This is a genomic window from Candidatus Halocynthiibacter alkanivorans, from assembly GCF_003333265.1.
Taxonomy (GTDB): Bacteria; Pseudomonadota; Alphaproteobacteria; order Rhodobacterales; family Rhodobacteraceae; genus Halocyntiibacter_A; species Halocyntiibacter_A alkanivorans.
The window spans coordinates 1-55,726 of the sequence record NZ_QOLB01000035.1 but is presented as its reverse complement, the minus strand read 5'-3'; the positions used below and the strand labels follow the sequence as shown (position 1 = coordinate 55,726).

Here is a 55,726-nt window from a genome sequence, read left to right as displayed (position 1 = left end):
TCTCTGCCAGTGGCGATGTTCTTGGCCATGACCCGGGTGTGCGGCTCGCGGCGGCGGTCGACCATGTGAATGCACATTACGGCGACAGTGACCTGTGCATTCTGTCCGGCGATCTGGTGAACCGGGGCAACCGGCGTGACTATCAGGCGCTGAAACAGCATCTTGACCGACTGTCGGTGCCGTATTTCCCGATGGCCGGAAATCATGACGACCGGCCCTTGTTACGTGAAGTGCTGCCGCTGCCCGAAGGCTGCATGGCGGAGTTCATTCAATACACCATTACGACGGCTGAGGGCCTGCTGATCTGCCTCGACACCCAAAAAACCGGCGCGGATGGCGGCGAATTCTGTGCGGCCCGGATGCGCTGGCTTGCGCGCGAACTGGACCGGGCCGGTGACACGCCGGTCTTCCTGTTCATGCACCACCCACCCATGCGCCTTGGGCTGCCAATGCAGGACAGCGCCAATATGGAAAACGGCGCGGCGTTTCTGGATCTGCTGCAAGGGTATCCCAACATCCGGCACCTGTTCATTGGCCATGTGCACCGCCCTGTATCGGGCACGGTCAGGGGCATTGCCTTTGCCACTATGCGTTCGGTGCTTTACCAGGCGCCCCCACCGAGACCGGCGTGGGATTGGGACAGTTTTCACCCGGCGCAGGAAGCCCCTGAATTTGGTGTGCTCTGCGTTGAGAACGCGGATGTAACCCTGCAATATGTTCAGTTCTGCCCGTTTGAGACCGGCGGGCCGGAGGGCTGAGCCGCGCCGACGCAGATGCCGGCGTCGGGGGCCGTATCCTATGGCGGCAGGCGGTCCTGAACCCCGCTTGCAGCCCACCCGTCCGGTCCGGTTGTGACCGCAACTGCGACGGGGTCTGAAGCGCCGGTCACAGCCGCCGGTAATGCGCTGATGCCGCGCCCGGCAGTTGCGGAATCACAAGACTTGTCGGGGCAGAAAATCTGGCCTAATCCTTGGCTATGACTCATGTATTTCATCCACCAAAACCCTATCGCACCCATCTTAAAACGCTGATGTCGCTCGGCCTGCCTCTGGTGGGGGTGAACCTGGCGGCGATGTCGGTGCAGATCATCGATACCATCATGCTGGGGCGCTATAATATCGAAGCGCTCGCCGGTGCGGTGCTGGGCGGCTCGTTTTATTTTGTGCTGTTTGTGATGGGGGCGGGGTTTTCCAACGCGCTGATGCCGGTGATTGCGGCGGATGCCGCCGCAGGGCATGACGTGCAGGTGCGTCGCACCACCAGGATGACCCTGTGGCTGTCCATGTTATTTGTGGGGGTGACCCTGCCGCTGACGCTGAACGGGGAGGCGATATTTCTGGCGCTGGGCCAGGAAGAAGGTGTGGCCTCTGAGGCGGGTAAGTATCTGTGGCTGATGGGTTTTGTGATGGTGCCGGCGCTGCTGATCAATACGTTCAAAAGTTACCTGGCAGCACTGGAGCGGGCGCAGATCGTGTTCTGGGTCACGGTGGCTTCGGCGGTGCTGAACGGGCTGCTGAACTATGCGTTTATTTTTGGCAACTGGGGCGCGCCGGAGCTGGGCATTGTTGGCGCTGCACTGGGGTCGCTGATCTCGCAGATCGTGTCCGCCGTGGTACTGCTGATCTATGCGCTGCGTGTGGCACCGGAACAAAAGCTGTTGCAGCGGCTCTGGCGCCCGGACTGGGAAGCTTTCTGGGCGATGTTCGCGCTGGGCTGGCCGGTGGGGCTGACCTCGCTGGCAGAAGTGGCGCTGTTTTCGGCCTCTGCAGTGATGGTCGGCTGGGTTGGCGCGGTGCAGTTGGCGGCGCATGGCATCGTGCTGCAGATCGCCTCGGTCACCTTTATGGTGCATCTCGGGCTGGCCCATGCCGCCACCGTGCGCGCCGGCAACGCGTTTGGGCGCAAAGACAGCCTGAACCTGCGCCGTGGCGCGCTGGTGGCGTCGCTGGCCTCGGCGGCGTTTGCGCTGATCTGCTCGGTGCTGTTTATCACCGCGCCTGATTTCCTGATCAATCTGTTCCTCGATCCGCTGGAGCCCGCGCGCGACCAGGTGCTGGCGCTCGGCGCCACCCTGCTGGTGCTGGCGGCGCTGTTCCAGCTGGCAGACGGGGGGCAGGCGATTTCGCTGGGCCTGTTGCGCGGGTTGCAGGACATGCGGGTGCCGATGATCCATGCCACCATCAGCTACTGGCTGGTCGGGCTGACCGCCAGTTATATTATGGCCTTCCCGCTGGGTTTTGGCGCCGCCGGGGTCTGGGCCGGGCTGGTCGCCGGTCTCGCCAGCGCCTGGGTGCTGATGGGGCTGCGCTTCTGGCGGCAAAAATCCTGGCTGCGCTGAGAGGCCGGGCCGGGGCCAGAGAGCCGCACCAGCGTCCCGGTGAAGGGCACCGGTGAAAGGCTCTGATGGCCGGGCTGCTTGATGGGCTGCTGTGCGGCTGCGGTAACGGGGTGCTGCGATGGCCGCCGTGACAGGTTTCAGTGATGGGCCGCGTGCAGCGATGGCTGGCGGATCCAAAGCGCGGGCTGCCGGTATGCGCAACAATTTCAACCTCAGAGCAGGATCTCGGCGCCGCGCAGTACATTTGCAGTGCAAATCCACAATTAAATGCAGCGCCATCGTGCAGGGGGCGCTCCCGCCAGGGCTGAACGCCTTGCAGGCGCAGCGCCCTGTTGGGCCGCGCCGGGGCTGACGCCCCGGCAACAGACCAGCGCCAGGGGTGCCCGTTCCGCCAGAGGCACCAGAGCCTCGTGCCCTTGTAAGAAGGCCGCTGCAGTGGGCCGCGCCGGGCTTGGTTTGAGCCGTGTCAGAGAGCAACAGGACCGGTCTGGTGCGGGTGCGGCAGTCCGGATCACAGGGGGCAGACCGCAGCGCCCTGGTTCCAGAAACCCGGGTACGGTTCTTTGTTATGGGCGATCGGCGCAGGAAAGGGAGGGGCGCAGCGGGCAGCGGCAGCGGGCAGGAGAGCAGAGGCCGCGCAAGCGGGCAACAGGTGGAAGAGGCGGAGGCGGAGGGGAAGGGCGCAGCGGTCGCGCAAGCAGGCTACAGGTGGCAGCGGCAGAGGGCAGCGGCGCAGAGGGCAGCGGCGCAGAGGCAGCGCAAGCGGGCAACAGGTGGCAGAGGCTGAGGGGTAAGGGCGCAGCGGCCGTTTGCTGCGGCAGGGGTGCGTTGTGCGCGTGTCAGCGGCGTGTCAGCCGGTCGGACTTTTTGCGCACCAGCACCGTGCGCAGGTCGTGCATCGCCAGCAGCAGCGCGTCGGTGACCTGTTCCAGCTGGGTGTCACTGGCGCGGCTCTGCGCCCATTGGCTGGTCAGGTTCAGGTGATCCACCGCCCGGTGGATATCGTCAATGTCACGCGCCGCCAGCGTCGCCTTGCGCGCCGCCATCCAATCGCCGATCGCTCCGCGTTCATGGGCGCTCAATTCACGGCCGCCATGGGGGCGGATCTCGCCGTTGCGCACATTCACAACGGCGATCTGATCCATTTCAATACGGCGCTGCCGGTTCTCGGTATCAACCCGGAACACCACAGCACCGTTTTCACGCACGCGGAAATAAAACTCCGGCAATTCGCCCGCCATCAAAAGATCCTTCAGGTCAGTGAGGCACAAAAGGCCTGGATGCGTGTGCAGGCGTCACGCAACGCCTCATCTGAGGTAGCATAGCTGACCCGGAAGTTTGGCGACAAGCCAAAAGCGGCGCCCTGCACCACAGCCACCCCGTGCTCGGTCAGCAATGCGGTGACAAAGTCCTCGTCATTGTTGATGGTCACACCGCCGGCGCTGACCTTGCCGATACAGCCGGCCAGCGAGGGGTAGACATAAAACGCCCCGTCCGGCACCGGACAGACCAGGCCCTCAGCTGCGTTCAGCATCTCCACCACCATGTCACGGCGCCGCTTAAACACCGCATTGTTGCTGGCGATGAACTCATGCGACCCGTTCAGCGCTTCCACTGCGGCATGTTGCGAGATGGAACAGGGGTTGGAGGTGGTCTGCGACTGCACTTTGCGCATCGCCGCGATCAGCGCCTCGGGCCCCGCCGCATAACCAATGCGCCAGCCGGTCATCGCGTAAGCTTTGGAGACCCCGTTGCAGGTCAGGGTGCGCGCATAAAGCGCCGGTTCGACCTCGGCAGGAGTGCAAAATTTGAAATCGTCAAACACCAGGTGTTCATACATGTCGTCCGTCATCACCCAGACATGGGGATGTCGCATCAGCACGTCGGTCAGCGCTTTGAGTTCGTCAAAACTGTAGCCGGCACCGGTTGGGTTGGAGGGCGAGTTAAAAATGAACCATTTGGTCTTTGGTGTGATTGCGGCCTCAAGCTGCGCGGCAGTGATTTTGAAGCCGGTGTCGATGCCACCCTCTACGGGCACCGGGGTGCCCCCCGCCAGAATGACCATATCGGGATAGCTGACCCAGTAGGGCGCCGGGATTACCACCTCGTCCCCCGGGTTCAGCGTCGCAAACAGCGCGTTGATCAGCACCTGTTTGCCGCCGCCGGAGACGGTGACCTGGGAGGGGCTGTAGCTGAGTCCGTTGTCGCGCAGAAACTTGGCGCAGATCGCTTCTTTCAGTGCCGCAATGCCGTCAACGGCGGTATAACGGGTGTGGCCGTCTTCAATGGCGCGGATGCCGGCAGCACGGATATGTTCCGGCGTGTCGAAATCCGGCTCCCCGGCGCCAAGGCCGATCACATCCAGCCCAGCGGCTTTCATTTCCAGTGCCTTCGTCGATACAGCAATCGAGGGCGAAGGTTTCACACGGGATAGATTGTCAGATAAAAAGGCCATCAGGGCGCGCTCCGGTTTGTACTTTCCGGTCCCATGTCATAGGCTGCCCGTTAAGCGCAATCAAGCCGCGTCACCAATATGAGACAAGATTTAAAGGAGCGCCCATTGGACAAGACTGAATATACCGCCGCCGCCGCTGGCGAAGGGACTGCCGGTCCCGCAGACGCCACCGCCGATGCAACCGCAACCGACTGGTATTCCGACGATATCGCCACGCTGGGGGACCGGCTGGAGGCGGCGCGTGTCGCCTCGCATATGACGCTGGAAGAACTGTCCGAACGCGTTGGCGTACAGCTGATCATGCTTGAGGGCTGGGAACAGGACAGCTCGGAGCCTTCGACAACCTTCCTGCCACGTCTGGCCGGCATTCTGAACGTGTCACTGACCTGGCTGCTGATCGGCGAAGGCGAAGGGCTGGACGCGCCCACAGGTGCCGACGCTGCGCCCCAGGACTTGACGCCGCTGCTGGCGGAACTGCGCAGCCTGCGCATCAATATGCGCCAGCAGTCAGACCAGCTGGGCAAACTCGAGAAAAAACTCCGCCATGCGCTCAAGGCCGTCTGACATGAGCAGCGAAACCTATGAGAACCGGATCAAACGCATGCGCATGCGCTCCTGGCGCCGCGGCATGAAAGAAATGGATATCGTCATGGGGGGTTACGCCGATGCTCGCCTGCAAAGCATGACAGAGGCGCAGCTGGACGCATGGGACGCGCTGTTGAATGAGAGCGATCCGGACTTGCTGGCCTGGATTACCGGCCAGCAAGAAACCCCGGCCGCATTGCTGGAATTGATAAGTGACGTTGCGGAATTCGCCAGACAGGCCTGAATGTGTCGAAAATTTGGTAGGATTTGGCCGGGTTTAACCGATTATTGTGAATTGCATGCGACAACACTCTTCAGCAGTCTAAGGCGGAGAAACTTATGAGTATGCATTCACCAATCGGGTCGACAACCGAGCAAAGCTTTATGAGCCAGTATCTTGAAGCTCTTGCGCTTGTTGAACGGCTTCACCGTTTGCTTCTTGATGTGATTAAAGATGAATTTGAACGAGTCGGTGTCTTTGAAATCAACGCGGTTCAGGCGTTGCTTCTGTTTAACATTGGCGACAATGAGGTCACCGCAGGGGAATTGAAGTCCCGCGGCTATTACCAGGGCTCTAATGTGTCCTACAATCTGAAGAAACTCGTTGAGATGGGCTATATGCACCACCAGCGCTGTGAAGTGGACCGTCGTTCGGTGCGGGTAAAACTGACCGAAAAAGGCAACCAGGTCCGTGCCACTGTTGAAGGTCTGTTTTCGCGTCATGCCGATGGTTTGCAGAGCCGCGATGTGCTCAGCTCTGATGGCATTGACGGAATCAACACCTCGCTGCGCCGGGTGGAACGCTACTGGAGCGAGCAAATCCGTTACATCTACTGAGTGAACTAAGACCAAACCGGGGGTCGCAGCCCCTCTGATATTCCGATGGTGAAATCCATCTTTGGATTACAGGCAAAATGCCCTGGATGAGCGGCGCCCGGATTATGGGCGCTGCTCCCCTGATTCTAAGGGGTCGAATTCGTGATTAATCACTGCGGGTTCAGGTTTTCAGGGACCTGTTTCGGGTGGCCATCATCCAGGGCGAGCTTACCGCGACGTCGTTCCGGCCCCTGCGGCAAGGGCCGGAAATCCGGATGTTACTCCGCGGCCTCTGATGCAGTTGCCGGGCGGTCAAATGACTTCATAAACTCCTGTTTCATCATGTGCGCCTTCATCGCAGGCAGCCGCAGTGCATTCAGCGTGATCACCGATATGTAAATCAATGTTGCTGAGGCCAGAGCATCCAGAAACCAGCCGAGAGGGGCTGCGGCAACGCCCAGTTGCGCCGGCAGGGCGGCCAGCGCAGGCAGGGTCCAGAACCCGGTCAGCGCATGGAGGGTCAGTGCAATCCAGAATCCGGCGCAATAGGCACAGCGCCACTGGCCGTAAAGCGTCTGCAGCGGGCCGGGCAGGGCCGCCAGCAGCCTGTTGAACCAGGTGCCCCATTCCGGAAGCTTGTCCCAGATCAGAATATGGATCGCGGTGCCAATCAGTACGAGTTCAAAAGTCATATATGTCTCCGATGTTTGTGTTTCGATTTATTAGTCTGTCAGACTTACTTTGTGACGCAGGCAAAATATGTTTTTACCTGGTGTCGTCAATCTCCTGCAGTGCGGTCAAAAGCGTGTTCCGCCCGGTCTCCGACATCTCAGACAGCACCTGTTCGGCGGCCTGGTCATAAACGCTTTCCCCAAGTTTCAGCAGATTTACCCCTGCCGGTGTCAGCAGAATGTGCTGGGCGCGGGCATCGTGCTGGCAGGCATGGCGCTGGACCAGGCCGCGTTCTTCCAGCTTCACCACCATCGCGCTGGCCGAAGCCTTTTTGACGCCCATGTCGGCAACCACGTCCTGCAAATGCTGGCCGTGGTTATCTTTGTCAGTTTTCCGGGTCTCCTGATCCTTGATCGCCCGCAGGTATTCATACTCGCTGTGGCTCACGCCAAGCCGGGTGCCGGCCCGGGCCCATTGCCGGTGTGATTGCCGGTGAAAATGCTCAATCAGCCGCGCCAGTTTCATCTTGTTACCTTAATAAGTCTGGAAGACAGACTAACATGTGGAGTGATTCTGTCAAGCAACGAACCGGGCCAGGTTTGGCGCCGCCGCGCCGAATCAGCAGCGGATTATTTCACCGGTAAATCTGCGGGTGTGACTTCGGCAGGGTCCAGCGCACCAATCGCCAGAATCTTCAGCTCCCGCAGCAGTTTGCGCCGCATCGCATCGGAATAAGCGCTGTAGCCGCGGGCCTTTTCCACAAAGGCATCCGGCCCGTGCAACACTTCCGCGCGATAGTAGTTTTCAAGCCCGGGACCGGTGCTTGAAATCAGCAGCCCGTTGACCGTGGCCCGCCCCAACACGCCGCTGTTGCGCACATCACGCGGTCTTGGCCCGGCGTTGGATTTGCCATCGCCGGAAATATCCAGCGTCAGTTTCCAGCAGCTCTGTTGCGCTGCCAGCGCCCGGGCGCCAAAGCGCATCGCCATGCCCAGCTGGGTGGCGGGCGGCATGCGCACCCGCTGGTTGCCCCGCAGCAGCGCGGCGGTCTGCGCCAGATCCCCGGCGTCGCGGATTTCGCGCCAGTCCTGCAGCACCCGGGGCGCGCCCTCGGCCCATTCATAGATGAACAGGCGCACCGGTGCGTGTGGCATGCTCAGAAAGGCGGCGCTGACCTCCGGGTCCAGCAGCGCATTGGCGAGACCGCGGGACTGCAACCGGTATTCGGCGGTGTTGACCGAGCCCGAGACATCCAGCCCCAGCGCCAGCGCCTGGCGACAGACCGCCACCGCTGCGACCGCCTGCGGGGGCACCATCGCCGCCGCGCCCACCACGGCCAGTACCGCTGCAAAGCTGCTCAACGCGCGCATCATCCGCCTCCGCTGCCGGACAGTCGTGTCCGGGGCGCGGCACCAATCACCCCGACACTGATCTCCCGGATCAGCTTGCGGGTCATTGCCGCTTCATAATCCGTATAATCCCGCGCGGTCTCGACAAAAGCGCCAGCGCTGCGGATCACTTCGTTGCCATAATAGCGCAGAACATCCGGCGCGTCGCCGATCACCAGCCCGTTGACCACGGTGTCGCCAAATTCAAAGGCGCCATAGGCCAGCGCCGGTGAAAACCCGTCATTGCTGATGCCGTCGCCGGACATATCCAGCGTGTCGCGGTCACAGCGCGGCGCGTCCCGCAGCAGGCCGGCACCAAAGCCAAGCGCATAGCCGATCGCGGTGGGGAACTGGTTGTGGCTGCGGGGCCGGCGCAACATACGCGCCACCGCCTGGCGCAGCGTGGCCTCATCGCGCAGCAGCACCCAGTCCATCACCACCGCCTGCTGATAGCGCCCGCTCCATTCATAGACCGCCAGCGCCACGTCGCCTGGCGCGGTAAACAAGGCCGCCTTTACCCCTGGCGACAACAGGGCCTGCGCCAGCCCGTCGCGCTGCAAGGCGTATTCTTCACTGTCCACCGAGGAGGACACATCCAGCGCCAGCAGCAGCGCCTGGCGGCAATAGGCATTGGCCTCTGCACCCCAGAGTGCAAAGGCCAGCGCCATATATGTCAGCTTAACCCGCACCAAAACCCGGCACGCCCTGCAACCAGTCGCCCACCGCCAGCCCAAGGCTGGTCTGCGACTCCCCCGTCCAGTGGATCGGGTCACTGGCCGCGCCCTCAATCACTGCACCAGCATCAAACACTGGCACCGCACGCGCCTGCGCCATGCTGCGCACCGCCGCGCCAAGCTGCAGCGACACCTCCGGCGCCAGCAGCCATTTTTCATGATCCTCAAACGCCCGGTTCCGCGCCGCCTCCGGGATCAGCGGCGGAATGATCATCGCCACCGCCGGTGCCGTTTCATCATACCATCCGGCCAGCCCGCCGCCGACAGCACGGATGCAGTCCACCAGCCGGCCGATGTTTTCCGCGATCTTGCCAGCCTCGGGCTCATAGCGCACCTGCAGGTCATTGGTGCCCAGCATCAGCACCACCCCATGCACCGGGCTTTGTGATTTCAGCGCCACCGGCAGATGCGCCAGCCCGTTCATCATCTCGCCCGGATAGTCGGGGTGATTGTGCACAGTAGAGCGCGCGGGCAGGCAGTCTTCCACCAGCTCAATACGCAGCACTTCCGCCATCACCACCGGCCAGCGCCGCACGTAGCGCTGCCCGGAGCCATCCGCCGGAAAACCCCAGGAATTGGAATCCCCATAGACTAGGATACGTTTCATATGTTGCGCCAGCCCTACCAATGGCCGCTGTTTTCCATGCTGGCCCAGGGCTCCGCCGGGGCCAGGCTGGCGCCCGCCTGCAGCAGCTCAACTGAGACATTGTCGGGCGAGCGCACAAACGCCATATGCCCGTCCCGCGGCGGCCGGTTGATCACCACCCCATTGTCTGCAAGGCTCTGGCACAGGGCGTAAATATCGTCGACCTCATAGGCGAGGTGGCCAAAATGGCGGCTGTCTGACGGCAGCGCCTCATCTCCGTCCCAGTTCCAGGTCAGCTCGAGCGGGCAGTCTTCCTGTCCGGGCGCTGCCATAAATACCAGGGTGAAGCGGCCACCCTCACTGTCTTTACGTTTGGTTTCTTTCAGCCCGAGCAGCGCATAAAACGCCATCGAGGCTTCCAGGTCTTTGACCCGCACCATCGTGTGTAAATATTTCAAAGCCATAATGTGGTCTCCTGTCTGTTCAGCTTAACATAGCCTGCGTCGACTTTGCAGCAATGGCTGATGCCACCGCGGCGCAAATTAGTGCCCGCCAGGGGCGCAGGGCGCCGGCGTTTGGCGCCGGGCAGGGCGCGCCGCCGCGCGCCGCGGCCGTATTAAAGTAACCGCGCGCCCGTGCACCGGGCCACAGCCAGAGGGCAGATGTATTTTGCCCGGTGCCTCTGTGTGCCCAATGCGGGCGGGTTGGCAGTCAGTCCGCTGGCGGCTCAGAAGGCGGAACGGAAACTCAGCCCCAGCCCCAGATCGCGGCTCTCATAGCGGCTGACATTGGATCTGCGCCGCGCCAGGTCCAGCGACAGCACCGGCGCAAACCCCATATACTGAATCTGCGGCAGTACCGCGGTGATTCCGGCGCGGACGCCCTGATCCTGACGCCCGCCCGGCGCCATATAGATCCCGAGGTCGAAGGCGCTGTAATCGCGGTAATCCAACCCTAGCGACAGTGACAGCTGTGCCCCCGCCAGTGGCGCTTTGATCTGATAAATCAGGCCCAGATCCAGCCCACGCCAGGTGCTGTTGATACTGTCGGCGTCGACAAGTGTGGCCCCAAGCGAAAAGCTGATCCGGTCGCCATTGCCCATCGGGCGGCCAAAACGTCCGCCCAGTTTCCAGGACAGGCTGTCGCTGCTGCCACTGGTCAACGCGGTCTGACTCTCAACCGTGGCACTGGTGCTGAGGCGTTTGCCGGCCGCAAGATTGCGCGCCCAGCCAAGATTCAGCCGCTGATAAGAGGTCAGATCTTCGCCGCCATACCAGGTCTGCCCCACTGCAGCACCATAGCTCAGCACCGCAGCAGTGCCGCCGCCCGGGCGCGCCGCCAGCGCCCGTTTCTGCGAAATACTGACTTCACTCAATGTGTAATTCAGCTCGCTGTTGCGCACATCAGGTGCCAGATCCTGCGCGTCGGAACTCAGATAATTGCGGGTGATGTCGCTGCGAAACCCCAGGGACGTCATGCTGCGTGAAGTCGGCTTCAGCCGGTATTTCAGATCCACCCCCGCGCGCAGCCGCAAGCCCGACAGCGCCTGCGCATCAGGAGAAAGTACTCCCTCCAGATCAACCCCGTCCACGATCAAAACATCACTGGACGATCCCCCGTTCAGATTGTTGGACGGCGTCAGCGAGAAAGAGAACCGCCGCTGCCAGGGATCATATCTGCGGGCGATGCGGTAATCGCGTGCGACCATGGCGCGCACCCGGTCATTTGGTGCATTCTGTGTGGTGCGCCGCAGCCAGAGTTTGACTTCAAGCTTGCGACTGCGCCGCGCCGCAACCTGTGCCGCCATCTGTGCGGCTCTGAAGCGGGTTGTGCGGTCTGTGGCCAGCCGCCAGGCCTGTTTCGCGGCCTTTGCGGCCAGCACAAGGTCGCCGCTGGCCTGTGCCGCGCTGCTCTGCAGCAGGCGCACGCCATGAGAGTCGCCCAGATAAGTAATGACATTTTCGAGTACAAGCAGCGCAGCCGGTGCATCACCGGCCCGCAGCCTTTGCTCTGCCAGCAGAACCGCCTGTTCACGGTTCAGAGCAACGGTTGGTACGGGTGCTGTTTGCTCCGCAATCGTCTGTCCCACCGCTGCCTGCTTTGGGACAGCCTGTGCTGTTGCGGCAACCGGTACGACAGCCGCGACTGCCAGCACCATCAGGCTTAATGTGAGGTAATTGCCGCTCTGGCTCCTGGTCACAGCTTTAGTCGAGCCGGTCCAGGATAAAGCCACCCGTTTCCTGAACGCTTGTGGCATTGGCAGGCATGATATCAACCCCGGCGCTGTCCACATCAAGCGTACCACTGAGCACAATAACCCCGGCAATTTCTTCCGCATCTTCGCCGGCCAGAACCGCATAATATGTGCCAGTCTGTACGGTGCTGTTGTCATCGGCGTCCAGCGTAAAGACGTTGCCCATGAATTCACCGTTGCCGTCCAGCTGAGCTGGTGCGATGACCCAGTTGATTGATGGCATGTCTGTAATTTTCACACCCCCTGTGGTGTATGTTTCGCGCCCGGTGACCGAACCGCGCACCGCGCCGTCATCTGCCAGTTCGGCAAAATCGATCTCCATCGTCATATCGCCGGTGACAAGCTCGGCGCCGCTGATGCCTTCAAACACCCGGATGCCGGCGTAATTGCCTGAATAGTTCGCCTGACCGGTGGTGGGAATAACCGTGTTGGTCACATTACGCTGAATGACAAACCCGCCAAAACCATAATCCAGATATGAGCCCGTGCGCACCACCACAAAACTTGTTTTTGGATCGGTACCGCTGCCGGTGCCGTAAATCGCGATATAATCATCCTGGGTGATGGGTGTGCCGGCGCCGCCGTCGTAATCATCATCCACCGCTGCGGGATCGGCGACATAGACATTGTATTGTGGAAAGCCTGCGTCAGGGCCAATAGGGCTGAGCCCCGCGTCCAGCACATAGGCGTCCGCTCCGTCAAAGGGCAAACCACTGACCAGAAGTGTGTCGCTGCCAGAGTCGTATGAGATGGTTTTTATGGTGTATTCGTCGTCGCTCTCGTACCGCAGGATTGTCGTATCAATACCAGGACTTGCGGTGCCAGGCAGATCCGTCACGGAAGTAGCTGACCCGGCGTCGCCTTCGGTATCCGTATCGGCTTCAAACGGGTTTGAGCCGCCGCAACCAGCCAGAAATGCGGGCAACAGCACCGCGAACACTATATGTTTCATAACTGCTATCTCGAATTAGCCCAGGAAAGGCGGATTAATTTATCGCCGTATTATTATTCTCAGGCTCGCCTGGTTCTCCCACTCCTGTCAATGACCCGCTTTGGCGCCGCGCCCTGGTGTTGCGTAAACACCGCCATGCGCAACGCCGCCTGAACCGCTCAAATCAGCCCGTGACCCGCCCCCCGGCGGTGCCATATAACCAGCGCCATACGCCAAAGATCAAAGGATTCGCCCCCATGCCCCTGACCCCGGACCAACTGGCCGAAATCGACGCCCTGCGCGCCACGCCAAAACCGACCCTGCGCGCGGTGTCTGAGGGGATGGAAGCCCATCTTTACAAGGCGCATCAGGTGCTGGACCACGGCTTTGTGCGGGTGGTGGACTATATGGGCGATGACGCTGCCATCTGTCAGGCCGCCCGGGTGTCTTACGGGCGCGGCACCAAATCGGTGCAGAATGACGAAGGTCTGATCCGCTATCTGATGCGCCACTGGCATTCGACCCCGTTCGAGATGTGCGAAGTGAAACTGCATGTGAAACTGCCGGTGTTTGTCGCCCGTCAGTGGATCCGCCACCGCACCGCCAATGTGAACGAATATTCCGCTCGCTATTCGATCCTGGACCGGGAATTCTACATCCCCGCCGCCGATCAGCTCGCCGCCCAGAGCGTCGTCAACAACCAGGGCCGTGGCGAGACCCTGACCGGGGATGAAGCCGCCCGGGTGCTGGAGATCCTGAAATCGGACTCCAACCGCTCTTACGACAATTACGAGGCGATGATCTCTGATGAAGGCCAGGCCGGTCTGGCGCGTGAACTGGCGCGGATGAACCTGCCGGCCAATATCTACACGCAATGGTACTGGAAAGTGGACCTGCACAACCTGTTCCACTTCCTGCGCCTGCGGGCCGACGCCCATGCGCAATATGAAATCCGCGTCTATGCCGACATGATCTGCAAAGTGGTCGCCGACTGGGTGCCTGCCGCCTACCGCGCGTTTGAAGACTACCGTCTTGGTGGTGCCACCCTGTCCGGCAAATCGCTCGACTGCATCCGCCGTATGCTGAAAGGCGAAGAGGTCAGCCAGGAAACCTCCGGCATGTCAAAAGGCGAATGGCGCGAGTTTCAGGCCGTGCTGGCGGAGTAACCTCCGCTATACCCCAAACGCAACCTGACCGACGCAACAAGTCAGAGGGCCGCTGACGTTCCCAAGTGCATGGCTGCGCGGGCGGCCCCTTTTGTTGCTATTCTTTTGCGCAAGCTGTGCGCGGTGTGCGACCTGCTTCAGGCGAGTGGCGCAGGCATCTCTGTGACGAAACCGCCGCCTGTTGAATTCGACGAGTCTGCAAATCGTGTTGGCTGGCTCAGAGTCCCGAACCGCCCGCTGGAAACGGGGCCGCGTCTGACCTTGGGCAGGCGTAAAGCGCCTTCCCGTGGGGAAGGTCAGGCGCGGCCCGGCGGTGCCGGTCCAAATCAATCTTTTTGGTCAGCCGAACGGGTCATTGCAGATCAACACGATTTGCGGACATGGGGTTTCAGCTTAACTTGACCTGACCGGCGGCGCCGGCCAGAGGGCCGCCCCACACTCGTGACTGACATGGGGGGCGTGGGCGGCGCTTTTTCTTTCTAGGAGATGTCAGGTGAATGGGCCCTGGCCAGCCACCGGGCGCATCCTTTATCCAATGTTTGTTTTTTGTTCACCGGCGGAACAAAGCGGGGCAGGGGCGCGCCCCTGTCAGCACTGCCCCAAACACGCCAAAAAAACAGCCCCCGGACGCGAGGCCCAGTGGCTGTTCACAACTGTTCATGGTATTGCACAACCCGCTGCCCAAAATGTGCGTTTTTCACATAAGTGCGCAGCGGTGAAGCAAGGCTAAACGCTCAGAGCGCCACCAACTCGCTGGCCGAGGCGCGACCGTCGCGGCCCTCCTGCAATTCGTATTCAATCTTTTGGTTGTCCGCGAGGCCAGTCATGCCGGAGCGTTCCACTGCAGAGATATGCACAAAAATGTCCTTGCCACCGTCATCGGGCGCAATAAACCCGTAACCCTTTGTGGTGTTGAACCATTTTACAATTCCAGTCGCCATTATCCGTCTCCATAAATCGTCGCCGCCGCGCAGCCTTTTGTTGGATTCTGCTGATGCACGCTGCCCCTGAATTGGGCTTTGTGCGCGGAAATCCGGTTGTCGTGGTTCCAACCGTCTCAAATTTCTGAAATAAATCAAGAAAAAATGAATGTTACCAGAATGTTTCTGGTGATTTCCCAGGGGTGAATTATGAAAATCTATGGTCTCAAAAACTGTGACACCTGTCGCAAAGCCGTAAAGGCACTGACGGCAGAACTGCAGGATGTCCGCGAAAGTCCTGTTAGTTCTGAACAGCTTAGGGAATTTTTCACCACTTTTGGGGATGCGCTTGTCAACACAAGGTCCACCACCTGGCGCGGCCTGGATGCGGTTGAAAGAGCGCGGCCGCCGCTGCAACTTCTGGCCGATTACCCGACGTTAATGAAACGGCCGGTGATTGAAGAAAACGGCAATCTTCACCTCGGATGGGGCAAAGATGTGCAGGCGAAACTGCTTGGATAATGGCAAACGCACCCTTATATGCCAATGAGATCAGGAGGACATAAATGCGCAACGCAGCACTGACACTTGGCATTATCGGCGGCATCATCGGCATGTTCGTCGGCTTTTTCACCTGGGGCTACACCGAATTCATCGCTTGGTTTGGCGAGATCGAAGATGTCGCGGAACAGGTTGATAACGTTGCTATTATTCGTGCCGCTGCGCTGGGGTCACCCTTGCTGGCAATCGCGGGCGGGGCGATGGCACGTTCAAACGCACGCCTGGGCGGTATCCTGCTGCTGGTCTCGGCGTCTGGCATGTATTATGCGTTTAGTTTCAACGCTTTCACCATGTTCCCCATCGCCTTTGCCGGCCTCGGCGGGCTACTGGCGCTGGCGGCGGTAAAACCAGACCAGACCGCCTAAAGCCCTGACAGACATGAAAAAAGGCGCTCTGCAATGCAAAGCGCCTTTTGTTTTGTTCACGTCGTCGCGGTTCAGCGCAGATCAGGCGCCAGCGCGTCCAGCGCCAGGCTTTCGGTGATCTCTTCAAAGCTCACGATCTTGGTCTGCTTTTCACCCAGACGCCGCACGGTCAGAGTGCGCTCTTCCACTTCGCGCATCCCCACCGCCAGCAGCACCGGCACTTTGGCCAGAGAGTGTTCGCGGACCTTGTAGTTGATCTTTTCATTACGAACATCAGCTTCCGCCCGAATTCCCTTCGCACGCAATTCAGCCACAACCTCTTGCACAAACTCATCCGCATCCGAAACGATCGACGCCACAACCACCTGCCTTGGCGCCAGCCAGAACGGAAGTTTACCGGCGTAGTTTTCAATCAGGATGCCGATAAAGCGTTCAAATGACCCGAGAATTGCCCGGTGCAGCATATAGGGGCGGTGTTTGGCACCGTCCTCGCCAACAAATGTTGCGTCCAGCCGTTCCGGCAGATTCGGGTCGACCTGAAACGTGCCCAGCTGCCATTTGCGGCCGATGGCATCGGTCAGTTTGAAATCGAGTTTGGGGCCGTAGAACGCCCCTTCACCGGGATCGATTTCATAGGCATTGCCGGTTTTCTTGATCGCGTTTTCCAGCGCCGCTTCGACCTTGTCCCAGCTTTCCTCAGATCCGACCCGTTTTTCAGGCCTGGTGGAAAGCTTGATTTCTAAACCTTCAAAACCAAGCTCGCTGTACACGCTGTCCAGCAATTCGATGAACTTGGCGGTTTCCTCTTCGATCTGCTCTTCGGTACAGAAGATATGCGCGTCATCCTGGGTAAAGCCACGCACTCGCATAATGCCGTGCAATGCGCCCGAGGGCTCATAGCGGCTGCAGGAGCCGAATTCGGCCATACGCAGCGGCAGGTCGCGATAGGATTTCAGACCCTGATTGTAGATCTGCACGTGACAAGGGCAGTTCATCGGTTTCAGCGCATTGATCCGTTTTTCACGGGCGTGTTCTTCGTCGACTTCAACGATAAACATATGTTCCTGATAGTTTTCCCAGTGGCCCGAGGCTTCCCACAGCTTGCGGTCAACAACCTGCGGCGTATTGACTTCGACATAACCACCGGCACGCTGTTTGCGGCGCATGTAGTCCTGCAACTGGGTGAAGATGGTCCAGCCATTGGGGTGCCAGAAGATCTGGCCCGGAGCTTCTTCCTGCATGTGAAACAGGTTCATCTCGCGGCCCAGCTTGCGGTGGTCGCGTTTGGCGGCCTCTTCCAGCATGGTCAGGTGCGCTTTCAGATCATTGCGGTTTTTGAACGCCACACCGTAGATCCGCTGCAGCATGGCGCGGTCACTGTCGCCGCGCCAATAGGCTCCGGCAACGCTCATCAGTTTGAAGCTGTCGCCAGGCACCTGGCCGGTTTGCTGCAAATGCGGGCCACGGCACAGATCCTGCCAGTCGCCATGCCAGTACATGCGCAGATCTTCGTTGCCAGGGATGCCGTCAATCAGCTCAACTTTATAAGGCTCATTGTTTTCCTTATAAAATTCCACAGCGCGGGCGCGGTCCCAGACTTCGGTCCGCACCGGGTCGCGGCTGTTGATGATTTTTTTCATCCGGGCTTCGATCGCGCCCAGGTCTTCCGGCGTAAAGGGCTCCTGGCGGTCAAAGTCATAATACCAGCCGTTCTGGATGACCGGGCCGATGGTGACCTTCACGTCGGGCCACAGCTCCTGCACGGCGCGCGCCATGATGTGGGCGCAGTCGTGACGGATCAGTTCCAGCGCCTGTTCGTCATCCTGCATGGTGTGGATGGCGATGCTGGCATCATCATTAATTGGCCATTGCAGGTCAAAATGTTCGCCGTTGACCGTGGCAGAAATCGCCTTTTTGCCCAGCGATTTGGAAATAGCAGCGGCGACGTCACCAGCGGTTACACCTGCGTCGAATTCGCGTGCATTGCCATCAGGAAAAGTGAGAGAGATTTGTGCCATATCGGCCTCCTCGTCGATTTGGCGCCAACCAAGCGCCCGGTTGCGGGTAAGGGTTGTCTTCATTTCGCCCGTCCGTAAAACGAAGTCAACGTCAAAGCTTGCCCTGAGCGCCATTGTTATTTGCGTGTGGGGCGTTAGCTTGCTGACAAGCAAAGGAGCCAACATGACCGAGATGTTTCTGACGCCAAAGGGGCGCGTCATCGCCTATGATAAAACCCCCGGATCATTGCCGGGCGTGGTGTTTCTGGGCGGATTTATGTCCGACAAAGAAGGCACCAAAGCCGTGGCGCTTGAGGCCTGGGCCAGGGCGCAGGGGCGGGCGTTCCTGCGCTTTGATTACTCTGGTCACGGCGAGTCGTCGGGTGCCTTTACCGACGGGGCGATTGGCGACTGGGCCGAGGACGCGCGCGCAGTGATTGAGGCGTTGACCGAGGGGCCTCAGCTTTTGGTCGGCTCATCCATGGGGGGGTGGATTTCGCTGCTAATGGCGCGGGCCATCCCGGAGAAAATTGCCGGCATGGTCACGGTCGCTGCGGCGCCTGACTTTACCGAAGACAGCATGTGGGCCGGGTTTTCTGAGGTGCAAAAAGCCGAGCTGGCCCAGGCCGGTCTGGTGCTTCTGCCCTCAGATTATGGCGAGCCCTATCCAATCACCCGCCGCCTGATTGAAGACGGGCGCGATCAACTGGTGTTGCGCAGCCCGCTGGAACTGCCTTTCCCGGTGCGTATGTTACAGGGCACGGCCGATGAGGATGTCGACGTGTCGGTCGCCATGCGCTTGCTGGACCACGCCAGTGGCGAAGATATCCGCCTGACTTTGGTCAAGGGCGCAGATCATCGTTTTTCAACCCCGGACTGTTTGATGCTGATCAACAAATCGGTGGAGAAAATCCTGCGCCGCCTGGCCAGCTGATCGAAACCCGCCGAAACAGTACAAGGAACCTGCCATGCAACAGAGAATCAGCCTGATCACCCTGGGTGTCGAAGACCTTGACCGCGCTGCGGCATTTTATGAAGCCCTGGGCTGGCAGAAGGAAGATGCGGGGGCCGAACTTCGCATCTTTAATCTGCTCGGACAGTCGATCGGGCTCTATCCCAGGGAAAACCTGGCACGGGACATGGGTATTGAACTGTCTGAAATCGGCGGTTTTTCCGGGGTGACATTTGCCCATAATGTACAGGATCGCGCCTCAGTTGATGATATTGCCGCGCGCGCCAAAGACGCCGGTGCGCGCATGATCAAACCGCCGCACGAAGTGTTCTGGGGCGGATATATCGCCTATTTTGCGGACCTGGACGGGCATGTCTGGGAGGTGGCCCATAACCCGTTTTCAAAACTCGGCCCCAATGGAGAGTTCCGCTGGGGCGGTTATCCGGATTAACGCGCCTGGTTTCCGGATTTGCGATGGTAAGCTGCGCCAAGGTGATGCCGGAGTACCTTATCTGCACGGGGGAGACGAGGTGCCGCACAAGATGCGACACCATCTTCGGCGCGGTAGTTAAGACACCGCCAACCTGGCGTTTGTCAGCTGTTTATGACGCTTTTTTCCGGGTGGCTTTCTTAGCAGCCTTGCTGGTGGCCAGCCGGGGACCGGAATTGGCATCGATAAATTCCAGCACCAGCGGCCGGATATTGTTGCGCCAGGATTTGCCGGCAAAGATGCCATAATGACCGGCGCCAGGTTCCAGATGACTGGCCTTTTTGCTGTCGGGCAGACCGGTGCACAGGTCCAGCGCGGCAATACACTGGCCAGGCGCTGAAATGTCATCCTTTTCACCTTCAACGGTTTTGATCGCGACACTGGTGATCTTGCCGATGTCCACTTTTTTGCCAGCCACCACAAAATCATTGCGCGCGATGTCCCGGTTTTTGAATATCCGCTCAACCGTCGACAGGTAAAACTCTGCGGTCATATCCATCACCGACAGGTATTCGTCGTAGAATTTGTTGTGTTTGTCATGCTCAGAGGCTTCGCCCTTGGCGACACGGTTGATCTGGTCCAGAAATGCCTGGCTGTGGGTGTCCCGGTTCATGCCAATAAAAGACGACAGTTGCAAAAGCCCGGGATAGACCAGTCGCCCGGCACCGGCATACTTAAAGCCGACGCGCTGTATCATCGACTGTTCCAACTGCCCCATGGTGACGCGGGCGCCGAAATCGGTGACGTCAGTCGCAGCGGCATCCGGATCGATCGGGCCGCCAATCAATGTCAGGGAAAGCGGCTGTGCCTCCGGATCTTCTTCGGCAAGATAGGCGGTCGCAGCAAGCGTAAGCGGTGCAGGCTGGCACACGGCAATTACATGGGTATCGGGTCCCAGATGCTTCATGAAATCGACAAGATAAAGCGTGTAATCTTCGACGTCGAACTTGCCTTCCGACACCGCAATGTCGCGCGCATTGTGCCAGTCGGTGATGTAGATTTCGCAATCGGGCAACAGGCTGTTGACGGTGGAGCGCAGCAGCGTTGCATAATGGCCCGACATCGGCGCCACCAGCAGAACCCGGCGCTTCATTTCCGCACGGCCCTGCACTTTGAAGTGTAACAGATCGCCAAAGGCCCGTGTGACCACGGTTTCAACCTGAACCAGATGATCGCGCCCGTCGTCGCCGACCACCGCGTCGATGCCCCAGTCCGGTTTTGTGACCATACGGGCAAAACTGCGTTCCATCACTTCGCCCCAGGCGGCCATATACTGGAAAGCAGGATTGGGAAATAAGCCGACCGCCGGATAAGAGCCAAGCGCCTGGGCCGAAGCCCCAAGCCATTGATTGGTGGTCCGCATCGTTTCCATCAGGTCGTAGGTTGCCATAAACCGCATTGCTGTTTCCCCGTCCCGGATCACTCCGGTTAAAGTGTCGCCTTTTCAGGACCAAATTCGCGCGTTAAGCTGATCACAAGAATGCAGCAGCCCGAAATGCTGCACCTGCAAAGAGTAAGGGGAGACGTGCCCGATGACAACTGATGATGCAGTTGCAGAACGAAAACGCGCTGAATTTAACGCCAACCTGGCCAAAATAGAGCAGCTTTCGCAACGTCTGGTTGAAGTGACCGCACAAAAACCCAAACGCGATCCGGGGCTGGAGGCGCCAGGGCAGGATCTGCTTATGAAAGCGGGCAGTGCATGGTGGGCGGAAACGCTGAACGATCCAGCCAGAATGATTGAACAGCAGGCCGCGTTCTGGGGCAAAACGATGACGCATTTTGTTGAGGCGCAACAGGCGCTGGCAAAAACCGGGTATCAGGCGCCGCAGGACGACACCCCAACGGACAAACGCTTTTCCAATCCGATGTGGCAGACGCACCCCTATTTCAATTTCCTGAAACAGCAGTTCATGATGAATGCGGAGGCGATCCGGACCACTGTGGCAGATATGAAAGATCTGGAGCCGGGCGACCGCAAACGCATGGAATTTTTTTCGGGCCAGATCATCGATCTGATGAGCCCGTCCAATTTTCTGGGCAGCAATCCGGATGCGCTTGAACGGGCGGTTGAGACAGACGGGAAAAGCCTGGTCGACGGGCTGGAGAACCTGGTGCGGGACCTGGAAAACAACAACGGGGAATTTCTGGTCCGCCTTGCCGACAGTGACGCGTTTGAAGTCGGGGTGAATCTGGCCCTGTCGCCCGGTTCTGTGGTTTACCGCAACCGCATGTTTGAGCTGATTCAATACGCGCCCGCCACCGAAAGCGTGCATCAGACCCCGGTGGTGTTGTTCCCACCCTGGATCAACAAATTCTACATCATGGACCTCAAGGAAAAGAACAGTCTGATCAAGTGGATCGTCGATCAGGGATTCACCCTGTTCGTGGTGTCGTGGGTCAATCCGGACGCGTCTTATGCAGATGCTGGTCTCGAAGAATATATCGAAGAAGGTTATCTGACCGCCATTGAGCAGGTGAAACAGATCACCGGTGAGAAAAAGATCAACGCGATCGGGTATTGTATTGCCGGTACTACATTGTCGCTGACCCTGGCGCTGATGGAGAAACGCGGTGATACCTCGGTCAATGCGGCCACGTTTTTCACCACGCTGACGGATTTTTCCGATCAGGGCGAGGTGGGCGTGTTCCTTGATAATGATTTTGTCGACGGAATCGAACGCGAAGTTGCCGAAAAAGGTGTCATGGAAAGCCATCTGATGTCGCGTACATTTTCATACCTGCGTTCCAATGATCTGATCTATGCGCCAGCGATCCGCAGCTATCTGATGGGGCAGGCGCCGCCCGCCTTTGACCTGCTCTACTGGAATGGCGATGGCACCAACCTGCCGGCGCGGATGACGATGCAATACCTGCGTGGCCTGTGCCAGCAGGACCTGTTTTCCACCAGTGGATACGAACTTTTTGGCGAGACGCTGCACATTGGCGATGTCAAAGTGCCGCTTTGTGCCATCGCCTGTGAGAGCGATCATATCGCCGCCTGGAAGTCCTCTTTTAGCGGGATTTCGCAGATGGGCGCTTCTGACAAGACGTTCATTCTGTCAGAATCAGGCCATATCGCCGGCATCATCAACCCGCCGAGCAAGAAAAAATATGGCCATTACAGCAATCCGGATATGGGGCTTGCTGCGGAGGACTGGAAAGAGGGCGCAGCATTCTCCCAGGGGTCCTGGTGGCCACGCTGGGGGGGGTGGTTGGCAAAAAGATCAGGAAAACAAGTGCCTGCGCGTATTCCTGGCGAGGCATCTCACCCGGTTCTGGCCCCGGCACCGGGCACATACGTAAAGTCTTCTCCTGCCGGATGATCCGGAATGGGTATTTATGCTGCAGTGCAGAATAAACCTTGATTTTCTGCACTGCAGCATCCATATAACTCCTGTACTTGAAAACACCGGGGCATGGCCTCATCAGGAGTAGTGACATGGCTAAGACTCAAGATTTTTCGAAGATGATGCAAGACATGCTGGGTGGATTCCAAATCGACACCAGCGCTCTGCAGGACGCGTTTAAAGGCTCCGCAGCTTTTGGCGAAAAACTGACCAAAGTGGCGCTGGAAGCCGCTGAGAAATCCACCGAGATTTCCAACAAATGGACCAAAGACACGCTGAGCAAAGTGTCCGCGGCTTCGACTGAGAAAGCCGAGCCTGCCGATTTTTCCAAATCGGTCACAGATTTTGCCTCGGCTCAGGCCGAAATGGCTGCTGAAAACATGGCCGCTTTTGCCGAAGTTGCGAAAAAAGTTCAGATGGAAACTGTTGAGCTGATGCTGGCTGCCGGCAAAGACCTCACCGAAGACACCACGGCCGCTGTGAAAAAAGCCACCGCTGACGTGACCGCTGCTGCGAAAAAAGCCGGCGCGAAATAAGCACCACACGGGTTCCTCCCTCCCGGGGTGCAAAGGGTAGGCTGCAAAGCCTGCCCTTTCTTTTTGTGCAGGGCTCGCATAGACTTTCTGCACTGCAAAAGGGAGGGTCGATTTTGGCCGATACAAAAACACCATTGCTGATTAAGAGATACGCCAGCCGTCGTCTCTATAACACCGAAACCAGCGATTATGTGACGCTGGACAATATTGCCGCGCTGATCCGCGAGGGGCGCGAAGTACAGATCATCGACCTCAAAAGTGGCGATGACCTGACCCGCCAGTATCTGCTTCAGATCATTGCAGATCATGAAAGCAAAGGCGAAAGCGTGTTGCCTCTGGGGGTGCTGACCGATCTGGTGCGCAGCTATACAACCGAAGTGCAGTCCGTGGTGCCGCAATTTCTGGCGATGTCGTTTGAAATGCTGCGCGACAGTCAGAGCAAGATGATGGAAAATGTCTCCAGCCCGGTGCCATCAATGCCGACGATGCCAAACATGCCCTCCGTGCCGGGGTTTGAGGCGATGCAGGCGCAGCAAAAAGCGTTCCTGCAGGCGATGACATCCGGCCTTTCCGCTGGCTGGCCGGTGCCCGGCAGCACAGGCGGTACGGGCAGCACAAGCGGCAGTGACAGCTCCGCGAGCAGCAACAAAGACAGCGAGCTTGACGACATCAAATCCCAGCTCGCCGATCTGCAGTCCAAACTGGCAGCGATGAAGTAAACACGCATGGCTGACAGCGCCGGGCGCATCACTCTGTGGGGGATTGAGGTCTTTGCGGCCACGGCGGACGAACAATCTGTGTCCGCCGCTGCCCGGCGTCTTGGCGCCAGCCCGTCTTCAGTCTCCCAACAGCTCTCCAATCTGGAAGCCGCGCTGGGATGCGCGCTGCTGAACCGGCGCGAGCGGCCGGTGACCCTGACCGCTGCGGGCCATGTCATGCGCCGCCGCGCCAATGTTATTCTGAACGAAGCCGCCCAGGCCCGGGCTGAGATTGCAGCGCTGGGCACCGGTGCGCTGACCCAACTGCGCCTTGGTGTGATTGAGGATTTCGACGCGGAACTGACACCCCGCCTGTTGTCCCACATGGCCGGCGATCTGGAGGGCGCGCAGTTTCTGCTGGAGACCGGGCCCAGCCACCGCTTGTTTGATCAGCTGGACACAAGGGCGCTTGATGTGGTGGTCGCCGCCGATATGGGCGCTGCTGCGGCCTGGATGGAAGTGCATCCGCTGTTGCAGGAGCCCTTTGTTGTCGCCGCCCCCAAAGGCGCGATTGATCCGGCACAAGCGCTGGACCAGCTGTCTCAACTGCCGCTGATCCAATACAGCGCCCGCCACTATATGGGGCGCCAGATTGCTGACCACCTGGCGCGCCAGAACCTGACCCTGTCCCACCGGTTCGAGTTGGACAGTTACCGCGCGATCATGGCGCTGGTCGCGGGCGGGGCAGGCTGGACCATCCTGACCGTGACCGGCGTCAGCCAGGCCCGGCGCTTTCACGATGCGATTGATATCCTGCCGCTGCCCTTTGCACCGCTGATGCGCACGATCTCATTGTCTGCGCGCCGCGATATACTGGGCGATATGCCGGCGCAGATCGCCGGCCGGATCCGGCATTTGCTGGATGAGCTGATTGTGGCGCCCAATCTGGCGCGGCATCCCTGGATGAAAGAGCCGCTGCAGGTGCTTTAAACCCGCGGATCCGGACGGGGGCGGCGCAAAAATGCTGCGCAGCGAAACCAGTTGCAGCCCGCAGCAACTGGCGCGGGCGTTGATCTGTTATCCGGTGGCGCGCCGGGCGGTTTTCACTTCATCAACGGCGGACAGAAGCGCCTCAGAGATAAAATCAAGCTCCGCCCGGGTCAGTCGTGCTGGCAGTCGGATGTCGCAGGCTTTCATCAACATGGCACGGGTTTTGGGCAGATCCGGGATCTCGCCGATAAACTGCCAGTTCCAGAACGCGCGTGCATTGTCGGTGCTCAGCCCAAACACCTGCACCGGCACGCCATTGGCGCGGGCGGCGGCCTGAAAGGCCAGGGTTTCGGCCTCGCTGAACGCCGCCAGGTTAAACTGCAGCGAATCCGGGGCGCGTTCCTCGGGGGCCAGCGCCTCAGGCACATGCAGGTGCGCACATTGGTTCAGATGCGCTGCCACATAGTCGTGATTTGCGCGCCCGTCGCGCACACGCCGCGCCAGTTCGGGGATCTGCGCGCGCACCAGTGCAGCCGACAGGTTAGACAGGCGCTGATTGTAAAGCGGAAGCTTGTTTTGCCAGCGGGTGAACGAATTCAGCAGGTGGCCATGTTTTTTCCAGTTGTGCTCATAGGCGCCGGACATGATCACAGCGCGGGCAAAGATCTCTTCATCATCGGTGATCAGAATGCCGCCTTCGCCAGCGTTCAGCATTTTGTAGGACTGGAAGGAAAAACAACCGATCTTGCCGAGTGTGCCGATGTTTTTGCCATGCCAGGTGGTGCCCAGCGAATGCGCCGCGTCTTCTATCACCGGAATGTCGCGCTGATTGCACAGCGCCATGATGCTGTCCATGTCTGAGGTGTGGCCGCGCATATGGCTAATGATCACCGCCTGTACATCCTTCAGCCGGGCCTCGAAATCCACCATGTCGATGCGATAATTGTCACCGACCTCACAGAGAACCGGGATGCAGTCGGCGTGCAGCACAGAAGAGGGCACCGCCGCAAATGTAAAGCCAGGGATCAGCACCCGCGCGTCACGTGGCAGGCCAAGCGCCTTGAGCGACAGGAACAAAGCGGCCGAGCAGGAGGACACCGCCACGGCATATCTGGCACCCAGACGTTTGGCAAACTCTTGTTCCAACAGGGAAACCGGCGAGTCCGCACTGGCGGTATAGCGGAAAAGATCACCGCTGTTTAACAGGTGTTCTATTTCTGTGCGGGCTGAGTCGGGAATGGGTTCTGCGTCATAGACGTTGGGGCCAATAGCCATACCTTCACCTTATCCGAAATGTCTTTTCGGATTAACTACAACATAGATGCGTTCAGATCCAAAGCAAAAAGCCCGCAACGCGGGTAGCGTGACGGGCCTTTTCATCGGCTGTGCAGTCGTTATGCGCCGCGAAAATGCCCGGCGATCATCCGCGCCAGCACGGGCTCATCTGTGGGCTGATCAAGCGCAGCCTCCGCCGCGTCCATCATGTCCGCCGGTACCGGGACGGTGTCGCGTTTGGCGCGCAGGAAATCGCCAAGGATAAACGGGTCCAGCTCCGGATGGGGCTGCACCGTCAGGATGCTGTCGCCATAGGCCAGTGCCGCATTCTCGCAAAAATCGCTGCTGGCAACCACGCGGGCACCCTCTGGTCGTTCTACCACCTGATCCTGATGCCATGCATTCAGCGCCAGGTCTCCATGCCCGTCAAAACGGTACTCGGTGCGTCCGACCGACCAGCCGCCGCTGAATTTCTCCACCCGGCCACCAAGCGCCTGGGCGATGATCTGATGGCCAAAACAGATGCCGACCATCGGCCGCTTTGCCACGTGAATGCTGCGGATCAGATCTTCCAGCGGTGCGATAAACGGGACGTCTTCATAAGCACCGTGCAGGGAGCCGGTTATCAACCAGCCATCCGCCAGCTCCGGCCCGGCAGGGAACTCCATATCGCAGACGTCATAGCTCTCAAGTGAAAACCCGTGCCCGTCCAGCAGCCGCGCAAACATAGCGCGAAAATCACCGTGTGTGTCTGCTATAACTTCCGGCACGTGGCCGCAGTGCAATACTCCGATCTTCATCTTCTCATTATCTCATCAACTGGGGCCGGTAACGGATCTTACGGCGCTGCTCTTTCGGCAGGTGCCGGTTCAGGCGTTTGTTCACCACCCCAAACAGACCAATCACGATCAGCGTCAGCAGGATGAAATAGCCGGCCAGGATCGGGTAGGGGATGAACGGGTTGAAGGTCTTGTCGGCGAAATAATTGGCGTAATACAGCGCGTCCCCTTTTTGTCTCCAGGCTGGAAAACCGGAGAAAAACACAAGTGTGGTGGCGTGGAACAAAAAGATCGCCTCGTTGGTATAGGCCGGCCAGGCCAGCCGCAACATCGTAGGCCAGAGGATACGGCGGAACCGCGGCACCCCGGTGATGCCATAGGCGTCTGCCGCTTCGACATCACCCTTGGGGATCGACTGCAGTGCGCCATAGAAAATCTCGGCGGAATAGGCGGAGGTGTTGAGAAACAGCACCACCAGCGCGCCCATACCGGCCGAGCTCAGTGGGTTGAAAAACGGGCTGACGCTTTTGAGGCTGAGAAACAGGAAATAGGCAAAGAAGAACTGAATGAACAGCGGCGAGCCACGGAACAGGAAGATGAACCATTCAGAGGATTTGCGCGCCAGCCGGTTGTGCGACGCTTTGCCCACCGCCAGCAGCGTGGCAAAGAAAAATCCGGTCACCAGCGCGATGGCGCCGAAATACACGTTCCAGATCATGCCGGAGCCGATCAGGGTGAACTGGTCGCAGAGCGTGAAATCACTGCGCGGCAGCAGTCGTTCGCCATAGCCAAGCGAGCGCAGCCCATAATCTTGTATCGTCTGCCAGCAGTTCATGCTTCGGCCCTCCGTTGCGCTTCGCCGCCGGTGGTGGCCTGGCCGTGAGACAGTTTGTTGGTGAGCCGGGTCAGCACGATTTCGGACACCCGGGTGAAGCCGAGATAGAACACCAGCAGCGCCAGGAAATACCACATGCGCCAGTCAGGGTGCGGGTAGGCGGTAAACCGTGCGGTCTTGAACCCACCCAGTTCGCGCGCCCAGTAAACGATGTCCTCGACCCCGAGCAGGAACAACAGGGGTGTGGATTTGATCAGCACCATCCACAGGTTGGACAGGCCCGGCAGCGCATAGACCCACATCTGCGGCACGGTGATGCGCCAGAAGGTCTGGCGGTGGCTCATCCCGTAGGCCTCGGCGGTCTCGACCTGCGCCCGGGGCACCGCGCCCATTGCCCCGTTCAGGACATTGGCGGCAAAAGCGCCGAAGACGATGGAAAAAGTCAGCACCGCAAGTGAGAAACCATAGGTCTCATGCATCCATTGCGGCGAGGATGACAGGGGCATTTTCGCCGCCGCACAGACGACAAAATCATTGCCCTGGCGGATCGGATCGGTCCATTCGGGGCACAGCACCTTATGGCGGGCCCACTCAAACCCCTGATCCAGCGCGATCACAAAAAACAGGAAAAAGGCGATATCCGGCACGCCGCGCACAATGGCGATATAGCCGCGGCCGATCCAGCTCAGCGGTGGGAAATGCGACCGGGCCGCCATCGCGCCGCCAAAACCGAACAACAACGCCAGCGGCGCCGTTATGGCCAGCAACAGCAATACAGTTCCAAATGAGATGTAAAACCCCATGTGCTTGCCGGTGGTGAGATAGCAGGACAGCCATTTGAAACCGGAAAGCGTGGCGGGATCGGCGCAATATTCAAAAATGGCGGGACCTCATGAGGTATTGGCGAAGCCGGGGTGGGGTCGAAACCGGGGTGAGGGCGGACCTTGGCCGGACACCGCCGGCCTGCAATCAAAACAGGCGGGGCCATCGCGGCCCCGCCTGATGAGGTAACTTAGTAGGTTGCGATGCCGTCGCCGAACCATTTAACCAGCAACGTGTTCAGGGACCCGTCGGCTTTCATGCTGTCGATGGCCGCGTTGAATTTGCCACGCAGTTCGGTGTCGCTTTCACGAATGCCAAGGCCAATGCCGCCGCCAAGAGGCACGTCGTTGCCAACAAACATCAGTGCGCCACCGGATTCGTCCACGATTGGCACCAGGTAATCTTTGTCGGCCAGCACCGCGTCCGCTTCGCCACTTGTCACCGCTGCAATGGTCTCATCCGGCGTTGGGTACTCAACAAGAGTTGCGCCGGAGCTGGCCACATAGCCGGCCTGGATGGTCGCGGTCTGTGCGGCAATCACGCCGCCTTCCAGATCAACGCTGTCGGAAACCGCCATAAATGCGGAGGCCGTGGGCGGATAGTAATCTTGTGTAAAATCAATGACTTCGTCGCGTTCGTCGGTGATCGACATGCCAGCGATAATGGTGTCATAGTTGCCGGACACCAGGTTGGGGATGATGCTGTCCCAATCATTGGTGACCCACTCGCAGGTCAGCTCAGCCCGTGCGCACAACTCGTCGCCCAACTCGCGCTCAAAGCCGTCGACTTCGCCGGCATCATTGATGAAGTTATAGGGAGGGTAAGCGCCCTCGGTGCCCATGCGTACGGTCTGCGCCATGGCGACGCCGGCGCTCAATGCCAGCACGGCAGTGGTCAGGATCAGTTTTTTCATTGTTAAAACTCCCAGTCAGTGTGTTGTAATAAGTGTCGTTTATGCCGGAACGGTAGCGCTGACAAATTGCTTCAGGCGCTCCGATTTTGGGTTGCCGAATATTTCATCCGGCGTGCCTTCTTCTTCGATCAGCCCCTGGTGCAGAAACACCACGTGGTCTGATACATCCGCCGCCATGCGCATGTCGTGGGTGACAATGATCATGGTGCGGCCTTCGTCGGCAAGTGACCGGATCACTTTGATCACCTCTTGCTCCAGTTCAGGATCAAGCGCCGAAGTTGGTTCATCAAACAGCAAGGCCTTGGGCTCCATGCACAAGGCGCGTGCGATCGCCGCCCGTTGTTGCTGGCCGCCGGACAATTGCGCCGGGTAGACATCGCATTTGTCGCCAATGCCCACCTTTTCCAGATATTTGCGCGCTGCGGCCTCAACCTCGTCGCGGTCACGTCCCAGAACAGTCACTGGCGCTTCCATCACGTTTTGCAGGATGCTCATATGCGCCCACAGATTGAACTGCTGGAACACCATCGACAGGTTGGTGCGGATGCGGGTGACCTGGGTCCGGTCCGCCGGGTGCCGGTTCAGCCCGGTGCCGCGCCAGACAATTGGTTCGCCTTCAAAGCGGATCTCGCCCTGCTGGCTGTCCTCCAGCAGGTTGGCGCAACGCAACAGTGTCGACTTGCCGGATCCGGAGGAACCGATCAGGGAAATGACATGCCCTTTGGCGGCGGTCAGAGAGACGCCTTTCAGCACCTCCAGCTGACCATAGCTCTTGTGCAGGTCGTGAATTTCGATAACGGGTTCTGAAATTTGGGTCACGCGGCTTCTGACGTCTTGTTGTTGATATGGGTGCAGTAGGTACGAATTAACGAACAAATGCAATGTTCGAGTAGGTTCTTCGATTTGGCAAACGCGCCATTTTGACAGGTGAATGCAACAATCTGGCGTTATCGGTCCGGTTTAGAAGCCACGGCCTCTGCCGGCGGATCCTGTAACAGAAATACGATAAAATCTCCGCTGGCAGCGGCCAAGATTGCCGCCGCGTCAGTCGGATCTCTGACCTCGCGTCACCTCAGCCGCGGCGGGCTTCAACCCTTTTGCGGGCAAGGTTGCTGTTGCGGTCATTCACCCCCAGCAGGCTGGACACCAGTCGCAGAAGCGAATCTTCATGTTGCTCGCGCACCCCGTCTGCCAGCACGATGTCCCACAGGGATTCGACGACAGCTTCGCGCTCTTCATAGGGGACTGCGTCTTTGATTGCGCGGGTGAAACGCACCGTGTCGGGCGCTTCGGCTTCCAGCGTTTCCGCCTGGCCCAGCAAATCGGCAGCGCCGGCAGCATCAAGCCCGTAGCGGTTGGACACCACCCGGGCGATGCGCGCGGCTTCTTCAGCGCTGTAATCGCCGTCGGCACGGGCAACGCGCACCAAAAGCGCCGTCAGCGCCAGGTGGGCATCAAGTTCAGGAATCGGGGCATCGGCCTGGATCAGCCGTTTCAGGAAATCTGCAAACATAACATTGATATAATCCGCTCAGGCGGCAGAGCCAAGGGGCTCAGCCGTCATATCCTTCAACAATTGTCACATTCGCCTCAGAGACCGGCTGCCGGATCGCCAGCGCGGCCTCATATTCCGGACTTTGGTAGCAGGCCATTGCCGTATTGTAATCGGCAAATTCAATCACCACGCTGCGCGGCAGGCCGCTGCCTTCCATCTGCTGCTGGGCACCGCCGCGCACCAGAAACTTCGCGCCGTATTTGTCAAACGCGGCGGCGTTGGCACGGCGGTAGCCCTCATAGGCCTCGGCATCGTCCACCCGTACCTGGGCGATCCAATAGGCTTTGCTCATCTCAGTCTCTCCTGATTTTTGTGCCAGGGTAGCGTGTTATACCGCCAGTGCAAGTGAGCCAACCAGCAACAGCGCCATGCCGATGTTGAACATCCGCATATGGCGCTGGTCACGCAGGATCCGGCGCATCTGTTGCCCCAATACGGTCCAGCTGCTGACGGTGGGCAGGTTGATGGCGCCGAATATTGCCGCCACAACCAGCACAGAAGCCACGTCGCGTGCCGGCGCATAGACGCTGATCGCAGTCAGCGCCATCGCCCAGGCTTTTGGATTGACCCACTGAAACAGCGCCGCCTGGAAGAAACTCATCGGGTGTGTTTCGGCACGCGCGTCGCCCATCGGCGCCGCATTGGCCAGTTTCCACGCCAGCCAGAGCAGATAGGCGACCGAAGCGACTTTCAGAACGGTGTAGAGCGGTGGCCAGAGATCAAACAACTGCATCAGCCCCAGCCCGACCAGCCCGACCATGAAGGTAAAGCCGATGGCCACGCCCAGCATATGGGGCAAGGTGCGGCGAAAGCCGAAATTGGCGCCCGAGGCCATTAGCATCAGATTATTGGGCCCCGGTGTCACCGAGGAAACGAAAGCAAAAGCGGCAAGGCCGAAATAAAGGTCATAAGTCATTTGCATATTCTGCACCTGTCCAAGCCGAATTGAATTGCTTTGTTGTGCCGTTAACAGGTAATTCTGCAATCTATGACGGTAAAAGATCGGATTGACCAAAATATATTGCGCGAGCTGACCCGCGAGGGCCGGATCAGCAATCTGGAGCTGGCGGAACGTATCGGGTTGTCGCCCTCGGCTTGCCTGCGCCGGGTGCAGGAACTGGAACGGCTGGGGGTGATCCGCGGCTACCGCGCCGTTCTGGACGGTGAAGCGGTGGGGCGGGCCTTTGTCGCCTATGTGGCGGTGGGGCTGAACCTGCATACCAAATCCGCCCAGGCAGCGTTTGAGCGCGCTATGGCAGCCGCGCCCCAGGTCCAGGAATGCCACAATGTGGCCGGGGCGATTGAATATCTTCTGCGCGTCGAAGTGGCAGATCTGGTGGCTTATAAACGCTTTCATACCGAGGTGCTGGGCACGGTGGAGCAGGTCTCTTCGATCACCTCCTATATCGTGATGGGCAGCCCCAAAGACCTGCGCGCCTGAGGCAGTGTCCCCGACAGGGCACCCGACGGTGTCCAAAACCGGGACCGGGCCCGGGAGCGAGGACGGGCTGTGGCGGCGGTTGTCGCTGTGGGCAGGTGTCGGGACTGCGGGCGTGGTGCGCAGTGTGGCCGGGACAGAGGCTGAAGTTGATATCAAGACAGCGTTCGTGTGCCGTGCCTGGGCAAGCAGGGGCAGCAACTGCGCCGCCGCCGTAGTGGGGGGGGGCGTGGTGGCGACTGTGGCGACCGCAGCGGGTGGCCCTCCCGCCCGTCAGCCAGGTTCTGCGAACCCAGCTTCCCGTTGGGCCGTGCCGCGCGCATGTGCGGCTGCAGCCTGACCGGGACGGTCAGGCTGCCTGCTCTGGCCGGGCGCTGCGTCAGCGGCCGGGGGAGGCGGGCGGTGCCGGCGATCTGGTGCCGGCAGGGCCGCGCGCATGAATGCGGCACAAAAAAGGCCGGGACTGTGCCAGCCCCGGCCTTTTGTATTTTTCGGGAAACCCCGGGCCCGCAAAGGGGCGGTGGCCGCTAGACCAGTCGGCTGTTCTCTTTGGCCGCACGCACAAAATCGGCAAACAGCGGATGCGGCTGGAACGGTTTGGACTTCAGCTCCGGGTGGAACTGCACCCCCACAAACCAGGGGTGATCCTTCAGCTCGATGATCTCGGGAAGACGGCCGTCCGGCGACATGCCCGAAAAGATCATGCCTTTTTCCTCAAGCGCTGCACGGTATTTGGTGTCAACCTCATAGCGGTGACGATGGCGTTCCTCAATCGCGGTGGTGCCATAGATCTCCGCCACGCGCGAGCCCTCGGTCAGGGTGGCATTATAGCTGCCCAGACGCATGGTGCCGCCCTTGTCGTCATCGACCTTGCGGGCGATCTTGGCATTGCCCTGCACCCATTCTTTCAGGTGATAGACCACGGGTTCAAACCGTTTTTTGCCGGCCTCGTGGTCAAACTCTTCCGAGCCGGCGTCTTTGATGCCAGCGAGGTTGCGCGCCGCTTCAATCACCGCCATCTGCATGCCGAGGCAAATGCCCAGGTAAGGGATGTTGCGGGTGCGGGCGAATTCCGCCGCTTTGATTTTGCCCTCGGTGCCGCGTTCGCCAAAACCGCCGGGCACCAGAATCGCGTGAAAGCCTTCCAGATGCGCGCCGGCGTCGTCTTTTTCAAACACTTCCGCATCGACCCATTCGACTTTGACCCGCACCCGGTTGGCCATGCCACCGTGGGTCAGCGCTTCGACATAGGATTTATAGGCGTCTTCCAGCTGGATATACTTGCCGACAATGGCGACTTTGACTTCGCCTTCGGGGTTGAACACCCGGTCCTGCACATCCTGCCACACATCGAGCTTTGGTTTGGGCGCGGGGGAGATGCCAAACGCATCCAGCACCGCCTGGTCCAGACCCTGCCGATGGTAGGCCATCGGAGCCTCATAGATCGATTTCAGATCCGGCGCCGCGATCACATCACCTTTGCGCACGTTACAGAACAGGGCGATCTTCTCGCGCTCTTTCTGCGGGATCGGTTTGTCAGAGCGGCAGACCAGCACGTCTGGCTGCAAGCCGATGGAGCGCAGCTCTTTCACGCTGTGCTGAGTCGGTTTGGTTTTAAGCTCGCCGGCGGCGCCCAGATAGGGCAGCAGGGTGAGGTGCATGAACACCACTTCGCCGCGTGGTTTTTCCTGGGCGAACTGGCGAATGGCTTCAAAGAAGGGCAGCCCCTCGATGTCGCCAACAGTGCCGCCGATCTCACAGAGCATGAAATCAACTTCATCTTCGCCGACGTGGATGAAATCTTTGATCTCATTGGTCACATGTGGAATGACCTGAATGGTTTTGCCGAGGTAATCGCCGCGGCGTTCTTTTTCCAACACGTTGGAATAGACCCGGCCCGCAGAAATGGAATCCGTTTTGCGCGCCGCAACGCCGGTAAAGCGTTCATAATGGCCCAGGTCCAGATCGGTCTCCGCGCCGTCATCGGTGACAAAGACTTCGCCATGTTCAAACGGCGACATCGTGCCCGGATCGACATTGAGATAAGGATCAAGTTTGCGCAGGCGAACCGAATAACCGCGTGCCTGAAGCAGCGCGCCCAATGCGGCCGAAGCCAGACCTTTGCCCAGCGATGAAACCACACCACCTGTGATGAATACAAACCGTGCCATGTTGGGCAGCGACCCCCGTGATAAACGTTATTAAAGAGCAAGCGGACGGAACGCAGAATTCCGTGCTTCACGGGATTTAAGCCTATACTGGATTCGGTCGTCCCGCGCAACCAAACCGCAAGATGCTGCGGAGGAAGCCCCCGCAACACACAAGTCTTTGCAGATTTTTCCGATTTTATTCGGCGCGTGGCACACTCAGCGGCGCATCCGAGGCCGAGGGGGGCAGCAGATCGATGGCCGCAGGCACCTCAGCCACAGGCGCGTCACCCACCCGGTCAATCACCGAAGAGGTGCCGGACTTCTGCGCCGACAACACGGTCAGCGAAAGTGAGGCGATCATAAACGCGATACCAAAGAACCAGGTCAGTTTGGTCAGCGCCGAAGCCGCCGCACGGCCGGACATAACGCCGCCGCCGCCGCCACCATCGCCACCACCCATACCCAGGCCACCGCCTTCGGAACGTTGCAAAAGCACAACGCTGATCAAGCACAGAGCAAGGATCAGAAGGACGACAAGGATGACATTTTCCATAGGGCGTGGCCTTTGTGTGCAATTCATTCGATGAAGGTATTTAGGCGTTAGTGGGACTTGCCGCAACCCCAAAGCGGCGGCAGCCCGCGCCAATTTCGCGGAAAGCTGAGCGCAACAGGCCGGTTCCGGCAACCAGGCAATCTCTGCGGCCCTATTCGTCGATGTCATCCATGTCGGACTGACCGGACAGCGCCCGGCGCACATGGCTCCAGCTCAGCCCGACGCCCAGCACCACAGAGAGCGCAAAAATGCCCAGCCAGGTGTTCATCGACTGGTTGTCCAGGCTCAGCAGACCCATGTCATACAGCACCCAGATCAATGCTGCGACCAGTGCCATCACCAGGCCCATGCCAAAGGCGCCGATGCTGCGCAACGTGGCGCGCAGATAGATGATATAGGCCACGACCAGCAACAACCCGCTGAGAACCACCACCGACAGGCTCTGATCGAAATTGGCAACCGACCAGCGGATATAGTTCCATTCTGTCGGATTAAAGGTCGCAGCGATCAGTGCAAAGGCGAACAGCCAGCGCATAAAATAAGCCATAAGGGTCCCCGGTTTTGGTCCTGGTCGGTTGTTTTTTGCGAAAATGCCCCAATTCCGGGCCGCAAGTCCAGCCCGGATGCAGATTCGGGTTGGCAGCGCCGGTCTGGCGGGTCTATAGGAATGCGGGTTTTCTCAAAAGTCAGGGTTCAGATATGGCCAACGTCGTTGTTGTCGGCGCTCAGTGGGGCGACGAAGGAAAAGGCAAGATTGTAGATTGGCTCTCAGAGCGCGCCGATGTGATTGCGCGCTTTCAGGGCGGCCACAATGCGGGCCACACGCTGGTCATTGACGGCAAAGTCTACAAATTGTCGCTGTTGCCCTCCGGCATTGTCCGTGGTGGCAAACTGTCTGTCATCGGCAACGGGGTGGTGCTGGACCCCTGGCACCTGGTCAAGGAAATCGCCATCCTGCGTGACCAGGGCGTCGAGATCTCGCCCGAATCGCTGATGATCGCGGAAAACACGCCGCTGATCCTGCCGATTCATGGCGAGTTGGACCGGGCGCGCGAAGATCAGACCGCGGTTGCCAAAATCGGCACCACCGGTCGTGGTATCGGCCCGGCCTATGAAGACAAGGTGGGCCGTCGTTCTGTCCGTGTTGCCGATCTGGCCGATGAGGCCACGCTGGAGCTGCGGGTCGACCGCGCGCTGGTGCATCACGATGCGCTGCGCCGGGGTCTGGGCATGGAGCCGGTGGACCGTGATGCGCTGATCGCGTCGCTGAAAGAGATTGCCAAAGAAGTGCTGCCTTATGCCGCTCCGGTGTGGAAAGTGCTCAACGAAAAGTCCAAAGCCGGCAAACGCATTCTGTTTGAAGGCGCTCAGGGCGCGCTGCTGGATATCGATTTCGGCACTTACCCGTTTGTGACCTCCTCCAATGTAATCGCTGGCCAGGCCGCCACAGGCACCGGCATGGGGCCGGGCGCGATTGATTTCGTGCTGGGCATTGTCAAAGCCTATACCACCCGCGTCGGCGAAGGCCCGTTCCCGGTTGAACTGCACGATGCCGATGGTCAGCGCCTTGGCGAACGTGGTCACGAGTGGGGCACGGTCACCGGCCGCAAACGCCGCTGTGGCTGGTTTGATGCGGTTCTGGTGCGCCAGACCTGCGCCACGTCCGGCGTCAACGGCATTGCTTTCACCAAACTCGACGTTCTCGACGGGTTTGAAGAGCTGAAAATCTGCGTCGCCTATGAGCTGGACGGCGAACGGCTGGATTACCTGCCCACCGCCGCCGACCGTCAGGCCCGCTGTAAGCCGATCTATGAGGTGATGCCCGGCTGGTCCGAAAGCACCGAAGGCGCCCGCAGCTGGGCTGATCTGCCTGCCAATGCGATCAAATATGTGCGTCGCGTCGAAGAGCTGATCAATTGCCCGGTGGCGCTGCTCTCGACCAGCCCTGAACGCGACGACACCATTCTCGTCACCGACCCGTTCCAGGACTGATGGCGCTGTCCTATAAAACCCGCCGGCGGCTGTCGCTGCTGATCCTGCTGGTCGGTCTGCCGGTGTACATCGTGTCTGCGGTCAGCATTGTCGCTCTGTTTGAGCGGCCGCCGATCCTGCTGGAACTGGCGATCTATCTCGTGCTGGGTGTGGTCTGGGCGTTTCTGTTCAAATCTGTGTTCATGGGGGTGGGCAAGGCCGACCCCGATGCGCCGGAGGACACCGATCAGGACAGCTGATCCAATCGGACACTCTGAAAATAAAAAAGGCGGCCCGTCAGGAGCCGCCTTTTTTGATCTTTCAGGCCGCGTTCAGCCAGCCAGGTCTTCGCGTCTGAACCTGGTGTCCTCATCAATCTGAAACTGGCCACGCTTGATTTTGCGAATTTTGCCGGCGCGCAACAACTGGCCAAAACTGCGCAGCCCTTCTTCGCGGGAAAACGCGCCCTCATTCAGCTTGGACACCGTCTGCATGATCTGTGGCCGCGAGAAATGCGGCTGCCCTTCCACAAAAGCCGTATAGGCGGCGGCGGCCTCCAGCAGGTCGGTCAGCTGATGTGCGCCCACCGATTCGGCGTATTCGGCAAAGCCTTCGGAGTCATCAAACAGGTTCTGCTTTTCCGGGTCAGCGGCCACCTGCTGCGCCAGGGCGGCGACCACAGAGGGCTGTGCGCCCGATTGCGGCGTACGGATGCGGCGGGGCCGGATCGCAGGATGGGTATCGTGGCGCTCAGAGCTGACCGCGGCGGCGGGGCGGTTGGTACCGTTCACCCGTTGCTCCGAAACCAGCACCAGCGGTGCCATCGGACGTTCTGCAAGACGCTCACCGCGCTGATTGCGTCCCGGACGGCGCGGCTGCACCGCATGGGCCAGGTCATCGCGATAGCGGCCATCGCGGGGTTCAGGCCCCTGGCGGCTGTCTGGCGTGTCGGCACGGGTCGCCGCAACGGCAGCTTTCAGATGCTGGATGGCAGAGCGGCGGCGCGAGGTTTCCGGCTTGGCCAGTTCCGCGTCGGTGGCGGAGAGGATGCGGTCCACGGTGTTGACCGTATTGGCGTCTTCCAGCACGGCGCGGCCGCTGCGGGTCAGTGGCATTTCTGCCGTCTCCGCAATGTCCTGAGGGTCAGTTGTGTCCGCAGTTGACTCAGTCGAAGGGGCGGCCGAAGTTTCAGCCTGTGTATCTGCCTGTGTATCTGCCTGCGTGTCTGCGGTACCGGCGTCCTCTTCCGGGCCGGAGCGGGCAGCGGCCAGCGCGGCCAGCAACGATTCTTCATCCGCATCACTCAGCGAACTGCCGGCAAATTCGTCCTCACCTACCGGATCGTCGTTGTCCGCGTCGCCGCCGGTGTTTTGGGCCGCGGCGCCTTTGGCGGCAGCTTCCGCCTCAGCGGCTTTTTCCATCGCGACCTGCAAAGTGCCGTCACTGCGCGCGGCTTCAAAATCTGCACGGCGCATTTTCACTACACGGGCCCGGGAGGCGGTGGCAGGTTCCGTTTCTTCTGCAGGTTCAGGTGCATCTGCGGCTTCAGTGACGGTGGTGGTGTCTGCCTTCTCAACGCCCGCAAGCTCGTCCTCTGCCGTCGTCAGCAGAATATTGGCCAGGTCACTTAATGTTGTGGCGTCGGCGTCTTCTTCCGCTTCAATATTGCTGACTTGCGCCTCGCCGCTGTCGGCAGGTGCCGCCTCGTCAGTGTCCACGTCTGCCAGGCCGGCAGCGATCGTCGCGATAAGTTCTGCCTTGGCAAGCTCTGAAGGATCTTCAGCGAGCCCGGTGGCCTCTTCTGAAGCGTCCTCACCGGTCTCAGTGATCTCTTCTTCTGCAGCCAGCTGGACCTGTTCCTGCGCAGGGTCGTCATTGCTGTCTGTCGCGAGATCGTCAGCCACTGGCGCGTCGTCCTGCAGCCCGGCCTTGTCCGCCGTTGCTGAAACTTCCGTCGCCGGCGCTTCGTCCTCCTGAGGCCGCGCCTCAGGACCACCGTCAGCCCCACCGTCAGCCCCACCGTCAGCCCCACCGTCAGCGGCGTCATCCGTCGCGCTTTCCAATGCTGCTGGCACGTCACTGCTGGTCTCGCCAAAGCTATCCGCTTCGACAGCCTCTGCTGCGTCGACGATGGCCAGGGCGTCATCAACCGCCACCGCGTCACGAATTTCCGCGTCGGGCGCGGTATGGAATTCCGGATCGGCCACCGGCTCAATGATGCTCAGTGCATCCTCGTCATCGGATGCAGTTTCAGCACCAGGCTGAAAAAGGTTCTCGTCTGTGTCATCGCCCGCCTGCGCAACGGTGCCTGCATCTTCATCTTCATTTTCATCGGCAGCGGCGCGGACCTGCGGCGCATTCACCGCCTCAGCGTCCGGCAGATCCACAGAAGGATCGCCCGCCTCTTCTATACCGTCAAAACCACCGCCGGCGGCTTCTTCGGAAATATCCGCATCCGCCACGTCGGCAAAGGGGGCACGCTGATCTGCGTCGCGCACTTCCGTCAGCGCGTCAGAGACAAACTGATCTACGAAATTGTCGTCGCCCCCGGCGCGCATATCGTCAATCTCTTCATCGTCAGAAGGCGCGTCGTCAAATAAGGAATCTGCAGCCAGTTCATCGCTGAACGGCTGGTGTTGCTCCGGCTGTGCAACCACCGCGCGGATCCGCAGCAGTTTTGCGGCAATGGAATCTTCGTCATGGCTGATGTCCGCCGCCGGCGCAGGTTTGGCGCTGGCCCAGGGCGAGGTGGGGGCAGCGGAAAACCCGTCACGGTCTTTGTATTGTCCAGGGTTGTAGGGCGCTGAGGGGTCGATCAGATCTTCGTCCTCATAAGCAGACATCTCGTCATCCGGCGCGATGAACAGCTCTTCCGCAAGCGGCGCGGGGCTCTGCTCAGGCTGAGGCGCGGGCTGTGCTTCTGCAATGGATTCCACCGCCTCAGGCACAGCGGCTTCCGGGGAATGTTCTGTGCTGTCTTCTGCGGAGCTGATTGCGGCGATGTCTGGCCCGGCGCTTTTGGCGCTGGTTTCAGCCAGTGGCGCGGGCGCATCCGCTGCCGCCTCTTCTGCCACGTCTGCTGGCAGTTCGGCTGTCAACTCTGCAGCGCTGCTTTGAGCCGCGGTGACTGGTGATGCGACCGCCGGTGTGGTTTCAACAGGTTCAACCGCCTCTGCGGCAACGGCAGCCGGCGCAGAATCAGCGTCAGAAGCCGGGGCAGCAGCGGCCACCGGCGTGTCCAGCTGGCGCAGAATAATACCGCCGTTTTCAACTTTGGCTTCGACCCGGCGCTGCAATTCGCGCTCCGCGATACGATGCAGCATTTCCGCATCCGGCACCGGTGGTTCGGCGCCAAAATAGCGGTCCTCTGCTGCCAGATCGCGGAAATACTCTGCGATGCCGCGCATAGTTGAAAACGGATCGTCAAAGCCTTCGAGCGTGCAGGAAAATGTCCCGTACGAAACCGTTAGAATTTTACTTGCGCCAACCATCAAAATCTCGCTTTCAATACCGCCGTGTTGACATCTTATTTACCATGGATTGGTTCGCAAATAAGAACAGAACTGCGCAAAAGAGCGTATCTTTTCATGGCAAAATTGTGGCATGGGAAGGTAAAAGAGGCGCTTCAACATGTCGGAAATCCTGTTTTCAAGTCGCACACCCATCACGATTGTCGGTGGTGGACCGGTTGAACGTACTGAAATTGCTGAACTTCAGGCGATTGCGCCGCGTCTGGTGGCGGCGGATGGCGGTGCTGGCGCCGCACTTGCGGCCGGCGTGATGCCCGAAGCGGTGATCGGGGATTATGACTCAATTGATGCCGCCAGCCGCGCCGCGATTCCTGCCGCCCGCCAACATGTGGTTAACGCCCAGGACAGCACCGATTTTGACAAGGTTCTGGTCGCGGTTGAGGCGCCGCTGTTGCTGGGGCTTGGCTTTCTGGGGGGCCGGCTGGACCATGAATTGGCGGTGCTCTCGAGCCTCGTACAGCGCACCGGCAAAAATGTGGTGCTGCTCGGCAGTGAGGATCTGGTGTTTCACCATTCCGCCTCCGCTGGCGTCCTGAAACTGGAGCTGGAAGAGGGCACCAGGTTTTCGCTGTTTCCACTGCAACCGGTCACCGGCACCAGCCGCGGCTTGCACTGGCCAATCGACGGGCTGCGTATGGCGCCGGGCGCTGCCATCGGCACGTCAAACAGGGTGGCAGAGGGGCCGGTCGAGGTGGCGTTTCACAATGACGGCATGCTGGTGATCCTGCCGCGGCACTGTCTTGCGGAGGTGCTTACTGCCCGGGGCTGGTGATGTCTTCTGGCGTCTCAGACGTGATATCCGCGGGCCCGTTCGGGCGGCTCAGCACAAACCAGGCCGCGCCACCGAGGCTGACGGCCTGAATCACCAGCACAAAGGGTTTCACCCCAAAATACCAGCTGGCGGCAAAGGTCACCCCCATCATGCCACAGGCGATCGCTTTATATTTCGGTGCGATCGCACCACTGCGCTCCCAATCCTCAATCAAAGGGCCAAAATGGGCGTGCTCAATCAGCCAGGCGCGGGCGCGCGGGCTGCCCTTGCCAAACAGGAAGGCCGCCAAAAGGATAAACGGTGTGGTGGGCAGCACCGGCAACAGCACACCGATGGCGCCAAGCGCCACCGCGATCCAGCCAAGGATCAGATAGATCATCCGGTGCATATATTCCCTCCAGGTCAGGCTGGTGTCGCGTCTGCTGTCACCTCTGCGGCGACCCTCGCTGCCAGCCTCTTCCCGGTTATCTAAGCATTTTCAGCGCCGCTTCCAAGCCATGATACAAATTGCACTCGCGCGCGGGCGTCTTCTTTCCTATAACATGCGCAATCAGATACGGAGCACGCAGATGAGCGGACAACTTTCCCCTATTGATACGGCAAAATTCGTCGCCGCCAAACGCGCGGTTGAATTTGTTGAAGACGGTATGAAACTGGGCCTGGGCACCGGCTCCACCGCGGCCTGGATGGTGCGCTGCCTGGGCGAACGGGTGCGCGAAGAGGGGCTGAAGATCATCGGTGTGCCCACCTCCAGCCGCACCGCTGAACTGGCACGTCAGCAGGGCATCACCATCACCAGCCTGGACGAGGCCAAATGGCTCGACCTGACCATTGACGGCGCCGATGAGTTTGACTCGGAGCTGAACCTGATCAAAGGGGGCGGCGCGGCGCTGTTGCAGGAAAAAATCGTTGCCACCGCGTCCGACCAGATGATCGTGATCTCGGATGTGTCCAAAAGGGTGGATACGCTGGGTGCCTTCCCGCTGCCAATTGAAATCATTCCCTTTGGCTGGCAGACCACCAAAGCGCTGGTGGAAGAACTGCTGCCGTCCATGGAAGTGCTGGGCACCACCACGACGTTGCGTATGAACGGCGATGCGCCGCTGATGACGGACGAGGGCAATCACATTCTCGACCTGCATCTGCGCTCGATCGGCAATGCGCGTCAGCTGGCGCTGGTGCTGAACCAGGTGCCCGGTGTGGTCGAAAACGGTCTGTTTGTAGACATTTGTGACGTAGTTGTGATCGGGCACGGGGATGGCAAAGTTGATGTGCACGACATAAATGAAGGCACCCACGTCACCGACCAGATCGAATTCGCCGAAAGCGACAATATTTTTTCCGACCTCGCAGACTGACACTGCAGATCTTCTGCAGGCTGCGAGAGCGGGCTGACCCAGCGGACCGGATGCCCGGGCTGGCGGGCTGAACAACGGACCTGAACTGAATGCTGATATCACGTACGCCACAACAGACCCTGGTGACCTTTGTGCGCGGCGCGCTGGTCGCCTCCGTCTCGGTCTGGAGCCTGCTGGAAGGTCTGGGCGGTGGCGGCGTGTTTATGCTGCTCTGGGCCGGGCTCAGTGCTGTCTGGGCGCTGGGTATTCTTGCCGGGCTGCTGCGTCAGCGCAACATTGTGGAAACCTCTGATGAGGGGGTGCAGATCTACAACCTGTTCGCGCGGCCCTTTATCCATTGGGATCAGCTGACCTGGGCCGGGCTGGCCACCGGGGCCTCAACAGTGGTGTTCGCATGGACGCCTGAGGAGGGCGGCAAAGAACAATATGCCGGCGTGGCCTTAAAGCTGCTCGGGGACCGTGCCGGTGATCTGCGCGCCGCAGTGGCAGAAGCCCGCCCGGATTTACCAGATCGCAAGCCCGGGACCTGATGATCCCCAAAATTGGCACCATGCCCCCGCACGGGGCAGTGCTGGCAAAAATTACGATGGCCAAAGGAGCGCCTGGATGAGCTTTGATTATGATCTTTTTGTTATTGGCGGTGGCTCCGGCGGGGTGCGCTCTGCACGTCTGACGGCGGCTGACGGCCATAAAGTTGGCCTCGCTGAAGAATTCCGCATGGGCGGCACCTGTGTCATCCGCGGCTGTATCCCGAAAAAACTGATGGTGTTTGCCTCGTCGTTCCCGGCAGAAATCGCCGCCGCCAAAGCCTACGGCTGGGAAGCATCTGTTGGCGCCTTTGACTGGGGCCGGTTCCAGGGTGAACTGCATAAAGAACTCGCCCGGCTGGAAGCGATCTATGACCGCAACGCCAGCAACGCAGGGGTGGAAATCTTTCACCAGCGCGCCACTGTGGTGGACGCCCACACCGTACGGCTCGCCGATGGTACCGAAAAAACCACCAAACATATCCTGATCGCGGTGGGCGGCACCCCCTTTGTGCCCGACACAGTTCCCGGTCACGAGCTGGCGATCACTTCAAACGAGATCTTTGACATTCCGGAGCTGCCGAATAAAATCCTTATCGTTGGCGGCGGTTATATCGCCTCTGAATTCGCCGGCATTTTCAACGGCCTGGGCTGCAATGTGACCCAGTATTACCGCGGCGCGCAGATCCTGCGCGGCTTTGATGACGAAGCGCGCGGCCATATCGCCAATGAAATGATCGCCAACGGGATCGACCTGCACCTGGGCACCAATGTGAGCTCGATGGAGAAACACGACGGCAGGATCCGCGTCAGAAACTCCACCGGCGGCGCGGAAATCTTTGACGTTGTGCTCTATGCCACCGGGCGCAAGCCGCACACCATCGGCCTGGGTCTTGAAAACGCGGGTGTGAACCTGGCGCGCAACGGCGCAGTTGAAGTTGACGACTATTCCCAGACTTCGGTGCCTTCGATCTATGCGGTGGGGGATGTGACCGACCGCGTCAACCTGACACCGGTGGCGATCCGCGAAGGGGTGGCGTTCCATGAAACCGTGTTCCGCGGTAATGCGATGAAACCCGATCACGCGCTGATTCCCTCGGCGGTGTTCACCCAGCCGGAATTCGGCACTGTCGGCCTCTCGGAAGAAGAAGCGCGCGATATAGAACCGATTGAGGTCTACTGCGCCGCCTTCCGCCCGATGCAAAGCAATTTTATCGGCCACAAGGAACGGGTAATGTTCAAACTGGTCGTCTCGGAGCAAAGCCGCAAAGTGCTGGGCTGCCATATTATTGCCCCCCATGCGGGCGAGATGATCCAGATCGCCGGCATCGCGGTGAAAATGGGCGCGACCAAAGAAGACTTCGACGCAACCGTGGCGGTACATCCCACGATGGCTGAAGAACTGGTGCTGATGAAAGAACCGGTTCGAAAGGCTTGATTTTACGGGCGTCAAAGCCCAGTTTACCTGCATGTTTCATGCGAGCAGCCCGGGCAATCCCGGATCTGTATTTGAAAAGAGAGGACCTGACCAATATGGCCAGTAACAATGGCGGCCCATGGGGCGGCGGCGGCGGAGGCCGCGACGATGATGATCGCGGTGGCGATAAACGGCCGCCACAGCGCCCGGGCCGCGACCCGCAGATGCCGCCCGAAATCGATGAGCTGATGAAAAAAGGCCAGGAGCAGCTGCGCGTCCTTATGGGCGGTCGTGGCGGCAAAGGCGGCGGCAACGGTGGCGACGCAGACGGGCCGCAGTTTACCCGCGGCACCTTTGGTCTGGCGGCGCTAGTGGCGATCGGCCTCTGGGCGTTTTCCTCCTTCTATACCGTGAAGCCCGAAGAGCAATCGGTTGAGCTGTTCCTGGGCAAGTTTTCCAGCATCGGCGAATCCGGTCTGAACTTCGCGCCCTGGCCCCTGGTCACCGCCGAAGTTATTTCGGTGACCGCCGAGCGCATTGAAAACGTCGGCGTGGGCAGGGCAGGTCCGTCCGGCCTGATGCTGACCACGGATGAAAACATCGTCGACATCGATTTTCAGGTGGTCTGGAACATCAACGATCCGGCCAAATTCCTGTTTAATCTCGCCGATCCCGATCAGACCATCCAGGCGGTGGCTGAATCGGCGATGCGTGAAATTATTGCCACCAGCGAACTGGCACCGATCCTGAACCGGGATCGTGGCCTGATCTCCACCACCGCACAGGAACTGATCCAGGCAACCCTGGACAGCTATGAGTCCGGCATCAACGTGGTGCGCGTCAACCTCGACAAAGCCGATCCGCCGCGCGAAGTGCTGAATTCTTTCCGTGAAGTGCAGGCGGCAGAGCAGGAACGCGACCGTCTGGAACGCGAAGCAGATGCCTACGCCAATACCGTGCTGGCCTCGGCCCGTGGTAACGCGGCCCAGATCATCGAAGAAGCCGAAGGCTACCGCGCCCGCGTGGTGAATGAAGCCGAAGGTGAAGCCAGCCGTTTCACTGCGGTTCTGGGCGAATATCTGAACGCGCCGGAAGTGACCCGCAAACGTCTCTATCTGGAAACCATGGAAGAAGTGCTTGGCCGGGTGAACAAAGTGGTCATCGACGGCGACGCGGGCGGCCAGGGTGTGGTGCCTTACCTGCCCCTGAATGAGCTCACCAGAGGGGGAAGCAACTGATGCGCAAGACAACACTTATCCTGCCAGCCATCATCCTGGCTGTGATCGTGGCGATGTCCTCGGTCTTTATCGTTGACGAACGTCAAACGGCGCTGGTGCTGCAGTTTGGTCAGATCAAAGCGGTGAAAGAAGATCCCGGTCTGGGATTCAAAATTCCGCTGATCCAGGAAGTGGTTTATTATGATGACCGCATCCTGTCGCTGGAAACTGCCGAAATCGAAGTCACGCCCTCTGATGACCGTCGTCTGGTTGTAGATGCGTTCGCACGCTACCGGATTACCGATGTTGTGCAATTCCGTCAGGCAGTTGGTGTTGGCGGCCTGCGGGTTGCTGAAGACCGGCTGGAACGGATCCTCAACGCCCAGGTGCGCGAAGTGCTTGGTTCTGATCAGGTAACCTCTGCCACCATCCTGTCTTCTGAGCGTGCCGGGCTGATGGTCCGGATCCGCGACAACGCCCGCTTGCGCGCGCTGCCTTTGGGTCTGGAAGTGGTCGATGTGCGGCTGAAACAGACCAATCTGCCGGTGCAAAACCTTGACTCAACCTTTGCCAGGATGCGCGCAGAACGGGAACGTGAAGCTGCAGACGAAATCGCCCGTGGTAAAGAAGCCGCGCAGCGGGTTCGTGCCCAGGCCGACCGGACTGTGGTCGAAGTTGAATCTGACGCGGCCCGGACGGCGGAGATCACCCGTGGTGAAGCCGACGCCAACCGCAACGCGGTCTTTGCAGAAGCCTTTGGCAAGGATCAGGAGTTCTTCGAATTCTACCGCTCCCTTGCCGCCTACCGCAAAGCGTTCCAGTCGGGCAATTCCTCGATGGTGATGTCACCTGACAGCGAGTTCTTCGACTACTTTAAAACGGTAACGCCGCAATAATGGCGTGGATCCTTCTGGCCCTTGGGCTGGTACTGATTGTGGAGGGGCTGGTGTTCGCACTGGCCCCTTTTCGCTTTGATGAGCTGTTGCGCCTGCTGGCGGACATGCCGCTGCAGACCCGGCGCCTGATCGGGCTCGCGGCACTGGCGGCCGGCGTGCTCCTGGTGGCAATCAGCCGATATGCAGGTCTTTGAGTTTAAAAACCAGAATTTCATATTATTCAGACTATATAGACACTGTGTTCGCAGCCGCGATCACACCAAGTTGATAAACCATCGCGGTTTTCAGAGTTGTTCTTTCCGACGGCGATCTTACATTTGATCGTGACGCATACGGCCCCTGTGAATACCCGTGTCGGGTTTAGGGCCTACAAACAAGGAGTTACGCGTGAAACCGCAGGCTGTTTCCATTTCCCGTTCCCCTCAGTTGATGACCCGCATGCTCGCGGTTCTGGCGCTCAGCACCCTGATGTTGCTGGCCTGGATTGCCCAGGCTCAGGCCCGGGGTGCGCCCGAAAGCCTCGCTGATCTGGCCGAAGCCGTCAGCCCGGCGGTGGTCAATATCACCACCTCCACCACAGTGGCGGCGCCGGCAGCTCCTGGCCCGATGGTGCCCGAAGGCTCGCCGTTTGAAGAATTTTTTAAAGAATTTATGGATCGCAATGGCCAGGGTGGCGACAACCGCCGCGCGCGGCGCAGCCAGGCGCTGGGATCCGGTTTTGTGATTTCTGAAGATGGTTATATCGTCACCAACAATCACGTGATCGACGGTGCCGACGAGATTATGATCGAATTTTATGAAGGCATGAAACTGCCGGCGAAAGTGGTTGGCACCGATCCAAAGACCGATCTGGCGCTGCTTAAAGTCGAAAGCGACACCGCGCTGACCTTTGTGCCGTTTGGCGACAGTGACGTCTCGCGTGTCGGCGACTGGGTGATGGCCGTGGGCAACCCGCTTGGCCAGGGCTTTTCGGTCTCCGCCGGTATCATTTCGGCGCGCAACCGCACCCTGTCCGGCTCTTATGATGATTTCATCCAGACGGACGCCGCGATCAACAAAGGCAATTCCGGTGGTCCGCTGTTCAATATGGACGGTGGTGTGATCGGCGTGAACACCGCGATCCTGTCGCCCACCGGTGGCTCTATCGGCATTGGGTTTTCCATGGCCTCCAATGTGGTGGCACCGGTGATCGAACAACTGCGCGAGTTTGGAGAAACCCGGCGTGGCTGGCTCGGTGTGCGCATTCAGGACGTGACCGAAGACGTGGCTGAGGCGCTTGGCCTTGAGACCGCGTCCGGGGCTCTGGTGACGGATGTGCCCGATGGCCCGGCCGCTGAGGCGGGCATTCTGGCCGGCGATGTGATCACCTCATTTGACACTGTCGATGTGGTCGACACCCGGGGCCTGGTGCGCCAGGTCGGCAATACCGAAGTGGGCAAAGCGGTGCGCATCGTGGTGCGCCGGGATGGCAAAAGCCAGACGCTGCTGGTCACGCTGGGGCGTCGCGAAGATGCAGAGGCAGCCCCGATCCCCGTCGTTGCAACCCCTCCGGCGCCGAAGCTTGGCGAAGTGTTGGGCCTGTCGCTGTCGCCGATGACAGCGGAGCTGCGCGCGGAACTGGATCTTGCGGCGAGTGCGGATGGCCTGGTGATCACCGGTGTCGATGAAACCGCCGAAGCGTTCAGCAAAGGCCTGCGTGCCGGCGATGTGATCGTGGAAGCGGGACAGATGGCGGTGAGCTCGGTTGAGGATCTGAACGCCCGCATTGAGCAAGCCCGCGAAGGCGGCCGCAAATCTCTGCTGCTGCTGGTGCGCCGCGGCGGTGATCCACGGTTTGTGGCGCTGACACTGGAGTGACCCGGCTTTAAGTTGAAACACCAGGGGCGGCCTTCGGGCCGCCCTTTTTCGTGCCGGGGCTGTGATTCCAAATGAGCAGAAACCCGTCGGGAATTCGCGGGCCGAAGCGTCAGCAGCGCCACCAGAGCTGGCAGGCCCCCTTTCGGCAGCAGATCCACCCGGGGCAGTAAACAGGAGACTGGCGCAGCGTGCGGGCGGCCAGATTTTCGAGCGGCTGCGCGCGCATGCGCCGTGGCGGTGACAGAGCCTCCGGCGGGGATATTTAAGCCAAAAAGAAGGGCCAGGTGCCAGCTCTGTCTGGGTCCTTTGTGGCCGCGGTGACAGGCTCAGCGCGGTGGCGCTTGTGTCGCAATCAGCCCCATCGCCTCGGCGCTTTGCACCGAAAGCACATCACTGTTCACCCCGCGCGCCACCTGATAGCTGCGAATGGCCCGCCGGGTGCGCGCATCCATGATCCCGGTCACATTTGCCACGTAAAATCCGCGCGCCTTCAGCGCCCGCTGCAGGGTGGCGATAAAAGCAAAATCCTGCACTTCAGGGCAAGGGGTCTGGACCATAATTTCGGCGCGTTCGCTGACGATGCTCTGGCGCGTGTCGGTACGGTATCCCGCCTGCTGGATCACCTCGCCGGTGGTGCGGTCCAGCAATTCGGGTTTGATCTGAACCTGTTCGGTGATGCTTTCCACCACGGCGGGTGAGACGTCCCTGACAAAACAGCTGCCGGGCTGGCTGCCGGCAGGTGCTTGCGGTGTGCCACCGCGCAGGATCACTGGTGCAGGAGTCGTCAGCCCGGCCATCACGCTCAGCTCATTCAGATCCGGCAGGCTGCGTCCGGCCTCTGTCGCCGCCTGACAGCCGGCCAGCACCAGCAGGCCTGAACTGAGTGCAAGCCAGCGCAGCGCGCGGCCGCGTGCGGCCGCGCGCTGCGCCGGCTTGGCGCTGTGGCGCCGGAATAGGGCATCTGGGCTGTTCATAGTCTGCTCATCTGTTTCAGAACCTCTTGCGGGTCCGGTTCGCACTACAATAGCCGCATTTGCCCGGCTTGGAAACGGGGCCTTCGGCCTGAGGTAAACCGCGGATGAAATCAGTTCACTCCGCGCCACCCGCGCCACCCGGGTTTCGCCGGGATGCCGGGTTTCGCCGTCACCCGTGCCACGCCCCGGGGGCTTCACAAATGCGACGTGCATTCCTGTTCATAATAACGGGGACTGTAGCCATACGCGCTGAATTCGACATCCATGCAATGCGTGCACGACTGCAAGCTGCCCCCGACAATATCGAATGCAGCAAGTGCTCCGCTGCGCAGGATACCGGTTTGGGGCCAGGCTATATCTCGTCGGTGCTTCAGGATGGCAAAGAGCCGGCAGTGATGTGGCTATCAAAGATCTGCAACCCGCCCGGGCGTAGGGTTTTTGTGTATCATCAGCGGATTTGTAAGTGTCTCCGGCGGCGGAAGAGATCAGGACTTCACCTGACAAGATTCCGTAAAAACGGGAAAGCGTGCTGGCGTTGCTTGCTGGTGAGTGTTCTCAATATAAGAGCGTAAGAGCGTAAGAGCGTAAGAGCTCTGCAGCGCTGGTGCGGTCTGATCCTGACCGTGGCGCATCCGGACCGATCCGGCCCGCGTGTGCAATTCGCCGCTCAGCGGTGCGATCACGGCAATGACAACACACTCTACTTGGCAAACCGGCGCAGCTTGCTTATTTGGGAGGCAACGGCCTCAGAGCCCGCCTATCAACCAGACTACGGAGCGCCCCTTCAGATGGCCAAAATCACCTATATCGAGCACAACGGCAAAGAACATGTGGTAGAGGTCGCCAACGGGCTGACCGTGATGGAAGGCGCGCGCGACAACGGCGTGCCCGGTATCGACGCCGATTGCGGCGGCGCCTGCGCCTGCTCGACCTGCCATGCCTATGTGGACGCCGCCTGGGTGGACAAGCTGCCGGCAAAAGAGGCAATGGAAGAAGACATGCTCGACTTCGCCTTTGAACCCAATGCCACCCTGTCGCGCCTCACCTGCCAGGTGAAAGTCTCGGCGGCACTGAATGGCCTGGTGGTGAAACTGCCCGAACGCCAGATCTGATGTGGCGGCGGGGCGGCGCGCTCGCACTGTGTCTGGTCGCGGCGTTCTTTGGCGCCGCCGCCGCAGCGGAGGGCGCACGGGACATTACCGGCGCCAGCTACAGCGCCCCCACCACCCGCTACGCCCATGGGGTTCTGGGCGATGACATCGAATATGGCGCGCTGGAGCTGCAGTTTGCAGACGGGTCCAGCCGCCGTTTTACCCTGCCGGAAAATCTGGTGTTTGAAGATACCGCCCCCCGGCTCGCGGATGTCACCGGCGACGGGTTCCCCGAGGTGATCACGGTGGAAAGCGCGTTGGCGCTGGGGGCGCGGCTGACGATCTGGAACAGCGATGGCCGGCTTGCCAGCACGCCCCACATTGGCCAGAGCAGCCGCTGGCTGGCGCCTGTCGGGACTGCCGACCTGGACGGCGACGGCAGTATCGAGATCGCCTATATCGACCGGCCACACCTGGCGCGTATCCTGCGCATCTGGCGTTTTGAAGGCGGTCAACTCACGGAAGTGGCGCAGAAAAGCGGTCTCACCAATCATCAGATCGGCCAGGATTTCATCACCGGCGGTATTCGCGACTGCGATGGCACGACGGAGATCATCACCGTCAACACCGACTGGTCACGCATCGTCGCCAGCCGCTTTGACGGCACAAAGATCAGCAGTCGCGAGATTGGCGCCTTCAATGGCAGCTCGTCCGTCGACCGGGCACTGGCCTGCAACTAAGCGCGTCGTTTGGCTGCTTTGTGCGGATGCCGCCTGGCAGGCTTTCCGCCCTGGCCGTCTCGGTCTCGTTCCTGTGGTCCCGTTTCAGCGTTCCTGTCCCGGCGTGCTCATCCCAGCGCGACCGGGCGCGTCATCCCCATTCAAACGCACCTGGGGCTGTTCATTCAGCGACGTCCCGTCACCGGTGCCCCGGCAAGTGTCTCAGTCTTCGTCACGGGCAACTCGCCCTTGTGCGTCCCCTGGCGCATCAAGCGAACCAGACCCGGTGGTGTTGCAGCATCCGCATCAGGATGCCACTTGCGGGGGGGATTTGCCGTCAGAACGGCAAGAGGGGGGCTGCGGCCCCCCTCTGTCTTCTTTTTTCGATTTAAAACCCGCGCTGGCCGGTCTGCGCCAGTTTGCGCCAGGTCGCGGCTTAAAGCGCGCGCCAGCCGATATCGCTGCGGCTGAACCCTTCGGGCCAGTCGATCCGCTCAAGCGTGGCATAGGCGCGGTCGCGCGCTTCCTGCAGTGTGTTCCCACGCGCGGTGACGTTCAACACCCGGCCGCCATTGGCGGTGATTTTGCCATCCACCCGTTTGGTGCCGGCATGGAACACCATGTTCAGACTGTCACCCTCCAGTGCCTCCAGCCCCTTGATGACCGAGCCTTTGGCATAATCCCCGGGATAACCCTCTGCCGCCATAACCACGGTGATGGCGTGATCCTCCGCCCAGGTCGCCTGGATCTGATCGAGCCGCCCCTCAGCGCAGGCCTGCAGCAGATCCAGCGCCTGGGCGCCAAGCCGCATCATCAGCACCTGACATTCCGGATCACCAAAACGACAGTTGTATTCCACCAGACGGGGCTGGCCGTCTTTGATCATAAAACCAGCATAGAGCACGCCCTGATAGGGGGTGCCGCGCCGCGCCATTTCATCCACCGTTGGCTGTACAATTTCGGCAATGGCTTTGGCGGTGATCTCGTCCGTCATCACCGGGGCGGGGGAATAGGCGCCCATGCCGCCGGTGTTGGGCCCAAGGTCGCCTTCGCCGACGCGTTTGTGATCCTGCGCAGTGCCCAGCGGCAGGATGTTCTTGCCGTCACAAAGGATGAAGAAGCTGGCCTCTTCGCCTTCCATGAACTCTTCAATCACCACCTCTGCGCCGGCACCGCCAAAGGCGCCGCCAAACATATCGTCAATTGCGTCAAGCGCCTCGGCCTCACTCATCGCCACAATGACACCCTTGCCCGCCGCCAGACCATCGGCCTTGACCACGATCGGGGCGCCCTGGTCGCGGATATAGGCACGCGCTGGTTCGGCTTCGGTAAAGTGCGCGTAGGCGGCGGTGGGCGCGCCAGACGCGTCACAGATCATCTTGGTGAAGGCTTTGGAGGCCTCAAGCTGTGCCGCCGCAGCGGAGGGGCCAAAACACAGGATGCCGGCACCACGCAACCGGTCGGCAACACCTGCCGCCAGTGGCGCTTCGGGGCCGATGATGACAAAATCAATCGCATTTTCGGCAGCAAAACCCACCACCGCATCGCCGTCTTCAACATCAAAACTGGCGCATTCGGCAATCGCTGCAATGCCGGCATTGCCCGGTGCCACAATCAGCTTGTCGCATTTGGGGTTCTGCATCACCGCCCAGGCCAGCGCATGTTCCCGTCCGCCGCCGCCAAGAATAAGGATGTTCATTGCACTCTCCGATTGTCTGGTGTTGGCCACGGCATAAGCGGGGCAGCAGATTCCCGCAAGCCCGGCAGCTGTTCCCAGGCCAAAGAAGCGCGCAAATGAGGTGCAATCGCTCTGGTCCCGGCTGTTCCGCGCCGCTAGTCTGCGCCGCATGAGTGATTTGTTTGAAGACGGCCCCGACGACGGTCCGGAAAATTCCGGCGACAATTTCCCCGAATTCACCGTGTCCGAAATTTCGGGTGCGGTGAAACGGGTGATTGAAGGCGAATTCGGCCATGTGCGGGTGCGCGGCGAAGTGGGCCGGGTGTCGATGCCGCGTTCGGGCCATATGTATTTCGACCTGAAAGACGACCGTGCAGTGATCAATGCGGTGTCCTGGAAAGGCCAGGTCGCCAAAATGGCTGTCAAACCAGAAGAAGGCATGGAAGTGATCGCCACCGGGCGTATGACCACCTTTCCGGGTCAGTCACGTTATCAGCTGATCGTGGAAGACGTGGTGCCGGCCGGCGCCGGCGCACTGATGGCGATGTTAGAGAAACGCAAAGCCGCGCTGCAGGCTGAAGGTCTGTTTGCCCAGGAACTGAAACAGAAGCTGCCCTATCTGCCGGAGATTATCGGCGTGGTGACCTCGCCGTCGGGCGCAGTGATCCGCGACATTCTGCACCGGCTGCGGGATCGTTTCCCGCGCAAAGTGCTGATCTGGCCGGTGGCGGTGCAGGGGCAGAACTGCGCTCCGGAAGTCACCAGGGCGATCGAAGGGTTTAACGCGATGACTCCGGGCGGGGCGCTGCCACGGCCGGATCTTCTGATCGTGGCACGCGGCGGTGGCTCGACCGAGGATCTCTGGGGTTTTAACGAGGAAATCGTGGCCCGCGCCGCAGCTGCCTCACGTATTCCGCTGATTTCCGCCATCGGCCACGAAACCGATACCACGCTGATCGATTATGTCGCCGACCAGCGGGCGCCGACCCCGACGGCGGCGGCGGAGCTGGCAGTGCCGGTGCGCCATGAGCTGCTGGCCTGGGTGGGCGAGCAGCAGGCGCGTCTGACCCGCGCCATGTCACAACGGCTTGAACAGCGCGGCCAGCGGCTGCGCGATCTTGCGCGCGCGCTCCCGCGCGCGGAGACCTTGCTGGAATCCCCGCGGCAGCGGCTGGACACAGCGTCCGAGCGGCTGCCGCGCGCACTTACCGCCAGCACTCAGCTGCGCCGCGTGAAACTGTCTGAGGCCAGCGCCGGTCTGCGCCCGGGCCTGTTGAGCACACGGTTGGCGCAGCTGCGCGAACGCTCCGAGAGCCAGGCGGCGCGGCTGGCCCCGGCGCTGAGCCGGCACGCCGGGCAAAAGCGGATTGATTTTGACCGGCTGGCCATGCGGCTTGATACCCGGCGGCTGGTTCAGGTGCAGACCCGCGAGGGCGAGCGGCTGGCGCTGCTGAGCGCCCGGCTCTCGACGGTGGCAAACGCCGGGCTGAACGGGCACAGGGAGCGATTGAACGCGCTGGAGCGTATGCGCCAGACCCTTGGCTATACCGAAACGCTGCGGCGCGGCTATGCGGTGGTGCGCGCTGACAATGCTGTGGTCACCGGCCAGGCGGAAGCGGCTGCTGCCACGGCGCTTGAGATCGAATTTGCCGACGGGCGGGTGCTTGTGGGCCCCGGGGCCGGGACGCCGGTCGCAGAAGCGGATGGCGCAGCGGGACAAACCGCCGCAAAAGCCTCAGTACCCGCCGCGGCAAAACCCGCGGCAAAAAAGAAAAACCCCACCGCGCCGGACCAGGGGTCGCTGTTTTAGGCGGCGGTCAGTGTACCCAAAATGAAAAACACGCTGGTCGCGCGTTTTGCCTGATTTTTGCCTCCCGGCCTCCCGGCCTCCCGGCCGCCGGCGTGGGGCGTTCGGGGCGCTGGACCTCTGGCCTCTGGGGCAGGGCGGCGCGCCACCCGTCAGCCGCTTACATCCGGCTCAGGGCCGCTGGCGCAGCGTGCGCGGCTTTCGCTTCAGACGCCCACATCCGGGCCGGGGCAAAACATCGGCTCTGTGCTCTGCCAGGCCTCAAAGACCTCCAGGCCGCCGGCGCCGCGGAACTCAGCGCGCAACCCGTCCCCGTCGCGAAAGAACTGCCAGCATTGCGCGCCTCTTTCTTCGCCGTAGTCAAAACAGATCTGCTCATCGCGGGCAAACCAGATGCCGTCCTGGCAGGCGCTGCCGGTAAAGGCCCAGCGGACACGGCTGCCCGGCAGGTATTCTTCTACGCCGTAAGGCAGGCCGTTTTCCGCGTAGATGATGATCTTGCCGGTGACATAAGCGTCAAATTCAGCGCCACTCATCGGCGTGTGCTCGTTTGCAGTGGCCAGCGTGGTCACCGGGGTGGATGTTGGGGCGGTCGCCATCGCGCCCGGGGCAGGGCTGAGAGGATCGCGCCCCGTGTGCCCGGGCTGACCGCCGGCGTTGGCGGGCGCGGTGGCAGCGCTCAGCAGCGCCACTGAGAGAGCGAGGAGAACAGGTGTCATAGCGCCAGTCTGGCCGCAATTGTCGCCAAAAGCCAGGCATTGTGCCGCTCAGGAGGGCGGCGGCGCTTTTTGACCGGTCGTGGCCAGGC

58 protein-coding genes (1 of these 58 cut by a window edge) are annotated in these 55,726 nt (G+C 60.3%); 28 read left to right on the top strand and 30 right to left on the bottom strand.

Annotated elements, in window-relative coordinates:
- On the top strand, positions 1-758 hold the 3' portion of the coding sequence (locus DWA01_RS03045; protein ID WP_235008407.1) for a phosphodiesterase. 34 nt of this gene lie to the left of the window's left edge; the window shows 758 of its 792 coding nt (coding positions 35-792); the start codon falls outside the window, past its left edge; its stop codon occupies positions 756-758.
- A gap of 218 nt (positions 759-976) precedes the next feature.
- Positions 977-2,338 carry an MATE family efflux transporter gene (locus tag DWA01_RS03040; RefSeq protein WP_114284175.1) on the top strand — a complete coding sequence of 454 codons (1,362 nt, stop codon included), beginning with the start codon at positions 977-979 and terminating at the stop codon, positions 2,336-2,338.
- Positions 2,339-3,177: 839 nt separating this feature from the next.
- Here DWA01_RS03040 and DWA01_RS03030 read toward each other — a convergent pair.
- Complete coding sequence (locus DWA01_RS03030) at positions 3,178-3,579, bottom strand: hypothetical protein (protein ID WP_114284173.1); 402 nt, start codon at positions 3,577-3,579, stop codon at positions 3,178-3,180.
- 11 nt (positions 3,580-3,590) lie between these two features.
- Positions 3,591-4,793 (bottom strand): pyridoxal phosphate-dependent aminotransferase, encoded by a 1,203-nt coding sequence (locus DWA01_RS03025; RefSeq protein WP_114284172.1) that lies wholly within the window; start codon positions 4,791-4,793, stop codon positions 3,591-3,593.
- A 105-nt stretch (positions 4,794-4,898) separates the two neighbouring features.
- Between DWA01_RS03025 and DWA01_RS03020 the strand changes: the two genes are divergently transcribed.
- The 3 genes from DWA01_RS03020 to DWA01_RS03010 all read left to right on the top strand — a co-directional run bounded on the left by DWA01_RS03020 (position 4,899) and on the right by DWA01_RS03010 (position 6,215).
- On the top strand, positions 4,899-5,357 hold the full coding sequence (locus tag DWA01_RS03020; protein ID WP_235008406.1) for a helix-turn-helix domain-containing protein: 459 nt from the start codon (positions 4,899-4,901) through the stop codon (positions 5,355-5,357).
- A 64-nt stretch (positions 5,358-5,421) separates the two neighbouring features.
- Positions 5,422-5,622 (top strand): FAD assembly factor SdhE, encoded by a 201-nt coding sequence (locus DWA01_RS03015; RefSeq protein WP_419186978.1) that lies wholly within the window; start codon positions 5,422-5,424, stop codon positions 5,620-5,622.
- Between the two features lie 95 nt (positions 5,623-5,717).
- Entirely contained in the window at positions 5,718-6,215 is a 498-nt protein-coding gene (locus DWA01_RS03010) for a MarR family winged helix-turn-helix transcriptional regulator (protein ID WP_200832490.1), read from the top strand.
- 257 nt (positions 6,216-6,472) lie between these two features.
- Here DWA01_RS03010 and DWA01_RS03005 read toward each other — a convergent pair whose 3' ends face one another.
- From DWA01_RS03005 to DWA01_RS02970, 8 genes are all read right to left on the bottom strand, one after another.
- Positions 6,473-6,886: a hypothetical protein gene (locus tag DWA01_RS03005; protein ID WP_114284169.1), complete on the bottom strand. Its 414-nt coding sequence runs from the start codon at positions 6,884-6,886 to the stop codon at positions 6,473-6,475.
- A 73-nt stretch (positions 6,887-6,959) separates the two neighbouring features.
- Positions 6,960-7,391 carry a MarR family winged helix-turn-helix transcriptional regulator gene (locus DWA01_RS03000; RefSeq protein ID WP_114284168.1) on the bottom strand — a complete coding sequence of 144 codons (432 nt, stop codon included), beginning with the start codon at positions 7,389-7,391 and terminating at the stop codon, positions 6,960-6,962.
- Between the two features lie 104 nt (positions 7,392-7,495).
- Positions 7,496-8,236, bottom strand: coding sequence for a DUF1194 domain-containing protein (locus DWA01_RS02995; RefSeq protein WP_336469992.1), 741 nt, complete (start codon positions 8,234-8,236; stop codon positions 7,496-7,498).
- On the bottom strand, positions 8,236-8,922 hold the full coding sequence (locus DWA01_RS02990) for a DUF1194 domain-containing protein (RefSeq protein WP_114284166.1): 687 nt from the start codon (positions 8,920-8,922) through the stop codon (positions 8,236-8,238). The genes DWA01_RS02995 and DWA01_RS02990 overlap by 1 nt, the downstream gene beginning before the upstream one ends.
- Positions 8,923-8,932: 10 nt before the next feature.
- On the bottom strand, positions 8,933-9,595 hold the full coding sequence (locus DWA01_RS02985; protein WP_114284165.1) for a GDSL-type esterase/lipase family protein: 663 nt from the start codon (positions 9,593-9,595) through the stop codon (positions 8,933-8,935).
- A 14-nt stretch (positions 9,596-9,609) separates the two neighbouring features.
- Positions 9,610-10,038, bottom strand: coding sequence for a VOC family protein (locus tag DWA01_RS02980; RefSeq protein WP_114284164.1), 429 nt, complete (start codon positions 10,036-10,038; stop codon positions 9,610-9,612).
- 263 nt (positions 10,039-10,301) lie between these two features.
- On the bottom strand, positions 10,302-11,807 hold the full coding sequence (locus DWA01_RS02975) for a hypothetical protein (protein ID WP_136057651.1): 1,506 nt from the start codon (positions 11,805-11,807) through the stop codon (positions 10,302-10,304).
- Positions 11,779-12,780: a factor H binding protein domain-containing protein gene (locus DWA01_RS02970; RefSeq protein ID WP_136057650.1), complete on the bottom strand. Its 1,002-nt coding sequence runs from the start codon at positions 12,778-12,780 to the stop codon at positions 11,779-11,781. The genes DWA01_RS02975 and DWA01_RS02970 overlap by 29 nt, the downstream gene beginning before the upstream one ends.
- Before the next feature lie 236 nt (positions 12,781-13,016).
- Between DWA01_RS02970 and thyX the strand changes: the two genes are divergently transcribed.
- Entirely contained in the window at positions 13,017-13,925 is a 909-nt protein-coding gene (gene thyX / locus DWA01_RS02965) for an FAD-dependent thymidylate synthase (RefSeq protein WP_114284184.1), read from the top strand.
- A gap of 734 nt (positions 13,926-14,659) precedes the next feature.
- Here the strand turns inward: thyX and DWA01_RS02955 are convergent.
- Entirely contained in the window at positions 14,660-14,866 is a 207-nt protein-coding gene (locus DWA01_RS02955) for a cold-shock protein (RefSeq protein WP_114284160.1), read from the bottom strand.
- A 189-nt stretch (positions 14,867-15,055) separates the two neighbouring features.
- On the opposite strand from DWA01_RS02955, the gene DWA01_RS02950 reads away from it, so the two are divergent.
- Both DWA01_RS02950 and DWA01_RS02945 read left to right on the top strand, forming a co-directional pair.
- On the top strand, positions 15,056-15,367 hold the full coding sequence (locus DWA01_RS02950; RefSeq protein ID WP_114284159.1) for an ArsC/Spx/MgsR family protein: 312 nt from the start codon (positions 15,056-15,058) through the stop codon (positions 15,365-15,367).
- A 44-nt stretch (positions 15,368-15,411) separates the two neighbouring features.
- Complete coding sequence (locus DWA01_RS02945; protein WP_114284158.1) at positions 15,412-15,771, top strand: hypothetical protein; 360 nt, start codon at positions 15,412-15,414, stop codon at positions 15,769-15,771.
- Between the two features lie 71 nt (positions 15,772-15,842).
- Here the strand turns inward: DWA01_RS02945 and thrS are convergent, their stop codons facing one another.
- A complete protein-coding gene (thrS, locus tag DWA01_RS02940) occupies positions 15,843-17,789 on the bottom strand; it encodes a threonine--tRNA ligase (protein WP_114284183.1) in 1,947 nt (648 codons plus the stop codon).
- A gap of 163 nt (positions 17,790-17,952) precedes the next feature.
- Here thrS and DWA01_RS02935 point away from each other — a divergent pair, with 163 nt between their 5' ends.
- Both DWA01_RS02935 and DWA01_RS02930 read left to right on the top strand, forming a co-directional pair.
- Positions 17,953-18,702 carry an alpha/beta hydrolase gene (locus DWA01_RS02935; RefSeq protein ID WP_114284157.1) on the top strand — a complete coding sequence of 250 codons (750 nt, stop codon included), beginning with the start codon at positions 17,953-17,955 and terminating at the stop codon, positions 18,700-18,702.
- Positions 18,703-18,736: 34 nt separating this feature from the next.
- Positions 18,737-19,171, top strand: a complete 435-nt coding sequence (locus DWA01_RS02930) for a VOC family protein (protein WP_114284156.1) — start codon at positions 18,737-18,739, stop codon at positions 19,169-19,171.
- 151 nt (positions 19,172-19,322) lie between these two features.
- Here the strand turns inward: DWA01_RS02930 and phaZ are convergent, their stop codons facing one another.
- Positions 19,323-20,609, bottom strand: a complete 1,287-nt coding sequence (gene phaZ / locus DWA01_RS02925) for a polyhydroxyalkanoate depolymerase (RefSeq protein ID WP_114284155.1) — start codon at positions 20,607-20,609, stop codon at positions 19,323-19,325.
- A 133-nt stretch (positions 20,610-20,742) separates the two neighbouring features.
- Between phaZ and DWA01_RS02915 the strand changes: the two genes are divergently transcribed.
- From DWA01_RS02915 to DWA01_RS02900, 4 genes are all read left to right on the top strand, one after another.
- A complete protein-coding gene (locus DWA01_RS02915) occupies positions 20,743-22,536 on the top strand; it encodes a class I poly(R)-hydroxyalkanoic acid synthase (RefSeq protein ID WP_114284154.1) in 1,794 nt (597 codons plus the stop codon).
- Positions 22,537-22,652: 116 nt separating this feature from the next.
- Positions 22,653-23,096, top strand: a complete 444-nt coding sequence (locus tag DWA01_RS02910; RefSeq protein WP_114284153.1) for a phasin, PhaP — start codon at positions 22,653-22,655, stop codon at positions 23,094-23,096.
- A 113-nt stretch (positions 23,097-23,209) separates the two neighbouring features.
- Positions 23,210-23,815, top strand: coding sequence for a polyhydroxyalkanoate synthesis repressor PhaR (gene phaR / locus DWA01_RS02905; protein ID WP_114284152.1), 606 nt, complete (start codon positions 23,210-23,212; stop codon positions 23,813-23,815).
- 6 nt (positions 23,816-23,821) lie between these two features.
- Entirely contained in the window at positions 23,822-24,784 is a 963-nt protein-coding gene (locus DWA01_RS02900) for a LysR family transcriptional regulator (RefSeq protein WP_114284151.1), read from the top strand.
- 87 nt (positions 24,785-24,871) lie between these two features.
- On the opposite strand, the gene DWA01_RS02895 is transcribed toward DWA01_RS02900, so the two are convergent.
- The 9 genes from DWA01_RS02895 to DWA01_RS02855 all read right to left on the bottom strand — a co-directional run bounded on the left by DWA01_RS02895 (position 24,872) and on the right by DWA01_RS02855 (position 31,879).
- Entirely contained in the window at positions 24,872-26,059 is a 1,188-nt protein-coding gene (locus DWA01_RS02895) for a DegT/DnrJ/EryC1/StrS family aminotransferase (RefSeq protein WP_114284150.1), read from the bottom strand.
- 119 nt (positions 26,060-26,178) lie between these two features.
- Positions 26,179-26,859 (bottom strand): type 1 glutamine amidotransferase, encoded by a 681-nt coding sequence (locus DWA01_RS02890; RefSeq protein WP_114284149.1) that lies wholly within the window; start codon positions 26,857-26,859, stop codon positions 26,179-26,181.
- Between the two features lie 7 nt (positions 26,860-26,866).
- Complete coding sequence (locus DWA01_RS02885) at positions 26,867-27,673, bottom strand: ABC transporter permease (RefSeq protein WP_114284148.1); 807 nt, start codon at positions 27,671-27,673, stop codon at positions 26,867-26,869.
- Positions 27,670-28,554: an ABC transporter permease gene (locus tag DWA01_RS02880; protein ID WP_114284147.1), complete on the bottom strand. Its 885-nt coding sequence runs from the start codon at positions 28,552-28,554 to the stop codon at positions 27,670-27,672. The genes DWA01_RS02885 and DWA01_RS02880 overlap by 4 nt, the downstream gene beginning before the upstream one ends.
- Positions 28,555-28,685: 131 nt before the next feature.
- Positions 28,686-29,408: a transporter substrate-binding domain-containing protein gene (locus DWA01_RS02875; RefSeq protein ID WP_114284146.1), complete on the bottom strand. Its 723-nt coding sequence runs from the start codon at positions 29,406-29,408 to the stop codon at positions 28,686-28,688.
- Between the two features lie 39 nt (positions 29,409-29,447).
- Positions 29,448-30,218 carry an ABC transporter ATP-binding protein gene (locus DWA01_RS02870; protein WP_200832491.1) on the bottom strand — a complete coding sequence of 257 codons (771 nt, stop codon included), beginning with the start codon at positions 30,216-30,218 and terminating at the stop codon, positions 29,448-29,450.
- A 262-nt stretch (positions 30,219-30,480) separates the two neighbouring features.
- On the bottom strand, positions 30,481-30,921 hold the full coding sequence (locus DWA01_RS02865; RefSeq protein ID WP_114284144.1) for a tellurite resistance TerB family protein: 441 nt from the start codon (positions 30,919-30,921) through the stop codon (positions 30,481-30,483).
- 40 nt (positions 30,922-30,961) lie between these two features.
- Positions 30,962-31,255 (bottom strand): DUF1330 domain-containing protein, encoded by a 294-nt coding sequence (locus tag DWA01_RS02860; protein WP_114284143.1) that lies wholly within the window; start codon positions 31,253-31,255, stop codon positions 30,962-30,964.
- Between the two features lie 36 nt (positions 31,256-31,291).
- Entirely contained in the window at positions 31,292-31,879 is a 588-nt protein-coding gene (locus DWA01_RS02855) for a LysE family translocator (protein ID WP_114284142.1), read from the bottom strand.
- A gap of 72 nt (positions 31,880-31,951) precedes the next feature.
- On the opposite strand from DWA01_RS02855, the gene DWA01_RS02850 reads away from it, so the two are divergent.
- Positions 31,952-32,404 (top strand): Lrp/AsnC family transcriptional regulator, encoded by a 453-nt coding sequence (locus DWA01_RS02850; protein WP_114284141.1) that lies wholly within the window; start codon positions 31,952-31,954, stop codon positions 32,402-32,404.
- A gap of 524 nt (positions 32,405-32,928) precedes the next feature.
- Here DWA01_RS02850 and DWA01_RS02845 read toward each other — a convergent pair.
- The 3 genes from DWA01_RS02845 to DWA01_RS02835 all read right to left on the bottom strand — a co-directional run bounded on the left by DWA01_RS02845 (position 32,929) and on the right by DWA01_RS02835 (position 35,651).
- Positions 32,929-34,572: a CTP synthase gene (locus tag DWA01_RS02845; protein ID WP_114284140.1), complete on the bottom strand. Its 1,644-nt coding sequence runs from the start codon at positions 34,570-34,572 to the stop codon at positions 32,929-32,931.
- 175 nt (positions 34,573-34,747) lie between these two features.
- Positions 34,748-35,104 carry a preprotein translocase subunit SecG gene (gene secG, locus DWA01_RS02840; RefSeq protein WP_114284139.1) on the bottom strand — a complete coding sequence of 119 codons (357 nt, stop codon included), beginning with the start codon at positions 35,102-35,104 and terminating at the stop codon, positions 34,748-34,750.
- Positions 35,105-35,255: 151 nt separating this feature from the next.
- Positions 35,256-35,651: a DUF6524 family protein gene (locus tag DWA01_RS02835; protein WP_114284138.1), complete on the bottom strand. Its 396-nt coding sequence runs from the start codon at positions 35,649-35,651 to the stop codon at positions 35,256-35,258.
- Between the two features lie 152 nt (positions 35,652-35,803).
- On the opposite strand from DWA01_RS02835, the gene DWA01_RS02830 reads away from it, so the two are divergent.
- The gene (locus DWA01_RS02830; RefSeq protein WP_114284137.1) at positions 35,804-37,096 is read left to right on the top strand and encodes an adenylosuccinate synthase; all 1,293 of its coding nucleotides are present in this window, start codon (positions 35,804-35,806) and stop codon (positions 37,094-37,096) included.
- On the top strand, positions 37,096-37,335 hold the full coding sequence (locus DWA01_RS02825) for a DUF2842 domain-containing protein (protein ID WP_114284136.1): 240 nt from the start codon (positions 37,096-37,098) through the stop codon (positions 37,333-37,335). Before DWA01_RS02830 ends, DWA01_RS02825 begins: the two co-directional genes overlap by 1 nt.
- 72 nt (positions 37,336-37,407) lie before the next feature.
- Here DWA01_RS02825 and DWA01_RS02820 read toward each other — a convergent pair whose 3' ends face one another.
- Positions 37,408-40,566 carry a hypothetical protein gene (locus tag DWA01_RS02820; protein ID WP_114284135.1) on the bottom strand — a complete coding sequence of 1,053 codons (3,159 nt, stop codon included), beginning with the start codon at positions 40,564-40,566 and terminating at the stop codon, positions 37,408-37,410.
- Positions 40,567-40,705: 139 nt separating this feature from the next.
- Here DWA01_RS02820 and DWA01_RS02815 point away from each other — a divergent pair, with 139 nt between their 5' ends.
- Positions 40,706-41,377: a thiamine diphosphokinase gene (locus DWA01_RS02815; RefSeq protein WP_114284134.1), complete on the top strand. Its 672-nt coding sequence runs from the start codon at positions 40,706-40,708 to the stop codon at positions 41,375-41,377.
- Here the strand turns inward: DWA01_RS02815 and DWA01_RS02810 are convergent.
- Complete coding sequence (locus DWA01_RS02810; RefSeq protein WP_114284133.1) at positions 41,358-41,765, bottom strand: YbaN family protein; 408 nt, start codon at positions 41,763-41,765, stop codon at positions 41,358-41,360. The genes DWA01_RS02815 and DWA01_RS02810 overlap by 20 nt on opposite strands.
- Before the next feature lie 181 nt (positions 41,766-41,946).
- Here DWA01_RS02810 and rpiA point away from each other — a divergent pair, with 181 nt between their 5' ends.
- From rpiA to DWA01_RS02775, 7 genes are all read left to right on the top strand, one after another.
- On the top strand, positions 41,947-42,735 hold the full coding sequence (gene rpiA / locus DWA01_RS02805; protein ID WP_114284132.1) for a ribose-5-phosphate isomerase RpiA: 789 nt from the start codon (positions 41,947-41,949) through the stop codon (positions 42,733-42,735).
- A gap of 89 nt (positions 42,736-42,824) precedes the next feature.
- Positions 42,825-43,265, top strand: a complete 441-nt coding sequence (locus DWA01_RS02800; RefSeq protein WP_114284131.1) for a hypothetical protein — start codon at positions 42,825-42,827, stop codon at positions 43,263-43,265.
- 76 nt (positions 43,266-43,341) lie between these two features.
- A complete protein-coding gene (gor, locus tag DWA01_RS02795) occupies positions 43,342-44,700 on the top strand; it encodes a glutathione-disulfide reductase (protein ID WP_114284130.1) in 1,359 nt (452 codons plus the stop codon).
- 95 nt (positions 44,701-44,795) lie between these two features.
- Positions 44,796-45,917, top strand: a complete 1,122-nt coding sequence (gene hflK / locus DWA01_RS02790; RefSeq protein ID WP_114284129.1) for an FtsH protease activity modulator HflK — start codon at positions 44,796-44,798, stop codon at positions 45,915-45,917.
- Entirely contained in the window at positions 45,917-46,792 is an 876-nt protein-coding gene (gene hflC, locus DWA01_RS02785) for a protease modulator HflC (protein WP_114284128.1), read from the top strand. Before hflK ends, hflC begins: the two co-directional genes overlap by 1 nt.
- Complete coding sequence (locus tag DWA01_RS02780) at positions 46,792-46,986, top strand: DUF2065 family protein (RefSeq protein WP_114284127.1); 195 nt, start codon at positions 46,792-46,794, stop codon at positions 46,984-46,986. The genes hflC and DWA01_RS02780 overlap by 1 nt, the downstream gene beginning before the upstream one ends.
- A 235-nt stretch (positions 46,987-47,221) precedes the next feature.
- Positions 47,222-48,649 carry a DegQ family serine endoprotease gene (locus DWA01_RS02775; protein ID WP_114284126.1) on the top strand — a complete coding sequence of 476 codons (1,428 nt, stop codon included), beginning with the start codon at positions 47,222-47,224 and terminating at the stop codon, positions 48,647-48,649.
- 326 nt (positions 48,650-48,975) lie between these two features.
- On the opposite strand, the gene DWA01_RS02770 is transcribed toward DWA01_RS02775, so the two are convergent.
- The gene (locus DWA01_RS02770) at positions 48,976-49,623 is read right to left on the bottom strand and encodes a peptidoglycan-binding domain-containing protein (RefSeq protein WP_160115948.1); all 648 of its coding nucleotides are present in this window, start codon (positions 49,621-49,623) and stop codon (positions 48,976-48,978) included.
- Between the two features lie 788 nt (positions 49,624-50,411).
- Here DWA01_RS02770 and DWA01_RS02765 point away from each other — a divergent pair.
- A complete protein-coding gene (locus DWA01_RS02765) occupies positions 50,412-50,735 on the top strand; it encodes a 2Fe-2S iron-sulfur cluster-binding protein (RefSeq protein ID WP_114284124.1) in 324 nt (107 codons plus the stop codon).
- Entirely contained in the window at positions 50,735-51,454 is a 720-nt protein-coding gene (locus DWA01_RS02760; protein ID WP_235008405.1) for an FG-GAP repeat domain-containing protein, read from the top strand. Before DWA01_RS02765 ends, DWA01_RS02760 begins: the two co-directional genes overlap by 1 nt.
- 415 nt (positions 51,455-51,869) lie before the next feature.
- Here DWA01_RS02760 and purD read toward each other — a convergent pair whose 3' ends face one another.
- A complete protein-coding gene (purD, locus tag DWA01_RS02755) occupies positions 51,870-53,132 on the bottom strand; it encodes a phosphoribosylamine--glycine ligase (RefSeq protein WP_114284123.1) in 1,263 nt (420 codons plus the stop codon).
- Positions 53,133-53,280: 148 nt separating this feature from the next.
- On the opposite strand from purD, the gene xseA reads away from it, so the two are divergent.
- On the top strand, positions 53,281-54,921 hold the full coding sequence (gene xseA, locus DWA01_RS02750) for an exodeoxyribonuclease VII large subunit (protein ID WP_114284122.1): 1,641 nt from the start codon (positions 53,281-53,283) through the stop codon (positions 54,919-54,921).
- A gap of 203 nt (positions 54,922-55,124) precedes the next feature.
- On the opposite strand, the gene DWA01_RS02745 is transcribed toward xseA, so the two are convergent.
- Positions 55,125-55,637, bottom strand: coding sequence for a hypothetical protein (locus tag DWA01_RS02745; RefSeq protein WP_235008404.1), 513 nt, complete (start codon positions 55,635-55,637; stop codon positions 55,125-55,127).
- Positions 55,638-55,726: the final 89 nt, after the last annotated feature.

Coding starts and splice junctions, on each gene's coding strand:
- thyX (WP_114284184.1), top strand. CDS start 13,017: ATGCCCCTGACCCCGGACCAACTGGCCGAAATCGACGCCCTGCGCGCC.
- DWA01_RS02850 (WP_114284141.1), top strand. CDS start 31,952: ATGACGGTAAAAGATCGGATTGACCAAAATATATTGCGCGAGCTGACC.
- DWA01_RS03015 (WP_419186978.1), top strand. CDS start 5,422: ATGAAAGAAATGGATATCGTCATGGGGGGTTACGCCGATGCTCGCCTG.
- DWA01_RS03040 (WP_114284175.1), top strand. CDS start 977: ATGACTCATGTATTTCATCCACCAAAACCCTATCGCACCCATCTTAAA.
- DWA01_RS02980 (WP_114284164.1), bottom strand. CDS start 10,038: ATGGCTTTGAAATATTTACACACGATGGTGCGGGTCAAAGACCTGGAA.
- DWA01_RS02895 (WP_114284150.1), bottom strand. CDS start 26,059: ATGGCTATTGGCCCCAACGTCTATGACGCAGAACCCATTCCCGACTCA.
- DWA01_RS02820 (WP_114284135.1), bottom strand. CDS start 40,566: ATGGTTGGCGCAAGTAAAATTCTAACGGTTTCGTACGGGACATTTTCC.
- DWA01_RS02760 (WP_235008405.1), top strand. CDS start 50,735: ATGTGGCGGCGGGGCGGCGCGCTCGCACTGTGTCTGGTCGCGGCGTTC.
- DWA01_RS02945 (WP_114284158.1), top strand. CDS start 15,412: ATGCGCAACGCAGCACTGACACTTGGCATTATCGGCGGCATCATCGGC.
- rpiA (WP_114284132.1), top strand. CDS start 41,947: ATGAGCGGACAACTTTCCCCTATTGATACGGCAAAATTCGTCGCCGCC.
- DWA01_RS02910 (WP_114284153.1), top strand. CDS start 22,653: ATGGCTAAGACTCAAGATTTTTCGAAGATGATGCAAGACATGCTGGGT.
- DWA01_RS02985 (WP_114284165.1), bottom strand. CDS start 9,595: ATGAAACGTATCCTAGTCTATGGGGATTCCAATTCCTGGGGTTTTCCG.
- DWA01_RS02800 (WP_114284131.1), top strand. CDS start 42,825: ATGCTGATATCACGTACGCCACAACAGACCCTGGTGACCTTTGTGCGC.
- DWA01_RS03030 (WP_114284173.1), bottom strand. CDS start 3,579: ATGGCGGGCGAATTGCCGGAGTTTTATTTCCGCGTGCGTGAAAACGGT.
- DWA01_RS03005 (WP_114284169.1), bottom strand. CDS start 6,886: ATGACTTTTGAACTCGTACTGATTGGCACCGCGATCCATATTCTGATC.
- DWA01_RS02845 (WP_114284140.1), bottom strand. CDS start 34,572: ATGGCACGGTTTGTATTCATCACAGGTGGTGTGGTTTCATCGCTGGGC.
- DWA01_RS02770 (WP_160115948.1), bottom strand. CDS start 49,623: ATGAACAGCCCAGATGCCCTATTCCGGCGCCACAGCGCCAAGCCGGCG.
- DWA01_RS02860 (WP_114284143.1), bottom strand. CDS start 31,255: ATGAGCAAAGCCTATTGGATCGCCCAGGTACGGGTGGACGATGCCGAG.
- DWA01_RS02995 (WP_336469992.1), bottom strand. CDS start 8,236: ATGCGCGCGTTGAGCAGCTTTGCAGCGGTACTGGCCGTGGTGGGCGCG.
- DWA01_RS02950 (WP_114284159.1), top strand. CDS start 15,056: ATGAAAATCTATGGTCTCAAAAACTGTGACACCTGTCGCAAAGCCGTA.
- DWA01_RS02890 (WP_114284149.1), bottom strand. CDS start 26,859: ATGAAGATCGGAGTATTGCACTGCGGCCACGTGCCGGAAGTTATAGCA.
- DWA01_RS02970 (WP_136057650.1), bottom strand. CDS start 12,780: ATGAAACATATAGTGTTCGCGGTGCTGTTGCCCGCATTTCTGGCTGGT.
- DWA01_RS03010 (WP_200832490.1), top strand. CDS start 5,718: ATGAGTATGCATTCACCAATCGGGTCGACAACCGAGCAAAGCTTTATG.
- hflC (WP_114284128.1), top strand. CDS start 45,917: ATGCGCAAGACAACACTTATCCTGCCAGCCATCATCCTGGCTGTGATC.
- thrS (WP_114284183.1), bottom strand. CDS start 17,789: ATGGCACAAATCTCTCTCACTTTTCCTGATGGCAATGCACGCGAATTC.
- DWA01_RS03025 (WP_114284172.1), bottom strand. CDS start 4,793: ATGGCCTTTTTATCTGACAATCTATCCCGTGTGAAACCTTCGCCCTCG.
- DWA01_RS02855 (WP_114284142.1), bottom strand. CDS start 31,879: ATGACTTATGACCTTTATTTCGGCCTTGCCGCTTTTGCTTTCGTTTCC.
- DWA01_RS02990 (WP_114284166.1), bottom strand. CDS start 8,922: ATGGCGCTGGCCTTTGCACTCTGGGGTGCAGAGGCCAATGCCTATTGC.
- DWA01_RS02810 (WP_114284133.1), bottom strand. CDS start 41,765: ATGCACCGGATGATCTATCTGATCCTTGGCTGGATCGCGGTGGCGCTT.
- xseA (WP_114284122.1), top strand. CDS start 53,281: ATGAGTGATTTGTTTGAAGACGGCCCCGACGACGGTCCGGAAAATTCC.
- DWA01_RS02825 (WP_114284136.1), top strand. CDS start 37,096: ATGGCGCTGTCCTATAAAACCCGCCGGCGGCTGTCGCTGCTGATCCTG.
- DWA01_RS02835 (WP_114284138.1), bottom strand. CDS start 35,651: ATGGCTTATTTTATGCGCTGGCTGTTCGCCTTTGCACTGATCGCTGCG.
- DWA01_RS02830 (WP_114284137.1), top strand. CDS start 35,804: ATGGCCAACGTCGTTGTTGTCGGCGCTCAGTGGGGCGACGAAGGAAAA.
- DWA01_RS02935 (WP_114284157.1), top strand. CDS start 17,953: ATGACCGAGATGTTTCTGACGCCAAAGGGGCGCGTCATCGCCTATGAT.
- DWA01_RS02915 (WP_114284154.1), top strand. CDS start 20,743: ATGACAACTGATGATGCAGTTGCAGAACGAAAACGCGCTGAATTTAAC.
- DWA01_RS02865 (WP_114284144.1), bottom strand. CDS start 30,921: ATGTTTGCAGATTTCCTGAAACGGCTGATCCAGGCCGATGCCCCGATT.
- DWA01_RS02875 (WP_114284146.1), bottom strand. CDS start 29,408: ATGAAAAAACTGATCCTGACCACTGCCGTGCTGGCATTGAGCGCCGGC.
- DWA01_RS03000 (WP_114284168.1), bottom strand. CDS start 7,391: ATGAAACTGGCGCGGCTGATTGAGCATTTTCACCGGCAATCACACCGG.
- phaZ (WP_114284155.1), bottom strand. CDS start 20,609: ATGCGGTTTATGGCAACCTACGACCTGATGGAAACGATGCGGACCACC.
- DWA01_RS02745 (WP_235008404.1), bottom strand. CDS start 55,637: ATGACACCTGTTCTCCTCGCTCTCTCAGTGGCGCTGCTGAGCGCTGCC.
- DWA01_RS02885 (WP_114284148.1), bottom strand. CDS start 27,673: ATGAACTGCTGGCAGACGATACAAGATTATGGGCTGCGCTCGCTTGGC.
- DWA01_RS02815 (WP_114284134.1), top strand. CDS start 40,706: ATGTCGGAAATCCTGTTTTCAAGTCGCACACCCATCACGATTGTCGGT.
- purD (WP_114284123.1), bottom strand. CDS start 53,132: ATGAACATCCTTATTCTTGGCGGCGGCGGACGGGAACATGCGCTGGCC.
- hflK (WP_114284129.1), top strand. CDS start 44,796: ATGGCCAGTAACAATGGCGGCCCATGGGGCGGCGGCGGCGGAGGCCGC.
- DWA01_RS02775 (WP_114284126.1), top strand. CDS start 47,222: ATGACCCGCATGCTCGCGGTTCTGGCGCTCAGCACCCTGATGTTGCTG.
- DWA01_RS02900 (WP_114284151.1), top strand. CDS start 23,822: ATGGCTGACAGCGCCGGGCGCATCACTCTGTGGGGGATTGAGGTCTTT.
- DWA01_RS02765 (WP_114284124.1), top strand. CDS start 50,412: ATGGCCAAAATCACCTATATCGAGCACAACGGCAAAGAACATGTGGTA.
- gor (WP_114284130.1), top strand. CDS start 43,342: ATGAGCTTTGATTATGATCTTTTTGTTATTGGCGGTGGCTCCGGCGGG.
- DWA01_RS02955 (WP_114284160.1), bottom strand. CDS start 14,866: ATGGCGACTGGAATTGTAAAATGGTTCAACACCACAAAGGGTTACGGG.
- DWA01_RS02930 (WP_114284156.1), top strand. CDS start 18,737: ATGCAACAGAGAATCAGCCTGATCACCCTGGGTGTCGAAGACCTTGAC.
- secG (WP_114284139.1), bottom strand. CDS start 35,104: ATGGAAAATGTCATCCTTGTCGTCCTTCTGATCCTTGCTCTGTGCTTG.
- DWA01_RS02780 (WP_114284127.1), top strand. CDS start 46,792: ATGGCGTGGATCCTTCTGGCCCTTGGGCTGGTACTGATTGTGGAGGGG.